Here is a 57671-nt window from a genome sequence, read left to right on the forward strand (position 1 = left end):
GTGCTGCGCCGCCGCGTCGAACTCGCCCGCCAGCCGCATGTGCTCGGCCGCCCGCGCCTCGTCGACCAGCGGGTCCTCGAGCCGCGTCGGCACCACCCGCGACGGCGCGCCCCAGCCGGCCGGGCCCGCGTCTTCCTCGGCCGGCGGAGCCGCGAAGATCGTCTTGCGCCGCGCCGGCGACCAGCCCGCCGGGCGCGCCTCGACCTGCTCGCCTGGACCTGTCCCTTGCGACACCTTGACGTTCGGCCCCAGCGCGCTGGCCCCCAGCGCGAGCGGCACCGGCCCGGACCGCTCGCCCTTGGCCGGCACCCGCCACGCCGGCGCGCCGCTCGCCCCGGAATCACCTGTCCCATCGGCCAGCTTGTCTCCGCCCTGGCCCGCCTCGTCACCTGTCCCTTCGGACACATCAAGACTCTCGCCGGCGATCAGAGCGTCGGCCCGCGGGGACGTCTCGATGCCACCTGTCCCTGCGGACATATCCTGACTCTGCTCGGCGACCGCCGCCATCTCGCTGGCGACCTGCGCCGCCAGCCCGGTGTCGTCGACGAGGTCGACCACCTCGGCCGAGAGGTCGATGATCTCGGCCACGTGGGCGGCGCTGGGGATCTTGCCGCGCGACTTGACGCGCGGCACGGGCGGCCGCGGCGGGCCCGCGACCTCTTCGCCGGCACGCGCGCCCAGCAGCCGTCCGAGCTTGCGGTGCCACGCCTGCGCGAGCGACGGCATCAGCGACTTCGACAACGCCGTCAGCGCCGAGGTCGGCAGCGAGAACCGACCCTCGCCGCGGTCCTCGAGCGGCAACCCGAGGTCGGTCGCCTGCTGCAGCAGCTCGAGCACCACCAGCGGCTCGAGCGACAGTAGGTCGGCCACGATCCGCGTCTCGAAGCCCGGCCCGATCAACGCGCCCGCCCGCAGCACCCGCAGCACCTCCGGCGGCAGCGTACGCCACGCGATCGCCTGCGCCTCGCCGCTCGGCGGCTCCTCCCCGCGCACCACCCCGGCAGCGTCGCGCGTCCGCACCGCCAGCAACAGCTCGGCCGCCGCGTCCTTCGGCTCGCCGTGGAACACCAGCACCAGCGGCAGCTGCAACCAGCCCTGCCGCTTCACGATCTGGGTCAGCGCCGCCAGCGTCGCCTCGTCGGCCTGCTCGACCGCGTCGAACACCACGACCCATTGCGAACCTGTCTGTTGGGCCAGGTGATTCCACAGCTCGACCAGCACCGCCTCGGTGGCCCGCTCGGGCGCCTCGCCGAACAGGGTCCGCCGGCGCAGCGACTTCGCACGATCGGGCGGCTTGGGCCGCGCCTCGCCGAGGATCGCCTCGGTCAGCCGGCGCGCCTCGAGCAGCGGCCGCAGGGCCGCCGGGGCCACCTCGCAGCTGACCCGCAGCAGCTGCAGCGCGGGCGGTGGATCGGGCAACCGCCCGCGCACCGCCGTCGCCAGCCGCTCACGCACTCGCTGCCACAGTCGCCCGGGGTCGCGCTCGTCGATTTGGGTCATGCGAGCCCGAGCTTACCGGAGCCGCGCGCCCGCGTCGCGTGGCCTGGCGACCTCGCGCGGATGCGACCTGTCCCTCGGGACATCTCTCGGGCTTCACCAGCCGTCCGCGACCGCACCGACGCCGGGCCCGAGCCCCGTCACGGTCAGATCGGCGGCCGTCACCGGCCCGCCCGGCGTCGCCGTCGGCGCCACGAACAGCAGCGGCAAGGCCCCCGCGCCGTGCGACGACGCCGCCAGCCCGACGTGCGTCAGCGGCTCGGCGAAGCAATGCTCGGCGATCGCCGTCCAGGTCGCCCCGTCGCTCGAGCCGAGCCCGCGCACGCAGGTCGCGTCGAGGGTCCGCTCGAGCCGCACGAACGCCGGCGACTCGCCCGTCAGCCCGGCCACGCCCGCGAACTCGAGCGCCTGCGTGGACGCGCCGGCCACCTCGCGCAGCTGCACGCGCAGCGGGTGATCGTCGGCGGGCCGGCAGATCGCCAGGTACGCCGCGTCGGCCTCCAGCCCCGCGCGGGCCGCCAGACACGCCTTGGCCCACGGCTCGACGTGGCTGTTGGGCGCGGCGATCGCCGCCGTCCACGCGACATCTCCTTCACCCACTTCGGCCCACGCCAGCAGCCCCTCGTCGCTGCTGTCCCACAGGTCGCCCGAGTCGACCGTCACCGCCACGATCGCCGCCGACTCGCGCTCCGGCGCCTCGCACGCGTCGATGCAGGTGAACGGCCAGCCCTGCGGCCCCGCGGTGTTCGCCCACGGATCTTCGTCGACGTTGATCTGATTGGTGGCGATGTGATGCACCCCCGCCTGCTCGGACTCCTCCCACGCACCCTCGTCGTCGGCCACCCACACGCGGCTGACCAGCCCGGCCGCGCGCACCGCCGCGGCCAGCTCCACGTCGCCGAGCGCCAGGTTGAACACGATCGCCTCCGCGTGCTCGCCCAGGTCTCGCCCGTCGCTCAGCCCGGGCGCGACGAAGGCCGCGCGCGCCCCCGCGTCGGCGCCGACGTAGCTCGCCAGCGGCCCTGACGGATCGTCGAGGTCGCCGCCGGTCAACATCGCGATCACCCGCCCGCGCCAGCTCTCGAGCCGCGGCCAGGCGCAGCCGCGTCGGGTCACCGCGTCCTGCAGCGTGGTCGCGCCGGGGCAGTCCGCGAGCAGCTCGGCCGGCCGCACCAGCGCCGCGCCGAAGGCCGCGTCCAGCAGCGCGTCGAGGTCGCCCGGCTGATGCCCGCCGCCGAACCCGTCCTTCAGATCGATCCACAGCGTCACCACCTCGTGCTCGGGCACCGCGCGAGCGAACGCCGCCACCTGCCCCAGACACTGCGACAGGCTGCGGCAGTGCGTGTCGTCGTCGACGATGTCGGTGTGATACACGAACCAATCGCCGGCCAGCGCCGACTCGAACGCCTTGCCGGTGTGAATATCGAGCTCGAGCGAGCGGATCCGGTGATACACGAATTGGTCGAACAGCGCCTCGTGCCGCTGAAACGCGTTGTGCGCTGATTTCTGCCGCACCTCGTGATAGCGTGGGCCGCTCGCCTCGGCGCCCGTGGTCCCGTCCGTCGATTCACCGCTGCTCGTCGCCGGCTCCGTGGTCGTCACGGTCGAGCTCGTCGAGGTCGTCACGGTCGAGCTCGTCGAGGTCGACGACGAGGTCGAAGTCGTCGTCGTCGTGCCCGGCGCCTCCCCGCTCGTCGGTACCTCGCTGCCGGTCGTCGTGCTCGTCGCGGTCCCGGTCCCGGCCTCGCTCGCGGTCCCACCCGACGCGCCTCCGCAGGCCGCAAACACGACGAAGAGGGTCCGCGAGAGACGGTGCATGGCACGAGCTGACCGCCACCCGGCCGCCGCTGTCAAGCCGACCTGTCTCCGGGGACATCTCGGGTCCCGCGCGGCCCTGGGAGCCCCGCAGGGGGCTTCTGCGAGGTTTGCGCGGTCCGCCTTTTCGCGCCAGCGGGCTCACCGCCCGACCCCTGTTCGCGACCTTTCTCCGCGCTGAGCCTGCTCTCGCCTCTCGCCGCTCGTGGCCCGCGCGTGCCCACGATCGTCGGCGTATCCCCCCGCGGGGGAGCACCCACGCACGGGCCGGGCGGCTTGACAGCGCGGCCTCGCGCGCTACCAGTCCAGGCATGCCGGCCAGAGCAATTTGGGAAGGAACCATCGGTTTTGGTCTCGTTCAGATCCCCGTCGGGCTGTACTCCGCCGAGACCCGGGACGAGCTCGACTTCGACATGCTCGATCGGCGCGACATGTCGCCCGTCGGTTATCAGCGGTACAACCGCGAGACCGGCGAGCCCGTCGAATGGGACGACATCGTCAAGGGTTATGCCATCAAGAAGGGCGAGTACGTGATCGTCGAGCCCGAGGACTTCAAGCGCGCCAGCGTCAAGGCGACCCAGACCGTCGACATCGTCCAGTTCGCCGACGCCGAGGCCATCGATCCGACCTTCTTCGAGAAGCCCTACGTGCTCGTGCCCGGCAAGCGCGGCGCCAAGCCGTACGTGCTGCTGCGCGAGGCCCTGCGCAAGGCCGGCAAGGTCGGCATCGCCCGCGTCGTCATCCGCACCCGCGAGAGCCTCGCCGCGGTGATGGTCAAGGGCGACGCCCTCGTGCTCGAGCTGCTGCGCTACGCCCACGAGCTCAACAAGATCGACGATTTCGACCTGCCCAAGGGCAAGGACGCGCCCAAGATCTCCGCGCCCGAGCTCAAGATGGCCGAGCGGCTCATCGACGAGATGACCGCCGAGTTCAAGCCCGAGGAGTTCAAGGACACCTACCGCGACGACCTGCTGGCCTTCATCAAGAAGAAGGCCAAGGGCGAGGAGATCGAGGAGGTCGACGTCGAGGCCGAGGCGCCGGCGACCAATGTGGTCGACATGATGGCGCTGCTGAAGAAGAGCCTCACGCGCGGCGGCAAGGCCCCTGCGGCCGAGACCGACAAGCAGAAGAACAAGCCCCGGCGTAGCGCGGCGCGCAACGAGAAGCCGGCGGCCAAGGCCAAGAAGGCGACCGCCACCAACCGCAAGAAGAAGCCGGCCAAGCGCGCCAAGACGACCCGGCGAAAGGCGGCCTGATGGCGTCGCTGGACTCCTATCACCGCAAGCGCGACTTCACCCGCACCTCGGAGCCGCGCGGCGAGACCCCGAAGCGCCGCTCGCAGGGTGAGTTCATCATCCACAAGCACGCGGCGACCCGGCTCCACTACGACCTGCGGCTCGAGATCGACGGCGTGCTCAAGAGCTGGGCGGTGCCGAAGGGCCCGAGCCTCGACCCGCACGACAAGCGGCTCGCCGTCCACGTCGAGGACCACCCGCTCGAGTACGGCGGCTTCGAGGGCACCATCCCGCAGGGCGAGTACGGCGGCGGCTCGGTGGTGCTGTGGGACCGCGGGCGCTGGTACCCCGAGGGCGATGCGCGCGCCGACTACCGCGCCGGCAAGCTCAAGTTCCGCTTCGACGGCCACAAGCTCCACGGCGCCTACACGCTGGTGCGCATGCACGGCCGTCGGGGCGACGATCACGACAACTGGCTGCTGATCAAGGAAGCCGACGAGGAGGCCAGCGACGACGGCGAAGCCCTGGTGCGCGACCAACCCGAGAGCGTGATCAGCGGCCGTACCGTCGAAGAGGTCGCCGCCGGCGTGCCCGCGAAGAAGCAGGCCAGGAACAAGAAAAAGGCGACGAAGAAGGCTCCTGCCAAGAAGACCCCCAAGAAATCGACCCCCAAGAAGGCGACCGCCAAGAAGGCGGCCAAAGTCGCGGCAAAGAAAGCCCCCGCCAAGAAATCCGCGGCCAAGAAGTCGACCGCCAAGAAGGCGGCCAAAGTCGCGGCAAAGAAAATCCCCGCCAAGAAGACAGCCAAGAAATCCACGACCAAGAAGACCGCCGCCAAGAAATCCGCCAAGAAGACCCCCGCGATCAAGGCCACCAGCCGGCCGCGCGCCACCCGGAAGAAGACCAGCAAGAAGACCGCCGCCAAGGCCGAATCTGCCCCAGCGCGCGCGCTCCCGGCCCGCATCGCCCCCGAGCTGGCCACCCTGGTAGAAAAAGTCCCGCCCGGCGACGAGTGGGTCCACGAGATCAAGTTCGACGGCTATCGCCTGCTCGTCCGCCTCGACGGTGACGACATTCGCCTCATCACCCGCGGCGAGCAGGACTGGACCGAGCGGCTCGCCCCGCTCGCCAAATCACTACAGCGGCGCTTCGGCGACCGGCGCCTGCTCGTCGACGGCGAGCTCGTGCACGTCGACGACGACGGCCTCACTCGCTTCGGCCCGCTGCAGGCCGCCCTCGCCGAGGAGCGCACCGGGGAGCTCGTGTTTTATGCCTTCGACCTGCTCCACCTCGACGGTCACGACCTGCGCGGCCTCCCGCTGGTCGAGCGCAAAGAGCTGCTCGCCGCCCTGCTCCCGCCCGAGGACGCCCCCGGGCGCGTGCGCCTGTCGGAGCACGTCGTCGGCGGCGGCGAGGAGCTGCTCGCACGCGCCTGCTCGCTCGGCCTCGAGGGCATCCTCGCCAAGCGCGCCGACGCCCCCTATCGCAGCGGCCGCACCCGCGACTGGCTGAAGATCAAGTGCGGCCGCCGCCAGGAGGTCGTCGTCGGCGGCTACGCGACCGCGCGCAGCGGCCCGCGGGCCCTCGGTGCCCTGCTGATCGGCGTATTCGACGACGACGGCAAATTGCAGTACGCCGGCAAGGTCGGCACCGGCTTCGATTTCGCCGAGGCCGCCCGGCTCAAAAAATTGCTCGCCGCCCGCGAGGCCCCGCGCTCCCCCTTCGCCGGCCGCCTCCCGCCCGGCCTCGGCGACGTCCATTTCGTCCGCCCCGACGTCGTCATCGAGGTCCGCTTCGGCGAGTGGACCCGCGACGATCGCATGCGTCACGCCGTCTACGAGGGCGTGCGCGAGGACAAGCGGCCCAAGCAGGTCCAGCGCGAGACCCCGGCCGCCGCCCCGACCAGCGCCACGACCGAGGTCCTCGGCGTCGCCTTGAGCAACCCCGGCCGCGTGCTGTGGCCGGACGATGGCATCACCAAGCGCGACCTCGCCGAGTACTACGAGAAGATCGCCGGGTGGATCCTCCCGCAGGTCGCCGAGCGCCCGCTCAGCCTCGTGCGCTGCCCTGACGGCGTCGGCAAGCCGTGCTTCTTCCAGCGCCACATGAAGCACGACCTGCCCGAAGGCATCCACGCGATCGATCTCGACGGCGACGGCGAGCCGGCCTACGTCTACGTCCGCGACGCCGCGGGCCTGGTCGGCCTGGCCCAGATCGGCGTGCTCGAGCTGCACGCCTGGGGCGCCACCGTCGCCGATCCCGACGGCCCCGACCGCCTGGTCCTCGACCTCGACCCTGCCGAGGATGTCCCCTGGGACATGGTCAAAGGGGCAGCCCGGGCCATGCACGAGCGCCTCGCCCAGCTCGACCTCGACAGCTTTTTGAAGACCACCGGCGGCAAGGGCTTGCACGTCGTCGTCCCGCTGACCGCCGGTCGCCAGAGCTGGGCCGAGGTCAAGGCGTTCGCCCGCGGGATCGCCCGCGAGTTCAGCCTCGCCGACCCCGAGCATTTTGTCGACGTCGCCGCCAAGCTCAAGCGGCGCGGCAAGATCTACATCGACTACCTCCGCAACGACCGCAAGGCCACCAGCGTCGCCGCCTACTCGCCGCGGGCTCGCCCCGGCGCGCCCGTGTCGGTCCCGCTGCGCTGGTCCGAGCTCGCGGGCCTCGAAGCCCCGCAGACCTACGACCTCACAAGCACCGTCGCTCGCCTCGCCAAGCTGCGCAGCGACCCCTGGCGCGAGCTGGCGCGCGTCCGCCAGGTCCTGACGCCCGCCCGTCTGCGCGCCGTCGGCGTCAAGAAATAACATGCCTCTTCGGGCATGTCCAAAAGGTCATTGTCAACACCCGCTCAGCGCAACATGCGATCGAGCTCGTCCTGGACCTTGCCCTCGACCGCGCCCCTGAACCCGCGCAGCAGCAGCGGCAGATCGATCTCCACCCGCACGCTGGTGTCGTCGACGCTGACCGTCCCCGACGTCCCGCGGGCCGCCCCGCGCGGCGTGTCGAAGCGTAATTGGTCGCCCTTCCAGTGCCAGCGGATCCCCAGCTTCGCCTCCATGCTGAGCGCCAGCGACTCGGTCTTCTGCCGCGCCATCGCCTTGCCCAGCGCGTTCGGGCGCCGAATGCTGATGTTGGCCATGATCGGCAGCATGACTCGAGACTTCCCCTCGACCACCGGTGGTCCGGGTCGCACTCCGACGCGTCTCACACCGCGTGCGGGCCCGGCTCGACGGGCGTCCGCGGCCCCTCTACGCGCCCTCCGCGCTCGCAGCACGAACGCCCGCATGCGCCCGTGACCGCCCGCGCGCGCATGCGCCTGCGCCCGCGCCCCGCGGCCTCGCCGGCGTGGTAGAAGGCCCGCCGTCATGCGCCTCGCTGTCCCGAAGTTCCAGTTCCGCTTCGTGCCCTCGCTCGGCCACGTCATCCACCCGGGCAACTTCCACCCGGTCGGCGTCCAGCGCTCGGCCGACGCGCTGGTCGACCGCGCCGCCGCCAGCGACCTCGCGCGGCCCGCTGGCGAGTCCGGCGCCTGGCTGGTGGTCGGCGGCTCCGGCGGCTTCGGCAGCGCCGCGCGCGTGGTCCTCGGGACCTGCCTCGGCGCCCACACCCTGAACGTCTCTTACGATCCCGCGCCGCAGCCCGAGAGCTCCAACAAGCTGCGCAAGATCGGCTCGCCCGGGTTCCACCGCACCCTGGCGATCGAGCGGCGCCTGCGGGCCCGCGGCACCGTCGCCCGCACGGTCCTCGGCGACGCCTTCGACCCGGCGGTGCTGGCGGCCGCGATCGCGGAGATCCGCGAGAACTTCGGCGGCAAGCTGCACGGCCTCGTGTGGGCGCTGGCGGCCCCGCGCGCGACCGACCCGCGCACCGGCAAGCCGGTCCAGAGCGCCCTCAGGCCGCTCGGCAAGCCCGCCACCGTGCGCACCTTCAGCGGCCGCGGCGAGACCCCGGCCGACCTGCCCAAGCTCGTCGAGCTCGAGCTGCCGCCCGGCACACCCGAGGAGGCGGTCGCCACCCAGTTCGTCATGGGCGGGCGGATCGTCGAGCAGTGGATCGACGCGCTCTTGCAGCAAGACCTGCTGGCGCCCGGCTTCACCCTGGCGACCATCTCGTACCGCGGCAACCCGCTCAACGCCGCCGTCTATCGCAACGGCCTGATCGGCCTCGCCAAGGCCGACCTCGAGTTCTACACCCGGGCGATCGACGCGGTCCTGCGCGCGCGCGTCGGCGGCCGTGCCGTCGCCGTCGAGGGCCCCGCCGTCGTCACCGAGGCCTCGGGCGGGATCCCCGGCGTCCCGTACTACATGGCCCTCGTGCGCGACGTCCTCGGCGACCGCTTCGAGGACCCGCTCGCCTCCATGCTCCGCCTGTTCCGCGACAAGCTCCCGCCCGGCGGCGAGCCCGTGGTCGACGCCGAGGGCCTGGTCCGCCTCGACGACGTCGAGCTCGACGACGCCGTGCAGGCCGAGCTCTCGCGCCGCTTCTTCGCCGGCCAGCCCGGCGACGCCTTCGACCCCGAGCTCTACCAGCGCTTCATGGACGAGTACGCCCGCACCCGCGGCTTCAACGTCGAAGGCGTCGACTACGCCGCCGAGTTCGACACCGACGAAGTCTGCCGCGCCGAGATCGCGTAACCTCCGCCTCGCGTGCCCGCCGTCCTCGTCCCCGATCGCCTCACCCGCCACGTCGCCGCCGGCCACCCGTGGCTGTACGCCGACGCCGTCCCCGAGGTCGGTGGCGCCCGCACCGGCGACATCGTCCTCCTGGTCGGCCAGGGTCGGCGGCCGATCGGTCACGCGATCTTCGACGCCGACTCGCCGATCGCCCTGCGCGTGCTCGCCACCCGCAAGGACGAGCGGCCCGGCCCCGCATTGTGGCGCCGGCGGATCGAGACCGCCTGGCGGCTGCGCCAGACCACCCTCGACCTGTCCACCACCGACGCCTTCCGCGTGCTCCACGGCGAGGGCGATCGCCTGCCCGGCGTCGTCGTCGATCTGTACGCCGGCTGCGCCGTGCTCAAGCTCGACACCGCCGCCTGGCTGCCGCACCTCGACGACCTCACCGCAGCGATCGTCGAGGTCGTCAATCCGCGCTCGCTGTGGTTCAAGGGTCTGAGCGGCCAGCGCGGCGGCGACGAAGTGCCGGCCTCGCAGCGCCCGCGCGTGCTCGCCGGCGAGGAGCCGCCGCCGCAGGTCGAGATCCGCGAGCACGGCATGCGCATGCGCGTCGACGTGCGGCGCGGCCAGAAGACCGGCATGTTCCTCGACCAGCGCGAGAACCGGCGCCTCATCCGCCAGGTCGCGCGCGGGCGCGAGACCCTCAACCTGTTCTCGTACACCGGCGGCTTCTCGCTGGCCGCCGCGCTCGGCGGGGCTCCGCGCGTCACCAGCGTCGACCTCGCGCGCAACGCCGTCGACGCCGCGCGTGACAACTTCGCCCTCAACGACCTCGACCCCGCCGCGCACGCCTTCGTCGCCGCCGACGCCTTCGCCTTCCTCGAGCAGACCGCCGGCGCCGCCTACGACCTCGTCATCGTCGACCCGCCCTCGTTCGCGCCCAATCACAAGGCCGTGCGCGCCGCCGAGGCCGCCTACGCCCGCCTCAACGCCAGCGCCCTGCGCCAGGTCCGCCCCGGCGGCCTGCTCGCCGCCGCCAGCTGTTCGAGCCATGTCCCGATGGACATGTTCTTGAGGATCCTCAGCGAGGCCGCGCGGCAAGCGAGGCGCCCGCTGCGACTGCTCGAGGTGCGCCACGAGCCGCCCGACCACCCGTCACCGCTGCACTTCCCCGAGGGTCGTTACCTCAAGTTCGTGCTCGCGGTGGCCGAGTAGTTCGCGCTCACTTCACCGCCAGCAGCTCGACCTCGAACAGCAGCGCCGCGTGCGGCGGGATCGCGTCGGAGAACCCGCGACGCCCGTACCCCAGGTGATGCGGGATCGTCAGCCGCCGCTTGCCGCCGACCTTCATGCCGACCACGCCCTGGTCCCAGCCCTTGATGACGTCGCCGGCCCCGAGCTGAAAGTCGAACGGTCGCCCGCGATCGAGCGAGCTGTCGAACTTGGCCCCGCCTTCGACGAGCCAGCCGGTGTAGTGCACGCGGACCTGCTTGCCCGCCTCGGCGGTCGCCCCGGTGCCCTCGACGATGTCTTCGATCTGCAGCTCTTCGGCCATGACCGAGCCTAGCGCACCTGCGCCGGCCTGTCGCCCGCGAGACCCGCGTTCGCACGCGACTTCGCGCCGCGCTCGGGCCACGCGCGCAGCGACTCGACATGCCGCGAACCATCAGCACGACCTCGGACCGAGTCACCGGTGTTACGAACTCTGTGCCGCCGTCAACGCCCGCCGCCAGTCCTTCGCCGAAGTCACGATCCGCGTCGCCGTGATCCTTCCCTGTCGCCCCTGCGCCGCGTCAGACTTCACGCACGCGTCAGCGCGGCCTGGAGGCACCCGTGAGCCCGCGTCGGATCGTCGCAGCCTTGCGAGCGGTGGTCGCGCTGTCCCGGACGCGCTAGCTTCACGCCCGATGCTCAACACCGAGATTGGTCGGTTCCGCCTCGTCAGCCTCCTCGAAGGCGTCTCGTTCCTCGTGCTGCTCGGCATCGCCATGCCGCTCAAGTACGCCGCCGGCATCCCCGAGGCCGTGCGCTACGTCGGCTGGGCCCACGGTCTGCTGTTCGTGCTCTTCATCCTCGCCCTGCTCTCGGCCTCGACCGCCGCCCGCTGGCCGCTGTCGAAGATCGCCGGCGCCTTCATCGCCAGCATCGTCCCCTTCGGCGCCTTCGTGCTCGAGCGGCGCCTCCGCGAAGAAGAGCGGGCCACCGCGCGCTGAACCCTCACCGCGGCCCGTGGCCCGCGAGCGGTGCATTGATTCGCAGTTCGGCGAACCCTCTACTCGCGCCGCGCGGCCCAGCGCGCCGCCGACGCTCCAGGCCCGCGCGAGCGCCGGGTCGACCGCAGCCCCGTCGTCGGCGGTGAAGCCCGCTCGCGCTCACGAAGGCGCGGCCACGTCGTTCGGCAGCTCGATCATCCGGAAGTGCGGCCCGTCGGGGTTGAGCCGGCGCAGCAGCGGCAGCGCCACGTTGTACACCGGCACCCCGTTGCTCATCTGTCCTTCGGGACATCCCTTGTGCGCGTGGCCGTGGACCACCGCCGACACCGGGTAGCGCATCAACGGCTCTTCGAGCCGGCTCGAGCCGAGGAACGGGAAGATCTCGAGCGGCTCGCCCTCGACCGTCCCCCGGATCGGCGAGTAGTGCAGCAGCGCCAGGCGCTGCGGCGTACGCAGGCGGGCCAGCGCCGACTCGAGCTTGAGCGCCTCGTCGAGCGTCTCGCGCACGAACGCCTTGGTCCCCGACTCGCCCCACGGGCCCAGCGAGTAGCGGCCGAACCCGCCGCAGAAGCCCTTGATCCCGGCGATCCCGACCCCGCGGACCTCGATCGACTCGCCGTCGAGCACCGTCACGCCGGCCGCGGTGAGGATCTCCTTCACCTCGTTCTCGTGGCCTGACTCGTAGTCGTGGTTGCCCAGCACCGCCACGATCGGCGCGCGCAGCCCGTGCAGCTCGCGCGCCAGCACATGCGCCTCCTCGGGCAGGCCGTAGTCCGTCAGGTCGCCGCACATCACCAGGACGTCGGCGTTCTGGGCCGCTTGTTGCAGCAGCGGCGCCAGCGCCCCGTGCGAGTGCTTGGTGCAGTGCAGGTCGCTGACCGCCGCGATGCGGGTGTTCGTGCTCGTCGCGCCATCCATCCGTCACCTCCCGTGCTTGTCGATCGCGGCCGTCCAGTGGGCGATGTCTTCGCGCGACATCCAGTGCTCCTCGAGCCGGGCGTCGGCGAGGTCCCACAGGTCGATGTCGGTCAGGTATTGCTGTCTCGACAGCAACGTCCCTTTGCACACGCTCGTCTGGTCATATCCGTCGCGGCGCAGGCGGTCGAGCATGTCGCGCATCACCCGGTCGGGGATCTTGCTCTGCTCCCCGGGGTAGATGAAGCCGAACAGGATCAGGTGCGACAGCAGCACGCGGAAGTGTTCGCCGAAGCGCTCGACCAGGCGGTCCCAGTCGAGCTGGTCGGCGCAGGAGCGCAGCACGTGGGCGACGTCGGCCCCGTCGAAGCGCTCGCGCTCCATGATGAACGCCTTGCTCCACACCATCTCTTCGGGCGGCACCAGCAGCACGCTCTGGCCGAGCACCATGTCGCGGGGGGCGTGCGCGAACCATTGCTCGTCGACGCGGGCCACCGCGTTGCCGGAGCTGAAGATCACGTCGACGAAGTCCTCGCCGCAGTGGCACTTGCCCAGCCAGTGCGGGTACGCCATGTCGCAGGCGAAGCCCTCGGCGGCCAGCACCTCGAGCGTGCGCTCGGCGTCCTCCGGCAGCACGAAGATGTCGAGGTCCTTGGTGTGGCGCTCGATGCTGGTGTAGCGGGCGAACGCGTAGGCGCCGCCCACCATGAACGGCACCTCTGCGTTCGTCAGCGCGATCATCGTGCGGACGTAGAATGCCCGGGCGTGTGGGTCCACGAGGTCGGTCATGCGTCGTGCCTTCGGCATGGGGTTCTGGAACCTGAGCACCGCGGCGCCAAGCGTCGAAGCGGCGTCCGCCGCGACCGCCGAAAAGTGTGCTTCGCGTCAAATTCCGCCGCTGCCGGCCCGATCGGCGGCGAACACGCGGCACCCCGGGCGCGGCCGGCGTCGGGGCTACGGGCCTCAGAACACCGAGACGGACAGGAGCGCCGCTTCGCGGGGCGAGCGGGCCTGCTGGCGCAGCCGCCAGACCGCCACCGCCGCGCCGAGCGCCAGCACCCACGGCGGGATCCGCCCCCACCCGCCCGGGCCATCACCTGACCCGAGGGACAGGTCGAGCAGGCGCAGGCACAGGAACGACGCCGCGTAGACCATCCCGCCGGCGCTGACCATCGCCGCCAGCGAGCGGGCCCACGCCACCGCGCGCGGGCTGTTGCTCCACACCTCGCGCTGCAGGTAGCGGACGTAGAGATAGCCCGGCGTCGCGGCCACCCCGAACGCCGCCGCCACCGCGAGCCCGCCGGCCAGCGACGACGCCGAGAAGATCAGCGCCAGCACATCGGCCAGCCCGCCGATCAGCAGCGCCGCGGCGATCCCCGAGTAGGCCGCGATCTCCGGCCGGGCGCGGCGCGCCACCGCCGACAGCTCGTCGATGTCGGTGGCCGAGCGGGCCGCCAGCGACTGCGACGCCCGCAGCGCCACCGCGACCTCGGTCGGCGGCGCCTCGAAGCCTGCCAGCGCCGCGTCGAACTCCTCGAGGTCGGCGTAGCGCTGCGACGGCTCGCGCGCCATCGCCCGCTGCAGCACCATCTCGAACGCCTCCGGCAGCTCGCGGAAGATCGCCCGCGGCCGCGGCGGCTCGGAGGTCAGCACCGCGTGCAGCGCCGCCGCCGCGTCGTCGATGTCGAACGGCGGCCGCCCGGTCACGCAGCGGTAGGCGATCGCCCCCAGCGCATACAGGTCCGCGCGTCCGTCGACCTTCGACCCGCGCGCCTGCTCCGGCGCCATGTAGGCCGGCGTGCCCATGATCATGCCGGTCTGCGTCTGGCTGGCCTTTGGGTCATGTAGCTTGGCGATCCCGAAGTCGATCAGCTTGACCGTCGGGTGGGCCGGGTCGCCGACCAGGAACAGGTTGGTCGGCTTGAGGTCGCGATGGATCACCCCGCGCGAGTGCGCCACCGTCAGCACCGCCGCCGCCTGGCGCAGGATGTGGACCGTCTCCCGCACCCCGATCCGGCCGACGCGGTCGAGGTGTTGCCCGAGGTCTTCGCCGACCAGCCGCTCGCACACGATGAACGGCGTGCCGTCGATCGTCTGGTCGACATCGTGGACCTGGACCACGTTCGGGTGCTCGATGGCCCCCGCGATCTCGGCCTCGCGACGGAAGCGGGACACCACCTCCGCATCGCTCGCCAGCACGCGGTGGAGGATCTTCACTGCCACCGTGCGGCCGGGCAGGCGGGCGTGCTTGGCCTCGTAGACCCGCCCCATCCCGCCGTCGCCGATCACCGCCTCGATGCGGTACGTCTCGGCCAGCATCGAGCCGATGTACGGGTCGTCCGTCTGCGAATCGACCCCGATCAGCTCGACCGCGTGGCGCGGGCAGACCTTGTAATCGAGCGGAAAGTGCTCCCCGCACGTCGGGCACCGTCGAGGCAATACGGTGCGGTCCTGCTCGCCCGGGCTCATGGCCGGCAGCATAAGAGAATTCGGGCCCGCGGCGCCATCGCGCGTCCGCTCACGCTGATGCGCCCAGCAGCGCCCCGCGAGCCCTGCGAGCACGCGTCCGCGCGAGCGCGCCGGGCCGCACCCGCGGCCGGCCCCGCGCTGTCCGCTCCCCCTTGACGGCGCGACCCGCACCCGGAGATCGCCGCACCTCCGCCGGCAGACCCCCGCCTGCGGCCGCGCCGGATGGCGCGCTCGGTCCCCGCGCGCCCGCGTGCCCGCGGCGCCGACGTCCGCCGCCGCCTCCGACCGCCGCCCCGTCCGGGCCTGTCCCTTCGGACATCCGGTCTCCGCGCTCCCTGACCGCATTTCACAATGCGCCGATCTTGCGTGACACCGGCGCAGCGGTGAATCAAAGCAGTTTGTTCTCAGCACATTGATCCGCGTCCGCGCGCGCCCCCGCCCGTCGCTCGCAGGCCCCAATCCATCCGCGTCTGCGCATTTCGTCGCCACGAATACGGCGTTCCTCGCGATCGCTCGTTCCCCGCCGCGTCCGTTCGCGCTTGAATGTAGCGAGACGCGAGCCTATCCTCGCCGCGGTCGGATGGACGAATCGATGATGACGCTGCGACGTCTGCTCGCGGTCCACGACGAGGCCATCATCGACGCCGGCCTGGCGTGGGTGCGCCAGGCCGGCGCGCTCGACCTCGCGGAGCGGCCGCTCGCCGAGGCCCGGGCCCTGGTCGCCGACAGCGGCTCCTTCGCGTTCCACCCCGCGGGTTCTTCGCTCCGCATCTCCACCCCGCTGCGCCGCTCCTTCGCATTCCACCCCGCCGGTTCTTCACCCCCGCGCGCGGCACCGGCGGCAGCGGGCTCGCGCTCCACATCGTCCTCCACCCTGTCACCGAGTTGCTGGGCGGCACCATTCACCTCGACCCCGCGCCCGAGCGCGGCGCTCGCTTCAACGTCCGCTTCCCCCCCGAGGCCGGCGCATGACCCCTCCTGAAACGCGAACTTGCTCGATTCGGACCCCCTCTGCCCCGCTCGTGCCCCACCTCGGTCGCCTCGAGCTCGACCCGCGGCTGGTCGTCCGCAGCTTCGACGCCGGCTTCGCCGCGCTCGCGGGCGAGCGCGCCGACGAGGTCCTCGGGCGCCCGCTCGACGCCCTCTTCAGCGTCCGTGACCGCCGGGGGATCCGCCGCTTCGACGAGGCCATCAGCCACAGCGACGCCCGCCACATCGACCTCCACATCGACCTTCACCTCGGCGCCCGCGACGTCCTCGCCCGCCTCCTCCTCTCGCGCACCGATGTCGGCTGGCTCGCCTTCGTCGAGGATCTCGGCGGCGCCGGCAACCTCGTGTCCGAGCTGGCCCACAGCCGCGAGCTGTGGCGCGAGGTCGTGCATCAATCGGCCGAGGGCGTCGCCGTGCTCGGCAGCGACGGCCGCCTGCTCGAGTACAACCCCGCCTTCTTCCGCCTGCTCGACCTCCGCTCGACCCGCAACATCGCCCTCAGCGAGGAGGCCGTGCGCGGCGCCCCGCTCGTCGACCTGCTGCTCGACGACTCGCTCGCCCCTCTGCGCGAGCACCTCGCCGGCAGCGGCGGGCTCGCCCGCGAATTGCAGCACCGCAGTCGCTGCCTCGAGTTCGCCGTTCGCCCGCTCGCCTTGCCGCGCCAGCGGTTCGCCGGCGTCTGGCTGGCCTTGCGCGACATCACCGAGCGGCGCCGCGCCGAGCGTCTGCGGGCCGCCCTCGACGCCGCCCGCGAGGAGCTCTTGCTCAAGGAGAAGCTCGCCGCGCTCGGCGGCCTCGTCGACGGCATCGCCCACGAGCTCGGCGACCCGCTCGGCGTCGCCGTCACCGCCGCCGGCCTCGCCCGCGATCAGCTGCACGAGCTGCGCGCCTCGTTCGAGGCCGGCATCCTGCGCCAGCGCGACATGCGGCACCACCTGCAGCAGGCCCTGGCCGCCGCCGACCTCGCCCTCGCCAACCTGCGCCGCGCCGCCGCCCTCGTCGCTGGCGTCAAGCGGGTCGCCGTCGACAGCTCCGAGACAATTCGGAGGGACATGTCCGTCGGGACATATGTCAATACCATCGTCGCCGGCCTGAGCCCGTGGACCGCCGGCACCCCGCACCGCGTCCACGTCGAACTGCGCGCCGACCCGCTCGTCTCCGTGTTCCCGGCCGCCCTGGCGCAGATCGTCACCAACCTGGTCCACAACGCCCTGACTCATGCCTTCCCTGCCGGTCGCCCCGGTCGCATCGTCGTGTGGGTCGACGTCGCCGGCGACAAGGTCGAGATAGGCTGCCGCGACGACGGCGTCGGCATGACCCCCACCACCTTGCCGCGGATCTACGAGCCCTTCTTCACCACCACCCGCGAGCACGGCACCGGCCTCGGCCTCTACATCGTCCACAACCTCGTCACCGACCTCCTGCGCGGCACCGTCGTCGCCCGCTCCACCCCCGAGCGCGGCACCACCGTGGTCATCCGCTTCCCCGCCCGCCCCGCAGACCCGTGAATCACGACACCCGCCGAGCAGCCCTCTCCGACGCTCCACCCGCAGGTCCACGATTCCTCGCCGCTCGTTACCTCCGACCCTCCTCGTCGCAACCAACCCGCGCCCTTGATGCGACCTGCTCGAGTATATTAGCCATGCCTTCGCGGCCTCGTGGACCGCTCTTCGCTCGCCCGTCCGCCATGCTCTTCGACGCCCACCTCCACATCATCGAACCGCGCTTCCCGCTCGTCCCCAATCAAGGCTGGCTGCCCGCTGCTTTTGATGTCCCCGAGTACATGTCCCATGCGACAGCCATGGGCATCACTGGCGGCGCCGTCGTGTCCGGCTCGTTCCAGGCGTTCGACCAGTCGTACCTCGAGGACGCCCTCGCCCGGCTCGGCCCCACCTACGTCGGCGTCACCCAGCTCCCGGCCGACGTCCCGGACGCCGAGGTCGTGCGACTGAACCATCTCGGCGTCCGGGCCGTGCGCTTCAACCTGCGTCGCGGTGGTTCGGCCGACCTCGCCGACCTCGAGACCCTCGCCCGCCGCGTCCACGACCTCGCGGGATGGCACACCGAGCTCTACGTCGATTCGTCCGACCTGTCGGAGCTCGCGCCGCGACTGCGTGCGCTGCCCCGGGTCAGCATCGATCACCTCGGCCTGTCGGCGGCCGGTCTGCCGACCTTGCTCGCGCTGGTCGAGCATGGCGTGCGCGTCAAGGCCACCGGCTTCGGCCGCGTCGACTTCGAAGTGGCTGACGTCCTGCGCCAGATCTCCGCCATCGACCCTCACGCCCTCATGTTCGGCACCGACCTGCCCTCGACCCGCGCCCCGCGGCCCTTCACACCCGCGGACCTCCCTCTTTTAAAAGAGGCCCTGAGCCCCGAGCTGTCACGCCGCGCCCTCTACGACAACGCGATCGCCTGGTACCGCCCCGCCGCCCTCGCATAATCACTGCTCGCCCGTTCGTACTGAATCACGCTGCGCCACTGTGCCTCCTCCGTTCCGTGCTGCTCACCCCGCAGCGTTGCGCCTCGCCCGTTCATGCCAGTCACCCCGCGGCGTTGCGCCTCCTCCGTCCGCGCTGGTCACCCCGCGGCATTGCCCCTCCGTTCTTGCTGGTCCCCTGCGGTCATGCACCTCGCCCGTTCGTGCTGCTCACCCCCGCGGCGTTGCGCCTCGCCCGTTCGTGCCAGTCACCCCGCGGCGTTGCGCCTCGCCCGTTCGTGCCAGTCACCCCGCGGCGTTGCGCCTCCTCCGTCCGTGCTGGTCCCCCCGCGCCGTTACGCTTCCTCCGTTCGTGCTGGTCCCGCTGCGGTCATGCACCTCGCCCGCTCGCGCCGCTCACGTCGGCTCCTCGCGCAGCCTCCCGTTCGCCAACCGCACCGTTCGGCCTGCGCACAGCCCCACGAAGCGCGCGTCGTTCGTGGCCACCAGCGCCGCCCCGCCCGCGGCCGCGTGCTCGCGCAGCATCGTCGCCATCAGCGCGCCGCCGGCCGGATCGAGGCCATTGCTCGGCTCGTCGAGCACCCATAGCGGCGGCGCCCCGATCGTCGCCGCCGCCAGGTACGTCCGCTTCACCTGGCCGAAGGACAACGTGCGCATCCGCTGCTCCATCACTGGCGTCAATCCCAGGCGCTCGCACAGCGCCGGGCTCGGCGGCGGCGCGCGCTTGATCACAGCGACCAGCGCCAGCAGCTCGCGCACTCCCAGGTCCGGGAACGCATCCGCCGTGTCGGGCGCATAGGCCAACGCTCGCCGCCCTTCGGCGCCTCCGTCCAGCGCTGCCCCGGCCACCGTCACCTGCCCGCGATCGGGTTCGACCAGCCCGGCCGCGATCCGCAGCAGCGTCGACTTGCCGGCCCCGTTCTCGCCCAGCAGCAGCACCACCTCGCCGGCGGCGCAGCGCAGATCGATCTCCTCCAGCACGATCCGGGTCCCCAGCCGCTTGCGCACACCGATCATCGCCAGCACCACCGCCGCACCTCCAGCTGCTCGCCCATCGCGGCTGACCGATCGGGCATGTCCGAACAACCATATCACCGCCACCGCCAGCGCCCACGCCAGCATTGCCAGCGTCGGTTGCCACGCCAGGGTGGCCAGCGCCAGCGTCGCCGCCAGCAATAGCACCAGCACCAGTCGCCCCGGCCCCCGGCTGCCGAATCGCTCCGTCCAGCGCCCCGCCAGCCCGGCGAAGGTCAGCAGACTCGCGCCCGCCAGCCCCCCCGCCAGCAGCAGCCGCGGCGCCGACGACCACTCCGTCGCCAGTGCCAGCGCGGCCGCGCTGGCGACCCCGAGTCCGGCTCCCAGCCCCGCCAACGCCAGCGCCATCGCCCCGCGCCGGATCGGCCCCGACGCCCCCGCCGTCCGCAGCAACCACAGCGCCCCGGCCTCGAGCCGCAGCAGCGGCCCGCTCGCCGCCGACCCTGCGACCAGCCCCGCCGGCACCATGAAGCCGCACAGATAGTGCTGCAGCCCCGACGGATCGCGCACCGCATTGGTGCGCGCCGCCAGCCACGCCGCCGCCGTCGCCAGCGCCATCATCAGCGCTCCGCGGGCCAGCACCGTCGCGTGCCCGCGGGCCACACTCGTCAGCAGCGCCTGCGCCAGCATCCACGGCCCTGGCAGCCGCCGCGACAGACCGCGCCCGCCTGACGAGCGCGTCGGCGCCGCCAGCCACGCCGCGCGCAACGCCAGCAGCGCGATCGGCCAGCTCACCACCGCCAGCACCAGCGGCGGAGCCAGGACCAGACCTGCCACCACCGCCATCACCGCGGCCCATCCGCGCGCCCCCGCCGGTCGTGCCAGCAGCACCCCGTGCCCCGCCAGCGCCCCGCCGAGCGCGCCTGCGGCCGCCACCGGCCCGCCCCCCAGCGCCCAGAGCAGCCCCCACAGCGACTCGGCCACCAGCGAGAAGCCCAGCAGGATCGCCAGGTGCCACCCGCGCCGCGCCGGCAGTGAGCGCAACCACAAGCTCGACCTCGACTGCCACAGCGCCGCCATCGTCGGCGCCAGCGCGATCAGCCACGCGCACCACAGCAGCGCCCGCGCCAGCGGCGACGCCCCTGCGCCCTCGACCACCGTCGCCGTCGTCAACCCGTTGCCGCCGAACAACAGCCCCGCCACCGCCACGAGCCCGACGTACACCGGCAGCCCACGACGCGACGCCTCCTGACCCGCCGTCAGCGCGAGCGCCCGGGCCAGCGCCCACGCTGCGGGCAGTTCGGCGAGGACGCGCGCGACCGCCACGCGCCTTGCCATCGCAGGACCCGCGGCGCCTGTCAATGCCGGCCCGTCCCCGCGTCGCCCTGCTCGCTCCACCTCGGGAGCCTTCTCCGGCGCGCGTCGCCTGACCATCATCCTCCGCGCGGAGACTCTGGCCGACCCGATCTTCTTCCTCGATCGACCTCGCCCCGTCGGGGTCGACCTCGCAGCCGCGTCCATGGGCGCTCGCCGACGTCCCCGTCGCTCCCTCCACGCTGCCCTGACCGCGCAAGCGACCACCGAGGAAGCAGGCAAAAAGCCGTTGCAGGCGCGAACGGACGGTCACGAAAACATCCACGACGAGCGCTCCATCGATTCCTCGTTGGGTCTACACGCATACCATTGCCCTCGCAACGCCCGCTGGTCGTGAGTCCCAGCCACAACTCGATTTGGCCCCTCACCATCGCAGCAGGGCCAGCCCAACCGAGATTGGTGAGCCAATGCAATCTCTCGCCCTGGACCTTCGACGACGGCGACCGCATCCTGCTGAGCCGGCTCGCCCGCGATCTTCCACTCCCGACAATCGAATGCCACGGATCACCGCCTATGTACATTGTGCAGCCACGACCGCGACGACCTCGTCACCCCGCGAGCGCCGGCCGACGAGCACCTACATTGTCGACATCGACCCACCGCCAGACCCCAATTTCGCCCCACGCGGCCCCCGCCTCGCTTTCAGGGTCTGGCGCTGGCGCCGAGCTGACTACCTGCGCGGCCCTCCGCGGCCCACTCCGCGTGCGCACAATCGCTCGACTCAGCCCCTCCCGGACACCGCGAATTGCGCACTCTGAAGACGGCGCCAATCCCGCAGCTACCGCAGCCGGCGCAAACCTGGCTACGACCCGTTTACGGGGCCCCTCGTAGAATTGTGCGCGGCGCACGCAGCGCGATTGCTCTTCTCCCTGGGCAGTCCATGCAGGGGGTCCAGGGTGGCGTACGCGTCCCCGTGCCCACCGAGGATTCCATGCGTGATCACAACCATACCCCTCAAGCCCCCTACCACCGGGAACACCCGAACATCCCGCTGTCGATGACGGCCGCGGACAGCGCCCCGTATACGGCCGCGTCCAGCTTCTCGCCGTGGGGCGGCGACGATTTGGAAGAGTGCGAAGAGGAGCCGTGCGCCTGGTCGTGACTGGCCTCTGGGCCAGGTCCTCGAGGACAGGCCCCTCTCGCGAGCCCGGCGCGTGAATTCCAAGGCGCGTCCGGCGATCGGGCGAAATTGCGCCAATTGACGAGAAGCTGGTCGTAAAGGGCGTCCAGACGATTGACAAGCGGTGGCCCGTCGGACGAATTGGGGCCGTGCAGTCCGTCACGCCCCTCACTGTGCGCATCCGCCGCGCGTTCTCTCGGCTGTTCGATTCGCGGCGGATCGGCCGCAGCATCGCCCTCGGCGCTGCGCTGTCCGTGCCGCTGATCGCTTGCACCTCGCTGACCCTCACTCGCCTGAATTCGGCGCAGAAGAAGCCCAACAACGTGTGGGTATTCTTCACCGTCGAGCAGAACGAGGAGCCGGTCGCAGGCCTCCAGGCCGAGGACTTCCAGATCTACGAAGACGGCGATCTGGTCTCGACCTACGAGAGCAAGCAGGTCATTCAGAACCCCGAGGTCGCGGCGGTCATGTACACCATGCTGCTGCTCGACGTGTCGGGCTCCGTGTCCGAGTCCGGCTCGGCGGACCAGTTGGTCGACGCCGCGCAGCTGTTCACCGACCGCGTCGGCAAGACCCAGAAGGTCGGCGTCTACGCGTTCGACGGTGAGAAGGAGCTGCACTCGGTGACGCCCTTCACCGAGTCGGAGGGCGCCGTCTCGGGCGGCCTCGACGGCCTGCGGACCTACAAGCCCAAGGACCCCTCGACCAACCTTCACGGTGCGGTCATGGAGGGGCTCAAGGAGCTCAAGAAGTCGCTCGACAAGGAGAAGAAGCCGCTCAAGTTCGGCACCCTCGTCGTGTTCACCGACGGCACCGACCGCGCCGCCCGCTTCTCGCGCGAGGACATGAAGGGCGAGCTGCTGAAGGAGCAGTACAAGGACTACGAGATCTACGCGATCGGCGTCGGCGCGGAGATCAAGAAGGCCGGCCTCGGCGACATCGGCCGCGACGGCACCGAGCTGGCGACCGAGCAGACCGGCGTCAAGACGGCCTTCGAGAAGGTCGCCGACCGCATCGAGCGCCACACCAAGCGCTTCTACCTGCTGTCCTACTGCACCCCGGCGCGCAAGGGCACCCACACCGTCCGCATCGTCGCCAACAGCAAGAGCCCCAAGGGCTCCGGCCAGCTCGAGTGGGACTTCAACGCCGACGGCTTCGGCCCCCCGCCTGAGTGCGACCCCAACACCCCGCCCGTGTTCCCGCTCAAGACCGGCGAGATCGTCGACACCGGCAAGATCCAGGGCGACAGCGGCAGCGGCGGCAAGGTCAAGGTCAAGGCCAGCGCCTCCGCCTCGGCCGGTTAACTGAGCCGCGCGCGCTCGCGTCAGCGCCGAGAAGGGCATGTCCTCGCGGACATGCCCTTTTTGACATGGTCAAAAGAGCATGTCTCAGAGGGCATGACCATTCAGACATGTCACGACATTGCGCGCCATGCATCACCCCGACGCGCCCGAGCCGCCTCGACGCGCGCGTGATTCCAGCGCCCGCTTTTTGATAAAGCGAGAGAGAGTCTTTGGGACAGGCTCAGCCGCCGAGCCGGCGCGCCAGTTGGTCTTCGTACAGCGACGGCGGGTCGAGCGGCTCGACCTGACCGGGGCCCTCGACCCAGTCCTCCGGCGCGGTCCCGGCGGCGTCGGGCGACTCCAGGCTGGTCTCGACCGCCAGCTGCGGGCCGACCCCGATCACGTAGCCGTGGCCGAACTGGCGCGAGCGCACCACCCCCTTGCCGCTCGCGTTCCACACCGCCGACTGCGTCGCGCTGTGGCCGGCCCCGCTCGACCACGCCAGGCGATTGACCGCGCCCCAGCCGTCGTCGACCACGCTCTGGTCGAGCAGGTTCGCCGTCGCCAGCGAGTGGTGGAACTCCGACAGCCCCACCGTCCCGAACTCGCTGCCCATCAGCGCCACCGCCTTGCCCTCCGAGCTGTGCACCCGCAGCCACACGATCCCCGTCGCGCCGAAGCCCCAGTTCTGCACGAAGTTGTGCCGCCCCGCCCGCGCCACGCAGTCGCGCACCAGCACCTCCCCGCTCTGCATCACCTCGAACAGATAGCCGTTGCCGCCGTCGCCGCGGTGCTGCGCCAGCTCGAGCGTGCTCTCGGCCACCGTCACCCGCGCGCTGCGCTGAATCGTCAGACCGCCGGATTGCAGGTGGCGCCCGGACCCCTTGCCCTCCGCCGGCGCTCCTGGCGACACGAACGACCTCACCCCCGAGACCCACGCGTCGCGCACCCCGATCATCGCCACCGCGTACACCTGGTCCTGCGACCACGCGTCCTCCCAGCCGACCGCGTTGGCGACCCCGACGTCCATCAACGCCACCTCGCGCAGCAGCCCCGTCACCGGCCGCACGCTGGCCTGGTCGCGCACGAGCGCCGGGTAGCGCAGCGGCACGTCGAGCTCGAGCGTGCCGCTGACGCCGTCGACCGCCGTCACGGTGCGCCAGAAGAACGGCTGCCAGGTGTCGTTGAACTGCTGCCAGGTGCCCGTCATCGCGTGCTCGCCGACGAACGCCGGGGAGATCTGCCAACCGATGGCGATCTCGTCGCCGACCTTCAGGCTGCTCGGATCGGCCACCGTGATCGTGCGCGACCGCTCCTCTCCGCTCTCGGTCAGCGCCACGTCGACCCCCAGCTGCGGCGCGCCGGCGAACGTCAGATGTGCCTCATAGGACATGTCCGAAAAGGCAGTGAACCATAGTCGGCTCTGCTCGGCCCCGTCGCCCTGGATCACCGTGTTCGAGCTGCTGACCGTCAGCCGCCCGTCGACCCGGTAGAGCCCCGCCGGCAGGCGCACGACCGCCCCGCCGGCCGCGGCCGCGGCGTCGAGCGCGGCCTGCAGCGCCGCCGTCGCGTCGCTCGCCCCGGTCTGATCGGCCCCGTGGTCGCGCACCGCGTCGATCGTCTCGGCCGGCAACACGCTGCCCGGCGTCACCTCGGCCAGGCGATAGCCGGCGTACGAAAAATCGTGGAGATAGCGCCCCTCCGGCCCCGTGAACGCCGGCGTCCAGTCCTCCGGATAGAGCTCGCTGCGCCACCCCGCCGGCTCGCCGGTCGTGCTCGTCCCGTCGCCCGTGCTGCTGCTCGTCCCGGTCGGCCCCGTCGTGCTCGTCGGCTCGCCCGTGGTGCCTGACGGATCGCTCGTGGTCCCCGTCGTCGTGCCCGTCACCTCCGCGCCCGTGCTCGGGCCCTCGCCCGTCGAGGTCGACGCGCTCGTGCTGCCGTCGCCCCCGCCACAGGCCATCACCCACACCACCGACGTCACCGCGAGCCGACGCATGATCTCCAGCATGCCCGAGCACCGACCTCAGCCGTAAGGGGCCGCCGATCGCCGCTGCCTCACGACCTCCGCCACAGCGCCTGACTGTTCGGACATGCCCTTACGGACATCTTCGAAAGTGCGCGCGGCCGCGGTCCGCCGACCCCGGCGAACAGCGGCCGGTTTCACTCGCAAAGACGTGTCGTGAATCTCACCCGAGCGGGAACTTTACCGCCCTCCGAGCGTGCCACCCTTTGCGTGAGCGCCCCCAGCGTGACCCCTGTCGCACCCGTCGTCGCCGAGGTCGTCGCCCGTCATCGCGGCCGCATCGTCGACGTCCAGCACGTCCGCTGGCGCGAGCCGCCCGCTGTCACTCCGGCGGCCTTGCTCGTCGGCGGCGCGGCGCTCTCGCTGCTCGGCCTCGCCCTCGCCCTGCGCGGCCTGGCCCAGGTCGGAGCCGCCGCCGCCTGCGAGCTGCCCCCCTGTCCCACCGTCGGCGCCGGCACTGGCCTCGGCGCCTGCCTCGTCGCCGCCGGCCTGCTCCCGCTGGTCCTCGGACTGGTCCGCTGGCGCGACCGCGCGCGCGCTCGCTACACCCTCGGCGAGGCCCCCGGGGCCGACTTCATCGTCGCCGTGCCCGGGGCCCCCGCCGAGGGCGTCCCGCTGATCATCGCCCTCGAGCAGGGCTTCGTGCTCGGCCTCCCGCCCGGCGCGCGCGGCCACGTCAGCGGCGACAGCCCGATCGACCTCGCCGAGGCCGTCGCCCAGGGCCGCCGCTCGCTCGCCCTCCCGGCCGGCGCCGCGGCCCGCATCGAGCTCGGCGACCTGACCTTCGAGATCTCCCAGGTCGCGCCCGCCGACGCCCCACACGACCCGATCGAGCTCGACCGCCTCGCCTGGCTCAGCCACGCGGCCGCCCTCTTGCTGGTCGGCGGCTGGGCGCTGTGGCTCGGCACCTCCGAGCCGGTCGCCGTCGTGCTCGACCACGAGGCGCAGATCGAGCTGGCCGCCCGCTACATCACCCCCGCGCCGCCGCAGCCCGAGTCGGCCCCGCCCCCGCCGCCGGTCACCACCCCACGCGTGGCGCTGCCGCGTCAGGTCGAGAAGCCCGCGCGCGCCCCCGAGCCTGCGCCCGAGCCCGAGGCCCCGCCGCTCGGCTTCGTCGTCGACGAGAGCGCCGGCCTGGTCGCCCCGTCCTCACCGGCAGCCTTCGCCCGTCGCCCGACCAAAGTCGGCTCTCGCTTCGACCGCCGCTTCGACTACGACCGCGTCGCCGGCCACCTCGGCGATCCCGGCTTCGTCGGCGCCGTCGAGGACTTCACCGTCAACATGAAGCACGGCCAGCGCGCCTACAAGGGCGGTCCCGAGGACGACGCCTGGTGGGCCCAGGCCACCGGCGGTCCCCCGCGCACCAGCAAGCATTTCGGCGGCCTCGAGCTCGCCGAGACCGAGCGCGGCGGCGGCCTCCACCCCGCCAAGCCCGCGGCCAAGCAGGCACCTGTCTCTCAGGTCACGTTGACCGCCTCGCGCGGCCTGCCGCCGCCGACCAAACAGGAGCTGGCCGAGGACCGCATCATCGCCCAGCTCCACATCGACGGCCCGGTGATCACCGGCGACGCCGGCCTCGACAAGATCGCCCTCAAGCAATACGCGCGCAAGCGGGCCGGCCCGTGGCGCGCCTGCTACGAAAAGGCGCTGCTCAAGGACCCCGAGCTCGCCGGCATCATGCAGTTCCAGGTCCACTTCGACGAGGCCGGCGAGGCCACCCTCGCCCGCGTCAACTGGTCGACTCTCTCGATCGGCAAGATCGAGGACTGCCTCGCCAAGGCCTCGCTCGGCTGGCGGCTCGCGCCGATCATGCCCAAGCCGACCAAGGCCGTGTTCGAGCTGCAGTTCGAGTCGCACACCCGCTGAGTTTCAGCGGGCGATCATCCCCTCGTCGACGAAGAACCGGTGCCACGCGCGCACCGCCGCCGGCAGGTCGCCCGGCACGAACCCGAGCTCCTGCTGCGCCTTGGTGGTGTCGGCGCGGCGCTGCATCGTCAGCACGAACACCGCGCCGGGCGTCAGGTGCTGCGGCACGTTGGGGAACAGCCTGGCCATCGGCTTGGAGATCGTGCGCGCCACCGCCGACATCAGCCGCGGCGACAGGGCGATCGGCCGCCGGTCGGTCCCGATCTGCTCGGCGAACAGCGCCACCATCTCGTCCATCGTCACGTAGCGGGTGCTGAAGATGTAGCGCTGACCGGTGCGCCCGCGCTCCATCGCCAGCACGTGCCCGCGCGCCAGGTCCTCGGTCGTCACCGCCTCGTAGCCGCCGGGGATGATCGCCCGCAGCTTGCCGCGCGAGAAGTCGATCATCGCCTTGCCCGTGCGCGACGGCAGATAGTCGTACGGCCCGACCACCCCGGTCGACACCGCGATCACCACGTCGAGCCCGTCGGCGCACGCCTGCAGCACCTCGTGCTCGGCCAGCACCTTGGTCCGCGAGTACGGCATCCACTCGACGAACGGATAGAACGGCATGTCCTCGTGGCACGCCTTGCGCGGGTCGTCCGGGTCGAAGCCGATCGTCGAGAACGAGCTCGTGTGGACCACCCGGGCCACCCCGGCCCGCTGGGCCGCGCGCAGCACGTTGCGGGTGCCGAGCACGTTGATCTGCCACAGCTCCCGCATCTGCGGCTCGGTCGGGCTCAGCACCGAGACCTTGGCCGCGGTGTGGTACACGCGCACGCAGCCCTTGGCCGCGCGGGCCACCGAATCGGCGTCGAGCAGGTCGCCTTCCACACGCTCGACCGGCAGGCCCTCGACCCCGCGGTTGTTGTGCCGAGGATGCACCAGCACTCGCACATCCTCTCCTGCGGCCAGCAGATGTCGCACAAGGCTCGCACCGACGTGTCCGCTCGCGCCGGTCACCAGCGTCTTGCCGTTGGGAGGCGACGGAACACTGCTCTGAGGGGTCGTCATGGCGCGCAACGAGACCACGGCGAACGCGCCCTGTAAAGCGCACCCCGCTCGCGACGTGGCCCACGTCGCACCGCGATGGCCGCTGCGTTATGCTCGCGGGCCCCGGATGGCACAGCGCCCGCTGACATGGTCGCGTCGGCTGATCGCCGTGCTCGAGCGCGGCCTGCCGCCCGCGCTGCTGGAGGACCACGAGATGCGCCGCCGCGCCCTCCTCATCGAGGGCACCGCCTGGCTGGTCATCCTCGCCTGCGCGCTCACCGTGCCGGTCATCCTCGCCACCACCACCGGCATCGGTCGCATCACCTCGCTGGCCGCCGACCTCGGCACCATGCTGCTCACCTTCGTGGGCCCGGGGCTGCTGCGCCTGCGCGGCACCCCGGCCGCCGCCGGCCACTGGATCACCGGCTGCGTGTTCGCAGGTACCCTCTACGCCGTCTCGACCACCGGCGCCTTCGCCTCGCCCTACTGGATCTTGCTGGCGATCGTGCCCTTCCTGGCCGCGCAGATGGCGGGCCGCAGCGCCGGCCACCTGTGGGGCGCGATCTGCCTGGTCGGCGTCGTCGCGCTGTTCGCCGTCGACCGCTTCACTGGCGTCCTGCCCCAGTTCCACGACCCTGACCTCACCGGCTCGACCACCGCGATCTACGGCGCCATGACGATCCTCGCCGTGCACGGCCTCAGCCACCTGGCCGACCTCGCCAAGGACGAGGCCATCGCGCGCGCCGAGGCGGCGGCGGTCCAGCTCGAGCACGCCGACCTCGAGGTCGAGCGCGCGCGGATCCTCGCCCAGCAGGCGGTCGCGGCCAGCACCGCCAAGTCGGCCTTCATGGCCACCATGAGCCACGAGCTGCGCACCCCGCTCAACGCCGTCATCGGCTACGCCGAGATGTTGGTCGAGGACGCCGACGCCCAGGGCCTGCCCGACATGCGCGACGACCTCGTCAAGATCGTCGGCGCCAGCCAGCACCTGCTCGGCCTCATCGACGACGTGCTCGACCTCTCGCGCGTCGAGGCGACCAAGCTCGACCTCCAGCGCGAGCAGTTCGCCGCCGAGGACGTCGCCCGCGAGGTCGCCGAGGCGCTGCAGCCGCTCGCGCGCACCCGCGGGACCGCGCTCGAGGTCCGCCCGCCCGCGGTCCCGCTCATCACCCAGCTCGACCGCGGCCGCGTGCGCCAGGTCCTCGTCAACCTGGTCGGCAACGCCCTCAAGTTCACCGCTCGCGGCCGCGTCACCGTGTACGTGCGCGGCGAGGCCGACGGCGACGCGCAGTTCGTCGTGTTCGCGGTCGAGGACACCGGGATCGGCATCCGCGAGGGCGACCACAAGCGCATCTTCGAGCCCTTCACCCAGGTCGACTCGTCGCCGCGCCGCCGCTACGAGGGCACCGGCCTCGGCCTCTCGCTGTGCAAGCACCTCGTCGAGATGATGGGCGGCACGATCGGCGTGCGCTCGCAGGTCGGTCAGGGCAGCGTCTTCACCGTGCGCTTGCCTGTCGCGGCTCCAGGGCGATCCGCACCGGCCGCGCCGGACGCAGCGTGCTGACCCCGACGCTCGGCACCTCCGCCTCCGTCAGCCGCCAGCTGTAGCGCCGGGCCACCGCCGCCAGCGCGATCACCAGCTCGAGCAGCGCGAAGTGGATGCCGATGCAAATGCGATGACCTGCCCCAAAGGGCATGTACGCCGATTTCTGGCGGGCCTGCGCCGCGCCGGGGGCGAACCGATCGGGGTCGAAGCGGTTGGGGTCGGCCCACACGTCGGGCTGGCGGTGCAGCTCGTGGACCATCACCGTGATGATCGTGCCCTTGGCGATCGGGTAGCCGCCGAGCACGTCGTCGCGCGCGGCGGTGCGGGGGATCGCCCACACCGCCGGGTACAGCCGCAGCGTCTCGTCGATCACCTGCCGCGTGTACGGCAGCTTCGGGATGTCCTCGAGGCCAGGGATGTCGTGGTCCAGCGCGTCGACCTCGGCCTGCACGCGCGCCAACACCTCCGGGTGGCGGGCCAGCAGCGCCAGCGCCCACGTCAGCGACACCGCCGTCGTCTCGTGGCCGGCGATGAACACCGTCATCACCTCGTCGCGCAGCTGCTCGTCGCTCATGCGGCGGCCCGACTCCTCGTCGCTGGTGGCGATCAGCACGTCGAGCAGGTCGCGCTGCTCCGAGCCTGACGCGCCCGCGCGGCGCTTGCCGATGAGGTCGTAGATGAACGCGTCGACCTCTTGCTTGGCCGCCACGAACCGGCGGTTCTGCGGCGTCGGGATCCACAGCGGCGGCGTGAACAGCTCGAACAGGCGCCGGCTGGCCAGGTCGAGCGCCGTCCCGATCGAGCGCCCGATCGGACCGGCCTCGCCGATCTCCGGCACCCCGAACATGGTCCGGCCGATCACGTCCATCGCCATCCGCATCGACTCGAACAGCGCCTCGATCTCGGTCTGGCCCGACCAGCGCTGCAGCATCTGCTCGACCGCCGCGCGCATGTCGTCGGCGTAGCGCTGCACCGCCTTCGGCGTGAAGTGCGGCTGCATCAATCGCCGCTGGCTGGTCCACGTCTCGCCCTCGGACGAGAACAGCCCCTGCCCGACCAGCAGCCGCAGCCCGTCGATCTCGCCGAGCTTTTGATACGCCCCGCGGCTCTCGACCAGGATGTGCTGCGCGTGCTCCGGGCGGACCGTCGGCACCACCACGATCTTGCCGAAGTGGACCGCCAGCGGCGCGCCGTAGCGGCGCACCAGGTCGGTCATGCCGACGAAGTTGGTCTTCCTGGCGATGTCGACCATGCTCCCGAGCCACGGCAGACCGGGCGCCCGCGGCATCGACCTGAACGGCGTTTTACGGACATCGACGGGCGCGTTCATCGCAACGGTCAGCGTCGCACAATCGCTGCCCGTCTGGTACTGTCGCGGCGTGACGGCCCTCGGCGTCGGCATCCTCGGCCTCGGCAACGTCGGCGCGGGCACGGTGCGGCTCCTCGGCGAACGCCGCGAGCGCATCGAAGCCCGCCTCGGGGTGGCCCCGACCATTCGTCGTATCCTCGTGCGCGACCGCGAGCGCGAGCGGGCCGTCGAGGTCGCGCCGGAGCTGCTCACCACCGACATCGACGAGGTCCTCGGCGACCCCGAGATCGCCATCGTCGTCGAGCTCATGGGCGGCGTCGAACCGGCGCGCAGCTACATCCTGGCCGCGCTGCGGGCCGGCAAGCACGTCGTCACCGCCAACAAGGCGGTGCTCGCCGAGCGCGGCGCCGAGATCTTCGCCGAGGCCGCGCGGGTCGGTCGGGCCGTCGTCTTCGAGGGCAGCGTCGCCGGCGGGATCCCCCTGCTCCGCAGCCTGCGCGAAGGCCTCGCAAGCGACCGGATCACCGGCCTTTGCGGGATCGTCAACGGCACCTCCAACTACATCCTCGACGCCATGACCCGCACCGGCGCCGGCTTCGCCGACGCGCTCGCCGGGGCCCAGGCCGCCGGTTACGCCGAGGCCGACCCCAGCCTCGACGTCGGGGGCGGCGACGCGGCCCACAAGCTGGCGCTGCTGGCCCTCGTGGCCTTCGGCGTGCAGGTCGACCCGGGCACGATCGCCACCGAGGGGATCTCCCACGTCACCGCGTTCGACATCCGGGCCGCGGCGGAGCTCGGGTTCGTCATCAAGAGCCTGGCGATCGGCCAGCGCGACGAGCACGGCGTCGGCCTCCGCGTCCACCCCACGCTGGTCCCCCGGGACCACGTGCTCGCCGGCGTCCAGGGGGCCTTCAACGCCGTGCTGGTCCAGTCCGACGCCCTCGGCCCCAGCCTCTACTACGGCCGCGGCGCCGGCATGATGCCGACCGCCGTCGCCGTGGTCTCCGACATCCTCGAGGTCGCCCGCGACATCCTCGCTGGCCTGTACTCGCGGCCAGGTCCTTCCGGACATGTCCCTTCGACCACCTCAAAGCCCGTCAGCCTGCGCCCGCTGGCCGAGGTCGTCTGCGCGCACTACCTGCGCTTCCGCGCCCCGCACGTCCCCGGCGTGCTCGGCCGCGTCGCCGCCTGCCTCGGCCGCCACGGCGTCAGCATCCGCCGCATGGCGCAGGAGACCCCGTCGGCCGACGGCTCGGCGGCGATGGTCATGCTGACCGAGCCCGTCGCCGACGGCTCACTCGCGGCCGCCCTGGTCGAGGCCGCCCTGCCCGTCACCCGCCTGCGCCTGCTCGCGGAGTGACGGCGGCTCGACCTGTTCGAAGAGACAGATCGCGGCGTTCGGCGCGGTCGACGGCGGACCGACCTGCCCGAAGAGACAGTGATCGGCATGCGGCGCAGCCGGCCGAAGCTCCTCGGCCCGGCGAGCGACGATCGTGAATCACCTGTCCTCAGGGACAGCTCACACGATCTCCGGGAACACCGCGTCGTAGCGCAGCAGGCAGAAGATCGCCCGCGGCTGATCGCGGATCCCGGCGATGTGCAGCGCGCCTCCGCGCTGCTTGAGGTGCATGTACAGCCCCATGATCTTGGCCACCCCCGCGTTGTCGATGTGCTCCAGCCCGGACAGCTCGAGCGTCACCTGCTTGCGGCCCTCGGCGAGCACCGCGTCGAACGGCGTGTCGGTGTTCGCCGCCGTCGCGGCATCGAGGCTGCCGGCGAGCGCGAGGGTGGTCGTATCGTCCTGGTCGGTGCGCGAGATCTGCATGGGCTTCGCCGCATCGTAGCCCGGCGCCCGGCCCATGCACGAGCGCGATCCGCCGCGAGCCTCCGCGCTATGAGACGTCGGCCTCGATGCGCGCCACCAGCCGCTCGCAGAGCGTCTCCACGTACTCGCGCGACGCCAGCGCGCGCAGCCACGCCTCCGGGATCGCCGCGCGCCCGTGCATCGCCCCGGCCAGCGCCCCCGTGACCGCCGCCGTCGTGTCCGTGTCCTCGCCGAGGTTGATCGCTGCCAGCACGGCCGCCTCGTAGCTCGGGTGATTCGCCGCGCACCACAGGCTCGCCTCGAGGCAGTGCACCACATAGCCGCTGCCGCGGATCGCCGACGCCGGCGCCTCGACGATCGACCCGTCGAGGATCGCCGCGAGCACCTCGCGCTCCGCATCCGGCACGAACGGCGCCAGCTGTTGCGACGCCGTCGTCATCGCCTGCGCCAGCGGCCGCCCCTGCACCACCTGCGCCAGCAGCAGCGAGAAGTACGCGCAGCACAGCTGCGAGCGCGGGTGCGCGTGCGTCAGCCCGCTGACCTCCATGCTGCAGCGAACGATCTCCGCCGGCGCCAGCGCGCGGGTGAACAGCGACAGCGGCGCGATCCGCATCAGCGACCCGTTGCCGTTGTCGCGCTCGCTGCGGCAGCCCCACTCGCTCGCCGGGGCGCCGTGGGCGTGGCGGGCGATCGCGCTGCGCGTGGCGATGCCGACGTCGAACACCGCCCCGTGCGGCGTGTATGCCTGTCCCTTGAGCCAGGTCAAGAACCGCGCCATCATGTCGGGTGGGTCGTAGCCGTTGTGGATCAGGCTGTCGGCGGTGGCCAGCAGCAGCGAGCTGTCGTCGGACCACGTCCCCGGCGGCTGATCATACGTCCCGTGGCCGCGCACCCCCGTGACCGGGTCCGCGGACAGTTGCTCGCGGCTGCGGAATTCGACGGGGACACCGAGCGCATCACCGACCACGGCCCCGAGCAGGCACCCGAGCATGCGCGCATGCGCGTCGACGCTTGCCGAGGGCCCAGGGTCGGCCAGAATCGCCGCATACGCCTCATGCACGGCCCCGTCGAAGCACACCAGCACGACCCGCTCGATCGCGGCGTCCTCGGCCAGGAACGCCGAGATCGTGCGCACCGCGACGGCGCAGGCCTCCGCGATCGGGTAGCCGTAGATGCCGCACGAGATCGCCGGGAAGGCGATCGTGCGCAGCCCGTGGGCCCGCGCCAGCTCGAGGCTGCTGCGATAGCACGACGCCAGCAGCGCCTCCTCGCCGCGATGGCCCCCGTTCCACACCGGGCCCACCGTGTGGATCACGTGCTTCGCCGGCAGGCGATGGCCGCCGGTGATCTTCGCCTGTCCCGTGGGGCAGCCGTGGAGCATGCGGCACTCCTCGACCAGCTCGCGCCCGGCCGCGCGGTGGATCGCCCCGTCGACCCCGCCACCGCCGAGCAGCGACGTGTTGGCCGCGTTGACGATCGCGTCCACCGCGAGCCGCGTGATGTCCCCGCGAACCAGCTCGATCCGTCGCTCCGCCATCCCGGGAGTGTAAGCCCCGATCGCCCCTCCGGCCACCGGCACCGCCGCGCTTGCACATTTTTCAACCCTCGGTCAGATTCTCGACACTCATGAAGGAGGCCCGCGTGCTGCAGCCGATCGACACCAACTTGTGGACCGCCACCCAGCCGCTGCGCATGCTCGGCCTGCAGATCGGCGCTCGCATGACCATCGTCCGGCTCGGCTCCGGCGGCCTCCTGGTCCACGCGCCGATCGGTCTGACCCCCGAGCTGCGGGCCGAGATCGACACGCTCGGGCCGGTGCAGGTCGTCATCGCTCCCAACTCGATGCACCACCTGTTCCTCGGGCCCTTCCTCGCCGCCTACCCGCAGGCGCGCGGCTACGCGGTCGCCGGCGCGATCGCCAAGCACCCCGAGCTGCAGCTCGAGAGCATCCCCAACAACCCCGACCTGCTCTGGGCCGGCGACCTCGACCAGATCGAGCTCGAGGGCGCCCCCAAGCTCGGCGAGGTCGCCTTCTTCCACCGCGCCTCGCGCACGCTGATCCTCACCGACTGGGTGTTCTACTTCGAGCAGGCGCCCAACTGGATCACCGGGCTCTACCTCCGCCTCACGCGCGCCCTCGGCAAGCCGACCCAGACCGCGGTGATGAAGGGCCTGATCAAGGACCGGGCCGCCGCCCGCGCCTCGATCGAGCGCCTGTTGCAGTGGGACTTCGACCGCGTCGTCATGAGCCACCGCGACATCCTGCCGGCCGGCGGCAAGCAGGCCGTGCGCGCCGCCACCGCCTGGCTGTAGCGCCAGGTCCTTCGCGGCATGTTCTCTGCGACAGGTCCCATGGGACAGCCACGCACCGCCGCCGAACCCGAGCCGAGCCCCGAGGCGCGGCGCCTGGCTCGCAAGTCGCGGCGCCAGGACAACCGCCGCCAGCAGATCCTCCGCGCCGCCCGCGAGGTGCTGCTGGCGAGCGGCCCCGAGGCGTTCACGATGGAGCAGGTGGCCCGGGCCGCCGACGCCAGCAAGGCCGCGCTCTACTATTATTTCGAGGCCAAGGAGGAGGTCGTCGCGGCCCTGGCGATCGAGGCCCTGCGGCGCGAGGTCGAGGCCGTCAGCGCCGCCGTGATCGCCGCCGAGCGCGGCATCGACGGCCTCGCGGCGCTGCTGCGCGGCCGCGTCGAGCACTACCTCGCCGACCCCGACTCGTTCCGGATCCTCTACACCTGGGCGCCGACGCTGGGCGCGACCCAGCGCCTGGTCCTGGCCGAGATCTTGCCCCTCACCGCGGTCGTCAGCCAGACGCTCGAGGCCAAGCTGCAGCGCGACCGCAAGGCCGGTCTGCTCCACCCCGACGCCAACCCGGCCCGCCTGTCCCAGGTCGCCTGGATCACCAGCCACGGCCTGCTCAGCTACGCGATGAACCAACCCCACCCGGAGCGCGGCGCCTGGCGCCCCCTGTGCGACGAAGCCTGCGCCGCCCTGGTCCGCGGCGCCACGCGCTGACGCAGCTCATGGCCGCGAGCCGCGGCGTCGTGATGCACTGCGATGAATGCTGCGCCAGCCCGGTCCGCGGCGCCACGCGTGACTCAGTACATCGCCGCGAACCGCAGCGTCGCTATGCGCTGCGACGAAGCCTGCGCCGCCCCGGTCCGCGGCGCCACGCGTGACTCAGGACATCGCCGCGATCCGCGGCGTCTCAATGCGCTGTGACGAAGCCTGCGCCACCCCGGTCCGCGGCGCCTCGAACGTCGCGTGCTCCGTCCCCCTGCCAGCAATCGCGCCTCTGAGGCCGCGGTCGCTTCGCCACGATCTCTTTCGATCTTCGAGCCCGCGAGGCGACGCTCGTCTCACGGCGCCAGCCACACGTCGCCGGACTCGACCCTGCGCGGCGGCCCGCCGTCTGCCAGCGCGACCATCAGCGCCCCGTCGTCGGCCAGCCCCAGCGCCTTTGCCTGCACCTTCGGGCCTGCCCCATTCGACATGTCCACAAAGACATCCCGATCTCGCAGCGCGCAGTGGGGCTCGTAGCGGCCGCGGATCGCCGCGAACCCGCCGGAGAAGAACTGCTCCAGCGCGGCCTCCAGCGCCGGCAAGATCCGCCCCAGCACCGCCTCGCGGCTCGGCGTTGCTTCGCCCAGCTCGCGGCGCAGGCTCGTCGCCGTCGCTGCCAGCGGCTCGGGGAACAGCGACCGACCCACGTTGACGCCGAAGCCGACCACCACCTCGGGCGACGACCCGACCCACCGCGCCTCGCAGAGGATCCCCGCCAGCTTGCGGCCTTCGACCAGCACGTCGTTGGGCCACTTCAGCTGCGCCGCTGGCAGCCAACGCGACAGGCCCTCGCGCAGCCCTGCGCCCACCGCCAGCCCGAGCGCCCCGATCGGCTTGCCCGCGTCCGGCCGCAAGATCGCGCTGACATACAGGTCCTCGCCCGACTCCGACGCCCACGCCCGCCCCAGCCGCCCGCGCCCCGCCGTCTGTGCGTCCGCGGTCACCAGCGCCCCGTGCGGCGCCCCGGCCCGCGCCCACGCCAGCGCGCGATCGTTGGTCGACCCGAGCTCGGCCCAGTGCTCGCGCGGGCGCCCGAGCCAGCGCGTCGCAAAGGCCATATTTTCGAAGGAGTCGCTCACGCCCGCCCCCCGCAGGGCATCCGCCGTTGCGAGCCCCTGGACAGGCGCATCGTCAGCACGAACACCCTCGATCGCTCGAAGAATCTGTCCCTTCGGACATCCCCAGCGCTCCGCGCGAGCATCCGCGCACGCGGTCGCTCTTCACTGCACATGTCCCTTCAGACATGCCCCATTCACCGGCTCACGCCCACGTCCCGTCGGCGCGCTCGAACAGCAGCGAGATGTCCGCCGCCGGCACGCTGTGCGTCAGGCGGCCCACGCTGATCACGTCGATCCCCAGCTGCGCCACCGCGGCGATGCGCTCGAGCCCGACCCCGCCCGACACCTCGAGGATCGCCTTGCCGGCCGTGATCGCCACCGCCTCGCGGACCGCGGCGTCGTCCATGTTGTCGAGCATGATGATGTCGGCCCCCGCGGCCAGCGCCTCGCGCAGCTCCGCGTGGCTCGTCACCTCGCACTCGATCTTCATCGTGTGCGGCGCCACCTGGCGCGCGCGCGTGATCGCCGGCGTGATCCCGCCGGCCGCGCGCACGTGGTTCTCCTTGATCAGCACCGCCGCCCCGAGGTCGTTGCGGTGGTTGTGGCCGCCGCCGCAGCGGACCGCGTAGCGGTCGAGCGCGCGCAGGCCGGGCATCGTCTTGCGGGTGTCGGTGATCCTGCATCGACCGCCGGCCGCGTCGGCGTAGGCGCGGGTCAGCGTCGCCACCCCGGACATGCGCTGCAGCAGGTTGAGCGCCGTGCGTTCGGCCGCCAGCAGCGCCTGGGCCGGCCCCTCGATGCGCGCGATCTCGGTCCCGACCGTCACGCGCGCGCCCTCGCGCACGTAGGCGGTGAACCCCACTCCTGGCTCGACCCGGCGGAACACCGCCTCGGCGACCTGCAGACCGGCCACCACCAGGTTCGCCTTCGCCACCATGTGCGCGACCGCGCCCACCTCGGGGCTCACCGTCGCGCGGCCGGTGACGTCGCCGCTGGCCAGGTCCTCGGCCAGCGCCGTGTCGATGATCGCCGCCACGGATCCGAGCTCGCTCCAGGGGTCACGCATGGCCCGGAGGGTGCCACACGGCCCTGCCGCTCGCCACCGCCGCTGCGTCCGCGCGGCCGCGTCGTCCCCGGCCCATGCCGGCGCGCGCTCGGCATGTCCCGCTCGCCACTCACGCCGCGTGCCAGCGCTCGATCGGCCAGCCGAGGGCGCGGGCGCGCCGGAGCAGGCGTGGGTCCGGGCTCACCACTTGCGGTCGGCCCACGCGCTCGAGCATCGGCAGGTCCGAATAGCTGTCCGTATAAAAGTAACTTCGGGACAGGTCGATGTCGTGCTCCGCCGCGAACTTCTCCGCCAGCACCACCTTGCCCGGCCCCGCGCACGCCGGCGCCACGTGCTTGCCGGTGAGGCGCCCGCCCTGCTCCTCGAGCCGGGTGCACAGCACGTGCTCGACGCCCAGGCGCTCCGCCAGCGGCTCGACCGAGAAGCGCGTGCCTGACGACAGCAGCGCCACCACGTGCCCGTCGCGGCGGTGGCGGGCCACGCGGGCCTGTCCTTCGGGGCAGATCCAGCGCACGATCTCCGCCTCGAACCACGCCCGCGTCTCCGCCTCCACCTCGGCCACGGGCACCCCTGCGTAGTCGCGGACCGCCTTGGCCGTCATCGCCTCGAGGTCGAGCAGCGAGAGGCGGTAGCGGACCACCCACGCCAGCGAGCGCAGCGCCCTGGCCGCCGACATCTTGCCGGAGCGTCGCTGGTGCCGCACCCACAGCACCGCCGAGTTCACGGCGAGCAGGGTGTGATCGACGTCGAAGAACGCGGCCACGGTGCTCGGCTCGGGCCTGGTCGTCACGCGCGGAAGGTACTCGCCAGCAGCAGCTCCATCAACAAGTTGGCGCTCATGTGGAACAGGGCGGGGGCCCAGAGGTTGCCGCTGCGGCGCCACAGCCAGGCGAACACCAGCGCCGGGAAGAAGGTCGCAAGCCGCGCCGCCTGGGCCATGCCGACCAGGTGTCCGACCGCGAACAGGAGGCTCGAGAGGACCGCGGCCACGCCGATCTGGGCCCCGAGGATCTTGCGGCGCGGCGGGAACCGCTCCTCGAGCGCGCTCATGAGGTAGCCGCGGTGGAACACCTCTTCGGCCAGGGCCACCGCGAACAGCCCCTCGACCACTTGCAGCACGAAGCCGAGGCCGCCGTAGCTGGTCCAGGTCGCCGGCAGGCGCAGCGACTCCGGCCAAAAGCTGCCACTGTGGCTGCGGCACAGCCGCTCCAGATAGTGCTCGAGCCCCCCGGCCCACGGCGTCGCTTGCTCGACCCACAGCGCCGGTGAAAGCACCCGCAGGTCGCCGGCGCAGACCTCGTCGTAGAACCACCAGAACCCGAGCATGAACGGCGGGAACACCAGCAGGCACGCGCCGACGGCCCAGCGGACCGCGCGCCAGCTCCACGGCGGGATCGGACCGTCCGGACCGACCTGGTAGCGGGCCTGGACCTCGGGTGCGTCGCGCAGCAGCCAGCCGGGCAGGAAGTAGAACGCGGCCACCAGCGCGGCCCCGCGGACCATCGCCAGCCCAGGGACGAGGCCCATCACGCCATATGCGGCGTACAGGCCGCAGGTCGCGAGCACCGCGGTGCGGGCGCGCCGGCTGGCCTCGGGGGACGTCACGGCGCGGGAGCTTACCTCACCGGTCTCAGCGCAGGCTGGTCGCCAGCTTCGTCAGGCGGCGGCGCAGCGTCTCGAGGTTCTCGACCAGCATGTCCACGTGGTCGAGCACGCGGGTGTCGCTGGCGAGCGCGTGGACATCCTCACGCTTGATGCGGGGGCCCTCGAGCATCCGCAAGATCTCGACCAGATAGGCCTCCACGTGTCCGAGCGCCATCCCTGTCTCGCGGAGGTCGTCGTCGATGAACAGCACCAGGTTCTCGACGCCCCGCACGCCGGCGAGGGCGTCGCTCTCCGGGTAGTCGCGGGAGGCGCGGTCCATGATGCGGTCGCGGGCGCGGGAGCGGTTGCCGCTGCGGCGGCGCTCCCGGCCGTCGAGCTCGCGAGCCTCAGCAATTTCTGGACCAGCCGGGGTCAGGGGGGGAGCGAGTGACTCGGGCATGACGGTGGCATGGCAGCCTTCGCGGCGGCCGGCAAGTTTTCGGCTAAATCCTCGTGCGTGGTCCTTCAAGGCCGATCCGTCGCGCGGCGGGCCCCTGCATGGGAGCAGATGTTCACGTCTTCGCCGGCCCGCCCGGCCCTGCGTGAAGATCCTTACGAGCGCGCGCAGGGCCTGGCCGGAGGAGTTGTCCTAATCTGTGCCGCTCGAAGCGGCCGGAAGGGCGCAGCGTGCGGTCCGCCGCGGCTGCGCCCGAAGTGCACGGGCCCGGGCGGCCTTCACAGCAGAATCAGCGGAAGCGGAAACCACGGCGCGCGCCGGCCAGAACCTCTGTGATGATCCCCGATGAGAAACTGCAGGAGCTGCGGGATCGGATCGACATTGTCGATTTGATCGGGCGCTACGTCGGGCTCAAGCGGGCGGGCAAGAACTTCACCGCGTGCTGTCCCTTCCACCAGGAGCGCACGCCGAGCTTCTTCGTCAACCCCGAGCGGCGCAGCTTCAAGTGCTTCGGCTGCGGCGTGTGGGGCGACGGCCTCGAGTTCGTGATGAAGATGGACGGGCTCGGCTTCCTCGAGGCCGCGCGCCACCTCGCCGGGCTGTTCGGCGTCACCTTGCCCGAGGGCCTGGTCGACCGGAAATCGAGCGAGCAGCAGCTCGAGCTCGAGAAGGCCCGCGAGATCACCCAGGTCAGCGCCGAGCTCTACCGCGAGATCCTCGAGAGCCGGCCCGAGGGCAAGCTCGGGCGCTTGTACCAGCAACAGCGGGCCATCAGCCCCGAGCTGGCCGAGACCTTCATGCTGGGCTACGCGCCCGCGCCGGCCGAGTCGGGCAGCTGGGACCGCCTGGTGCGCCACTTGCAATCCAAGGGCTGCGACCTCGGGCTGGCCGAGAAGCTCGGCCTGGTGGTGCGCAGCGACAAGGGCTCGCTGTACGACCGGTTCCGCGGGCGCTTGATGTTCCCGGTGCTGCAGTCGAACCGCAAGCCGATCGCCTTCTCCGGCCGGATCTTGCCCGAGTACGCCAAGGACGCCGACGGCCGCGAGGCGCCCAAGTACATGAACAGCCCCGAGTCGATGCTCTACACCAAGAGCAAGACCCTGTTCGGGCTCCACGTCGCCGGCCAGGCGATGAGCCGGGCCCGGCGGGCGATCCTCGTCGAGGGCAACGTCGACGTCGTCAGCATGCATCAGCGCGGTTACGTCGAGACCGTCGCCCCGCTGGGCACCGCGCTGACGCCCCAGCAGTGCGGGCTCCTCAAGCGCTTCACCGAGACCGTGGTGCTGTGCCTCGACGGCGACAACGCCGGCCGCAAGGCGATCCGCGCCGCCATCCCGATCTTGTTGGACGAGGGCCTCGACGTCCGCGTGGTCGCGCTCGACGCCGGCACCGACCCTGACAGCACCGACCCCAAGCGGCTGACGGCCCTGCTCGAAGAGCCAGGTTCGGCGATCGAGTGGCTCGTCAAGCAAATGGTGGCCCATGGCGCGCTCGACTCGATCGACGCCCAGGAGCGCGCCATCGCCGCGCTGCAGCCGCTGCTCGGCAAGGTCAAGAGCGACGCCGCCCGCGAGCGCTATGCCGAGCGCGCCGCAAAGTTGCTCAGGCTGCCGGTGGGGCGCATATCGTCGCGCCAGGGTCCTCATGGGCCACAAGGTCCGCAAGGAAACCGTGCCGCGCCCAGCCCGCCGTCTCGCACTGCTGCCACGTCGTCCGCGCCAGCACGGCCCTTGCCCGAGCTTCCGCGCCATCAAGTTGCGCTGCTCGCCCTGCTGGTGGACAACCCACACCTGGCTGACAAAGCCGAGCAGGCGGGTGTGCAGCACTACGTGACAGATCGCAGACTCGCGCCCATCGCCGAGGTGGTGGTGCGGCAGGCCCTCGTCGGCGAGAACCCGACCGAGGGCGAGCTGCTCGAGCTCATCCCGCCGGAGACGCGGCGGCAGGTCCACGACGCGGTGTTCGTCGGCACCTTCCGCGACACGCAGGACGACCCGGTGTCGCTGTTGAAGGAGTGCCTCCTCGATTGCCGACGCGAGCAGCTCAAGGCCGAGTCGCGGCGGCTCGACGTCCAGCTGCGCGAGGCGAAGGAGCGGGGCGAGCTCGACCGCGCCCGCGAGCTGTCGTTGAAGAAGATCGAGCACAGCCGCCTGCTCGCCAACCTCGACGAGCACGCTTTGATTCCCCCGCCGCAACCTTCATCGGGCCTGCGGGCCTGATCGTCCGCGGTCCTGCGGGACCCGGAGCTTCATCTCGCCTTTGTCGCATACGCAGTCACTCCGAGGCCAGAGCAACCCTATGACCCCCAGCAAGACGCGCACCGTGGACCGTGAGAAGCTCAAGAAGCAGCTCATCGCCTTCGGCAAGAAGAAGGGCCACGTCACTTACGACGAGCTCCACGAACTCCTCCCGCCCGACCTGATCGACCCCGAGGAGCTGAGCGAGTGGGAGCGGACGCTGCAGGACGAGGGCGTCCAGGTGATCGCCGGTGAGGCCGCCGCCAAGGAGGCCGCCAAGCCCAAGCTGGCGACGCGCAAGGTCATGCCGAAGCGCGACGAGGACCCGGACGACGAGCCCTCGCGCACCAACGACCCGGTCCGCATGTACCTGCGCAAGATGGGCAGCGTCTCGCTGCTCACGCGCGAGGGCGAGGTCGAGATCGCCAAGCGCATCGAGCAGGGCGAGATGCGGGTCCTCGAGATCGCGCTCGCGTCGCCGGTCTCGGTCCCCTACATCCTCGAGATGTTCGACCGCATCAAGCGCGGCCAGATCCGGGCCAAGGACGTGCTCAACATCTCCAACCCGGCCGAAGCCGGCCCGGGCGCGCTGCCGATGAGCAACGACCCGACCGCCCTCAATCAAGAGGCGGCCATGGAGAACCTCGGCAAGCAGGTCGACCGCATCCGCCGGCACCAAAAAGAGCTCGACCGCATCAAGCTCATCCTCGCCGTCGACACCAAGAAGGCCGTCGTCGCCGCCGTCAACGAGCCGCCGACCCCGCCGCTCGACGACAAGTCGCGCGAGGCCCACACCAAGACCGGCGAGGAGCACAAGCGCCAGATCCTCGAGGCCATCCAGGACATGAAGCTCGGCCGCCGTCCCATCGACGGCATCGTCAACGAGCTCACCCTCCTGGTCGAGCGCGTCGCCCGGGCCGAGAAGGACCTCATCCAGTGTGAGCGCCGGGCCGGCATGGACCTCAAGGAGCTGCGCAAGCTCTTCAAAGACGTCCGCCTGTCCGAAGAAGAAGAGTTCAAGCTGTGCCGCCGGCTCGGCCTCCACCCCTCGGAGCTGCACGAGATCGAGGCCCGCATGAAGCTGGCGATCAAGCGCATCCGCGCGGTCGAGCAAGAGACCAACATGCGCGCGCCCCAGCTGCGCGAGCTCCACGAGCAGCTGATGGCCGCCCGTCGCCAGGCCGAGAAGGCCAAGGCCGAGCTGGTCGAGGCCAACCTCCGCCTCGTGGTCTCGATCGCCAAGAAGTACACCAACCGCGGCCTGCAGTTCCTGGACCTGATCCAGGAGGGCAACATCGGCCTGATGAAGGCCGTCGACAAGTTCGAGTACAAGCGCGGCTACAAGTTCAGCACCTACGCGACGTGGTGGATCCGTCAGGCCATCACCCGCGCGATCGCGGACCAGGCGCGGACGATCCGCATCCCGGTCCACATGATCGAGACGATCAACAAGCTGATCCGCACCAGCCGCTCGCTCGTGCAGGAGCTGGGCCGCGAGCCCACCCCCGAGGAGATCGCCGAGAAGATGGAGCTGCCGCTCGACAAGGTCCGCAAGGTCCTCAAGATCGCCAAGGAGCCCATCTCCCTCGAGACCCCCATCGGCGAGGAAGAGGACTCGCACCTGGGCGACTTCATCGAGGACAAGAACATGATCTCGCCGACCGACGCGGTCATCAACATGAACCTGGCCGATCAGACACGTCGGGTCCTGGCCACGCTCACCCCGCGCGAAGAGAAGGTCCTCCGCATGCGCTTCGGCATCGGCGAGTCCTCCGACCACACCCTCGAGGAGGTCGGTCAGGACTTCTCCGTCACCCGCGAACGCATCCGCCAGATCGAGGCCAAGGCCCTCCGCAAGCTGCGCCACCCGTCCCGCAGCAAGCGCCTCAAGGCCTTCGTCGAGAACTGACAGCCGACGCCCGCGGACCCGCTGGCACGATGCGCCCCCGCGCGTCGTCCAGCGGGTCTCGCAATTCAGGCTCGCAGCCAACGCAGCGCCGATCTCCTGGCCCCCCGGCGCACAGTGACCTCCACGCCGCCGGGCGGCTCCGCGCGGCGGTGTGGCGTGGTTCGAAGCGCGGTGAGCGCATGCATGCGCTGCCCGTCGAACCTGCGCTATGGTGAGGCCCTCCGTGTCGCTCGTCCTCCTCGCCTTCATGTTCCTCTACGGCGCCGTGCGGTCGGCCCTGTGGGCGCGAGGGCAGCTGCGATTCCGTCGTCTGCGCGCCCACCTGCCGCGGGCCGCAGCGCCCTGCGAGGCCCCGGCCCACCTCGGCGACTCGCTCACGCGACTGCTCGCGCGCAGCCACGCCGGCCGCGTGCGCCTCGTGGGCAGCGCGCGGCAGGTCGCCACGGTGCTCATCGTCGACCCGGACGTGGCCTTCGGGTGCGTCCGTGACTTTCGCTTCCGGCTCGCGCTGGCCGACGCCTGGACGGCCGCGAACGGGTGGCTGCACGCCTACGACGACCTCTCGGAGCACGAGCAGCGCCAGCTCGAGGCCTACGGCTACACCGCCCGAAGGTTCGGCGAACGGCGCGCGGAGCTGGGCGGCGCGGTGCGACGATGCGTCCGCGCGCCCGCGCTCGAGCCGTTCGCGGTCGCCGACGTCGAGGCGGTGCAGCAGCTCCTCCTGGCCCTGATCGGCGACCTCGAGGGCTGCGAGCGCGCGCTGCTGGCGAGCGCTCCGGACCACCCGTACCGCGCCACCGGCTGAGCTCGTCCCGCGAATTCTTGAATCGGGTTAAGCTTCGGCCGTGTTCGACCCCGCCGTGCTCGGGACTCCCGAGGTCTGGATCAGCCTGCTCACGCTCTCGGCCCTCGAGATCGTGCTCGGGCTCGACAACATCATCTTCATCTCGATCCTCGTCGGCAAGCTGCCCGAGGCCAACCGCGACCGCGCGCGACGGATCGGCCTCATGGGCGCGTTCGTCACCCGCCTGGGCCTGTTGGCGACGCTCAGCTGGATCATGCAGCTCGACCACCCGCTGTTCGAGCTGCTGGGCCACGCGTTCACCGGCAAGGAGGTCGTGCTCCTGCTCGGCGGCCTGTTCCTGATCTACAAGTCGACCAAGGAGCTCCACGACAAGATCGAGGGCGACGCCGAGGGTCACGTCGCGGCCACGGGCGCCGCCTCCGTCGGCGGCGTGATCTTCCAGATCCTCCTGCTCGACCTGGTGTTCTCGATCGACTCCGTCATCACCGCGGTCGGCATGGCCCAGGAGCTGTGGATCATGGTCGCGGCCAACGTGCTCGCCCTCGGCGTCATGCTGCTGGCCAGCAAGTCGATCGCGGTGTTCGTCGATCGCCACCCGACCATCAAGGTGCTCGCCCTCAGCTTCCTGCTGACGATCGGCCTGCTGCTGACCGCCGAGGCGTTCGAGATCCACGTGCCCAAGGGCTACATCTACTTCGCCATGGCCTACTCGGTGGCGGTCGAGATGATCAACATCAAGGTCGGCCGCAAGGGCAAGGTCAAGCACGCGCCCGAGACCGACCCGCAGGCCACCAACCCGTTCTGACGACGAGAGCCCCGGGGCAAAGCGGCGCGCGCGGCCCCGGGCCGCGCGCGCTGGTTCGTTCAGCGCCCCTGCGGGTGGCGATCGATCTGCGTGCGGGCCGACGGGGCGTATCGCCCGAGCCGCGGCGCCGCGGCGAATGGCGTGAGGGCGTGCGCCAGGTCTTGCGTGGAGGTGAAGCGCTTGTCGCGGTCCTTCTTGAGGCATCGAGCGACGACCTGCTCGAGCTCCGAGGGCACCTGCGGATTGACCACACTCAGGCGCTTGGGTCGCGACAGGATCACGTTCTCGCAGATCGACTCGACGCTCTCGCCCTCGAACGGGCGCAGCCCGGCCAACATCTCGTAGAGCACGACGCCGAGCGCCCAGATGTCGCTGCGGACATCGGGCTCCGTGGTGCGCAGGATCTGCTCGGGGGACATGTACTGCGGCGAGCCCGTCAGGCCCTCGGAGGCGATCTGCGCGCTGTCGGCAGGCTCGCTCCCGGGCAGCGCCCGCGCGACCCCGAAATCCAGCACCTTGACCACCCCGACGTCGTCGTCGTTGCGCGTCAGGAACAGGTTCGAGGGCTTGAGGTCCTGATGGAGGAGGCCCGCGGCGTGGATCTGCTGCACCCCGGCGCAGGCCTGCAGGGCGTAGTCGATCGCCTCGTGGACCGGCAGGACCCGGCGCGAGTCGAGGTACGCGTCGAGGTCCTCGCCGACCAGCCGCTCCATGACGATGTACGGGGCCCCATTGCCGAGGTTGCCGACGTCGAGGATCTCCGACACGTGCCTGCTGCGCACCCGCATCAGCGCCCGCGCCTCCTGGGCGAACCGCTCGATCATCCCCTGATCGAAGCGGGCGTTCGGCAGCAGGAACTTGATCGCCACGCTGCGCTCGGTCTGCATGTCGGTCGCCGAGACGACCACGCCCATGCCGCCGACGCCGAGGATGTTGCCCATGCGATAGCGCCCGGCCACGGTGTCGACCGGCAGCGGCACGTCGGTGAAGACGTCGGAGAACACCGTCGAGCGGGCCGCCAGCAGCGCCGGGTCGATCGCCGGCGGGACAGTCGTCGTGCTCTGGATCTGGCGGATCTGCCGCCGCAGCTTGAGCTCGTTGGTGACCTGCCTGGCGAGCAGCCGCAGCGAACCGAGCTGCGCCGGCGTGATCTCCCGCGGCACGTGGTCGACGATGCAGAGCGTGCCGAACACCAGACCGTCGTCCATCGTCAGCGGCACGCCGACATAGAAGCGGACCGGCGGCTCGGCCAACGTCCACGGGTTGTCGAAGAACCGCGGGTCGTTGAGGGCGTCCGGGACCACCGTCGGCTGGTCGGGCTCGAGGATCGTGTGGGCGCAGAACGACAGCTCGCGCGGGCCCTCGGTGATCGCCATCCCGACCTTGGCCTTGAACCATTGACGATAGGTGTCGGTCAGAGCCACGATGGCAATGGGGACATTGCACAAATGGGCTGCCAGCTGCGCGATATCGTCGAACGCTGGCTCCGGTTCGGTGTCCAATATGCCGCAGCTCTGCAACGCTTGCAGACGCTGCCGTTCATTCGTCGGTTGAGACGGGTAGAGCATGGCCCACTTCAGGAGATTTATTGTCCAAAAATTCGACGATCGCAATAGCCTTGCCAGGGCGGCCCCGACTGTACGACATGGACGGCGCGGGTCGGGGAGCGTGGGTCCACGAGCCAGCAGACTGAAGCGCTGTAGGACGTGACTCGACCTCGCGCAGCGCTCATTCACTGGTACAAGCCCAGGCGCCGCGCGAGCGCCTCCGCCCGCCCGCGTGACTCGTACGACGCCAGGGCCGGCGGCGGCCGAGAATGACCGCACCCTCGCGACGGCCAGCTAACATTGTTCTTGGGTCATTCGGCCGAACTCACGCCATGGCCGGCCTGCAATTCGCCAGCAGACTCCAGCGTGCGCGCCGGGTGGCGCGGGCCGTCTCGTTCGCGTCTGGCCATTCCGCGTCCGCACCGGTCATGAACATTGTACCGAGCCGTCTGCGTCGGGCCCGCCGCCTGGCAATCGTACGCCTGCGCGATCGGTGGGGCTGCTGCGAGTGCGAGCCTTTTGCCGCTGTCTCGTTCGTCCTTTCTCCGCGCCCGTCCTCCTGGCGTCTTCGCCGCTGAGGCGATCGGTTCGCACCGTCTTCGCGCCTGCCGTCTCGACGGCTCGTCGATCGCCTTTTTCCTCACTGCTGTCTTTGCGCGGGACGAGTTCGCCGAAGTCTCGTTCGTCATCTTGCGCCTGTCGTCTTTACGTCTTCTTGATCACCGTCCTCGCGGCCCGTCTTCACCGCTGACTGCGCGCCTTCATCGTTGGTTCGCCGCTGCTCCGCGCCGTGCTCGCAATCCTCGTCACCGGGCGCTGCTGCTGAGCCTGCGTCACGATCTTCACACCCGCTCGGGCCGTCCTCCGACGTCTCGCCAATTGTCGTACCTCTGCCACGATTTCGAGTGCCGTCGTCGCGCACTGCAGGACGATCTCCGTCCTCGTCCGCCGCAGCCCGTTGCGCCTCCTCGTCGTCGCGCTTTCATCGCCGCCGGGTCGCTCATCCCAGTCGCGCCCGCGGCCTTCACCCTGCCGGCCTCCCTCGCCGGGCCTTCGGCGCTAACCTTCTCGCTCGTCCTTCGTCGCGCCGCGGCCTTCACAGCGCCCTGCTGGCCTCCCTCGCCCCGGCCTTCGGCGCTCACCGTCTCCCTCATTCTTCGTCGCGCCGCGGCCTTCACAGCGCCCTGCTGACCCACCTCGCCGGGCCTTCGTCCTCGCCAGCTCGCTCATCCTTCGTCACGCCGCGGCCTTCACAGCGCTCTGCTGCCCTTCTTCGCGCCCGCCTTCCTCGCTCCCGTCTTGCTCGCCTTCTTCAGCGGGGCCTTCTTCACACCTGCCTTGCGCACCTTCTTCGCCCCGGCCTTCTTCGCTCCCGTCTCACTCGCCTTCTTCGTCGCGGCCTTCTTCCCCCCCGTCTGACTCGCCCTCTTCTTCGCGGCCTTCTTCGCCCCCGTCTTGCTCACCTTCTTCGCCCCGGTCTCACTCGCTCTCTTCGTCACAGCTTTCTTCGCGGCCTTCTTCGCTCCCGTCTGACTCGCCCTCTTCTTCGCGGCCTTCTTCGCTACCGTCTTGCTCACCTTCTTCGCTCGCGTCCCACTCGCGTTCTTCGCGGCCTGCTTCGCTCGCGTCCCACTCGCCTTCTTCGCCCCCGCCTTGCTCTTCGCCGCCTTCGCGCCCGTCTTCTTCCCCGCCTGCCGGATCGGGCGCTTCGCCTCACCTGTCTCTTCGGCCATCTCTAATTCGACCCCCTCGTGCTCGCCGAGCCCGAAGACCAGCCGCACCGACGCCCCGAACTCTGCCGCGTGTTCGTTCATTCGCATCGCGCACAGCATCAGGTTCCACTCGCCGCAGCCTTGCCACGGATAACAATCGGCGGCTCCGCCGCGCACCACGTGCATCCCCGAGCGCAGCCACGGCGCCCCGTCGTCGGGCGCCCCGCGGTAATGGTCTTGCCAGTGATCCGCGCACAGCTCCGGGAAGAGCCCGTAGCCGTGCACGCCGAACGCGTTGTGCGTCGCGCCGTCCTCGTCGGCCAGCATCGCCTCGATCGCCGAATCGTCGGGCAGCGCATCGCCCCACGGCAGCAGCCGGCGGTGCAGCCCCCCGCGGGCCGCGTACTCGAGCTCCGCCTCCGCGGGCAGCCGCAGCCCCGTCCCGACCAGCACCGCCGTGATCTGCTCCGGGTTCAGGTGCGCCGCCGCCCTCGACACGTGCCCGTACAGCGGATCGCGCAGGTTGGGCAGCCAGCGCAGCGCCTGGCCGATGCTGAGCACTCGCTGCGCGATCAAGAATGGTGGCACCACCACGCGGTGCAGCGGCCGCATCTGCCCGATCTCGCTGAGCAGCAGATCGAACTCCTGATCGAAGTCATGATCCGCCGCAGCGGCTGCCTCGCGAGCCGCGCGGATCGTCGCCTCCTCCTCCGGCGACAGCCCCATGTCGAAGCCTCCGCCCGGCACGAGGCTCAGCTCGCCGACGCTCGCGTGCGCGAATACTGCCACCGGCGCGCTCGCCTGGCCGTAGCGGCGCAGCCCCACATACGTGAATTCCGGCCCGAGCTCCGCCGCCACCTGTCGCGCCAGCTCCTCGCGGCATTCGTCGGTCGCGCTGACCCAGAGGGTGTGGTCGAACAGCTCGGGGGCCGCGGCGACGTGCATCTGCCCGTTTTACCTCGACCCTGGCGCCGCTTGCATCCAGCATCGCGGGCGCTCTGCTGCGCCTGCGCGAGCGTGCAAAGGCGCGCGAGGAGAGTCGATGGTTCGCGGTCGCGCGAGCTCGCGACGAGGAGCGCGAGCGAAGGTCGCCACGCTCGCAGCTTCGTGCTCCGCCTCGCCGCTTCCGTTTGCGCTTCGCGCTCGCTCTGCGCGCGCTTCGAGCTCCGCCGTGTCTCTCGCTCCACGCCCGCTCGCGCTTCGCGCCCTCCTCGTCGTCCGCTCGCGCTTCGCGCCGTTCCAACCGCCCCCGTCCTGTCTCACATCGCACGTGCACGCGCGTCGATCCGCTCGGCTGCCATCGCCTGCTCGCGCCTCGAGCGCTGCTCATCCGTCATGGCGACCTGGCCTCGCGGCATTGCGTGCTCACGCCTCGAGCTCTGCTCCCTGTCATTGCGACCTCGCCCGAGCATTGTCCGTTCGCACCTCGAGCTCCGCACCTCGGTCATGGCGACCTCGCCCGAGCATTGCCCACTCGTATTTCGGGCATCCGCGGCTGCTTCCCTACGCGCAGCGCTCCACAAGCGCTCGTGCCTGCTCGACCGCAAAGCCGCGTCGTTCTCGCCTCGCCGGCACACCGCCGCCGCCTCGCTCGCGCGACTGAAGCGGACGCTCATGCGCCGATAAACATCGTTCCACGTCCGGCGCGCGAATTCGCAAGCATCCCCACGCCCGCCGAGGTACACCCGCCGAGTGAGCCGCCTTCACCCGACCGCCCCCGTCCTATCGCATCGCATGTCCCGCGCCTCTGATTCCTATTAGAAAAAACTGTCCTTTGGGAGCATGTCATGACAATGAACTCTTGGACATGGATGTCCAGCCCGCTCGGCGAGTTGCGGCTCGTCGCTGGTGGCGGCGTCTTGCGGCGCGTGCACATGACCGACACCCGTGACCTGCCGGCGCCCGCCGAGTATGGCGACGCCTGCGACGACGAGCCCGTCTTGCAGCAGGCGCGGCGCGAGCTCGACGAGTATTTTGCCGGGCGACGGCGACGCTTCGAAGTCGCGCTCGGGCCTGAGGGCACCGAGTTTCAGCGGGCCGTGTGGACCGCCCTCGTCGCCGTCGATTTCGGCGTCCTCTGCAGCTACGGAGACATCGCCCGGGCCATGGGGCGCCCGACCGCCACCCGGGCCGTCGGCCAGGCCAACAATCGCAACCCGATCCCCGTGATCATCCCCTGTCATCGTATCGTCGGCAGCGATCGCAGCCTCACGGGCTACGGGGGCGGCCTCGAGCGCAAGCGGTGGTTGCTCGCCCACGAGGCGCGGCTGGTCGGCGCCGTCTTCACCGGCTACGATCCGCCCGCATGTTGAAGCCGTGCACGCTCGCGCTCGCCCTCCTCGCTGGCGCTTGCGCCACGCAGCCCGATCGCGGTCGCTGGCGGGAGATCCCCAAGGGCCTCGTCCACGTCGTCTTCACCGGCATCGACGCCGCTCCGAGCGAGAGCATCGGCTGGCGCGAGGCCGTCGACCTGCAGAACAAGGCCCGCGAGGAGCTGCAGCGGACCGTCCGCGAAGAGGGCCACGTCGCGTGGTTCTTCCACGCCTTTGACGACGACGACCTCGTCTTCATCCTCGCGCGCTGGCACGCCGGCGGGCTCGGCGGCACCTACGAAGTGTTCACGCGCTACCTCGTCCCGCGCGGTCGCCGAGGCGAGCGCATGCTCGGCGTCGCCGACGAGATCGCCGAGTACGAGCGGGGCGTCGGCAAAGTCCGCGCCGGTATGTCGCTGGCCGATGTCGAGACCGTGCGCGGCAAGCCCGACAAGCTCGTCGAGCTCGGGCCCTTCGGCGCCTTCGACGTCGTCTACCCCGACCTGTGCGTGCGCTTCCTCGAGGGTCGCGCCGCGCACTTGTGGTCGCCCGAGCGCTGCCAGCCGTAGCCGCGCTCGCGGCCACGCCCGCTCAGCAGTTGGGGCAGATGCAGATCAGGTCGGCCTCGCCGTTGCCTTCGCCGCACAGCCCGAACGGCTGCTCGCACGCCTCGCTGGCGCAGTCGCAGCTGGCCTTGTCGCCGCACTCGGTCGGCAGCGGCAGGCACGTATGCTCGTTCATGAACGCCTGGAACTGCACACACATCAGCGAATCGGGGCACGACTTGCAGTCCGGCACCTTGTCGCACGACACCGCCGGCACGCAGGCGCCGCTCCAGCACGCCCCGTCGATCCCCGGCAGCGTCCCGGGCGGGCACTCGGGCGGCAGCGAGTCGCACGCGACCTCGCTGCTGCAGTCGACCTTCTCGGTCGTGCACTGGCCGAGCACGCACTTCGCCTCGTCGATGCCGATCTGCTGGCACTGCGTCTCGTCGCACAGCGCCTTGCAGATCGGGTCGGTCTGGTCGTTGGGGATGCCGTAGCACGAGCAGCAGTCGTCGTGCAGCTTGCAGTCCGCGTCGACCTCGCACGGCCCACCGCCCGGGCCGCCGGTCGTGCCGTCGGTCGTGCCGTCGGTCGTGCCTTCGGTCGTGCCGTCGGTCGTCCCCGCGGTATCCGTCCCCGCGGTATCCGTCCCCGCCGTCGTCTCGCTGCTCGTCCCGTCCGTGCTCGGGCCGGTGGCCGCCGTCGTCTGGCTCTCGCCGGTCGTGCCCGAGGCCGCGGTCGTGCCCCCGGGGTCGCCCGTCGGCTCGAACTCCGTGGTCGGCGAGTCGGTGCTCGCGGTCGTCACCTGCGTCGCCGCCGACGACTGCGCCCCGGTCGATTCGCCGCTGTCGCTCGCGCTCGCGGTGCCGAGGGTCTCGCTGCTCTGGGGAGCGGCCGTCGAACAGGCGCCGAGGCCGATGCTGGAGATCAAGAAGAGAGATCTAAGTCGCATGGGCCGAAGGATGGCAAACAGGCCGCGGGCGCGCCAGGGGGCGCAAGGCCGCCCTCGACGCCGCGTGTGCGTCCGCGCCCCGCCCGCGAGGGCCCCGCGCCGCTCGGGGTGCGCTATCGTGCCCCCGACATGCTCAACGACAGCTTCCTCCGCGCCTGCCGCGGCGAACGCCCCGCGCGGACCCCGATCTGGCTCATGAGACAGGCAGGTCGCTACCTCCCGGAGTACCGCGCGATCCGGGCCAAGGTCAGCTTCGAGGAGCTGTGCCGGACCCCCGAGCTGTGCGCCGAGGTCACGCTGCAGCCGATCGATCGCCTCGACGTCGACGCCGCGATCCTGTTCTCCGACATCCTCGTCGTGTTCGACGCGCTCGGCGTCGACGTGCGCTTCGAGCCCTCGCCGGTGATCGCCGAGCCCGTGCGCACGCGGGCCGACGTCGAGCGCCTGCGGTGGATCGACCCGCGCGAGGCCTGCCACTACGTCTACGCCGCCGTGCGCGCCTGCAAGGCCGCGCTCGCCGGCCGCGTGCCGCTGATCGGCTTCTGCGGCGCGCCCTTCACCACCCTCAGCTACCTCGTCGAGGGCAAGACCAGCCGCGAGTTCGAACATGTCAAATCGCTCATGTTCTGCGAGCCAGGTCTCTTCGGACAGCTGATGGGGCGCATCACCGACCTGCTGATCGACTACCTGCGTGGTCAGGTCGAGGCCGGCGTCGACGCGCTGCAGGTGTTCGACAGCTGGGCCGGCGCGCTCGCGCCTGACGACTACCGCGAGCACGTCCAGCCGCACACCGCCCGCCTGTGCGCCGCCGTGCGCGAGTTCGGCGTGCCGCTCATCATGTTCACCCGCGGCAACGCCAACCTGCTCGCCTACTCGGCCGAGATGCCGGCCGACGTCGTCGGCGTCGACTGGTCGATCGACCTCGCCCGGGCGATCGACGTCGTCGGCCCCGAGCGGGTCGTGCAGGGCAACCTCGACCCGTTCGCGCTGCTCGGCCCGCCGGCCCTCGTCGAGCACAAGGCGCGGGCGATCGTCGCCGCCGGCAAGCGCGCGCGCGCCCACATCTTCAACCTCGGCCACGGCATCTCTCGCCACACCGACCCGGCCATCGCGCGCCTCCTGGTCGACACGGTCCACGACGCATGAGCCTCTCGTCGCGCGTGCTCCTGCTCGCGGCGGTCGCGGCCGCTGCGTGCACGCGCCCGCAGACCGGCCCGCCGCCCGAGCCTCCGCCACCCGACGCGCCCGTCCAGCCCACGCAGGCGATCCGCCACGCCGCCGGCGAGGTCCTCGACGTCACCGTCCCGCTGCTCGCCGGCCCTGCGCTGCCGCTGCCGAGCCTGCGCGGCCGCGTCGTCGTCCTCGAGCTCACCTCCGCCGCGCTGCCCTCGTGGCCGGCCAGCTTCGCCGCCTACAACGACCTCCTGCGCGAGTACGGCCCCGCCCGCCTCGCCGTCGTCGTCGTCGCCCTCGACTTCGACCGCAGCGCCCTCAGCCCCGAGCCCGACCTCCGCCTCCACGGCTTCGAGCTCGGCTGGGACCCGCAGGGCGCCCTCGCGGCCCGCCTGCAGCTCGGCGCGCTGCCCACCGCGCTGGTGCTCGGCCGCGACGGACGGATCGTCCACGTCGCCAGCGGCCCGGAGCCCTCGCGCACCCTCGCCGACGCCGTGCGCGCCGCCTTGGGCCCGTGAGGCTCGCAGAGCGGCATGTCCCAAAGGACAGCCGTGAGCGCGCCGAGATCTTGCAGCCGCAGCGATCGCGTCGGTCGACGATCGTCTGGGGTGACACAGGAGCGGGCAGCAGCCGCGCGGGCCGTCGATCTCGAAGTCCACGCCGCCCTGTCGACCCGGCATCGGCCATCGCGGGCCCTCGGCGCCGCTCGCCCGGGCCGATGACCCCCGCGGTTCACGCTCGCGCTGCGTGCTGACGCGCGCCGGGCGCTCGTGTATCCTCGCGCGCACCAGCGCGCATGACACACACGACCTCGGACACCTGGCAGGGCGGCCTCACCGCGGACCTCTCGAAGATCCTCCTGAGCGAGCAGCAGATCCAGGAGCGGGTCGCCCAGCTCGGGCGCACGCTTGCGAGCGAGTACGCCGGCAAGGACCCGCTGATGGTCGGCATCCTCAGCGGCAGCCTGCTGTTCATGGCCGACCTCGTGCGGCACATGAACATCCCGCTGTCGATCGACTTCATGGCCGTCTCGTCCTACGGCGATCGCACCACCTCCTCGGGCGAGGTGCGGATCTTGAAGGACCTCGGCAGCGCGGCCACCGGGCGCCACATCGTCCTCGTCGAGGACATCGTCGACAGCGGCCTGACCCTCGATTATCTGTGCGACATCCTGCGCACGCGCCACCCGGCCTCGCTCGAGATCTGCACCCTGCTCGACAAGCACGAGGCCCGCAAGCGGCCGCTCCAGGTCCGCCACGTCGGCTTCCCGTGCCCCAACGAGTTCGTGGTCGGCTACGGCCTCGACTACGCCGGCCACTACCGCAACCTCCCGTACATCGGCGTGCTCAAGCCCGCGATCTACACCACCTGACCCAAAGGCCAGCATGCCCGCCACTCTGACGCTGGAGCAGATCCAGCGCCTGCCGAAGACCGACCTGCACGTCCACCTCGACGGCTCGATGCGGCTCGGCACGATCCTCGAGCTCGCGCGCGAGCGCGGCGTCAAGCTGCCGGCCGACACCCCCGAGGGGCTCGGCGCCGCCATGAACCTCGGGCAGAACGCCGGCAGCCTGGTCGCTTACCTCAAGGCGTTCGACGTCACCCTGCAGGTGCTGCAGGACGAGGAGGCCCTCTACCGCGCCGCCTTCGAGCTCGCGGCCGACGCCGCCGCCGAGAACGTGCGCTACATGGAGGTCCGCTACTCGCCGATGCTGCACACCCGGCGCAAGCTCGGCCTCACCCGCGTGGTCGAGACCGTGCTGCGCGGCCTGCACGACGCCCAGCAGGCCCACAACATCGAGAGCAACTTGATCTTGTGCGGGATCCGCAACATCTCGCCCGAATCGTCGCTGCGGATGGCCGAGCTCGTGGTCGCCTACAAGAACCGCGGCGTCGTCGGTTTCGACCTCGCCGGCGCCGAGTACGACTACCCGCCCAAGGATCACCAGGAGGCCTTCAGCCTCGTCCGCCAGAACAATATCAACGTCACGATCCACGCCGGCGAGGCCTACGGTCCGGCCTCGATCGCGCAGGCGCTGCACGTGTGCGGCGCCCACCGGATCGGCCACGGCTGTCGCTTGCGCGAGGACGGCGACCTGCTCCGCTACGTAGTCGACCACCGGATCCCGCTCGAGTGTTGCCCGTCGTCGAACGTGCAGACCGGCGCCGTCAGCAGCATCGCCGAGCACCCGCTGCGCCTCTACTTCGACCTCGGCGCGCGCATCACCGTCAACACCGACAACCGCCTTATCACCGACACCACCGTCTCGCGCGAGCTCCACCTGCTCCACACCGAGCTCGACTTCGACTTCGCCGCCCTCCGCCAGGTCATCCTCAACGGCTTCAAGAGCGCCTTCTTGCCGTATCACGAGAAGCGCAGGTTCATGCGCGCCACCGTGGCCGAGCTCGACGCGTTCGCGCGCGAGCACGACCTCGGCGAGACCGAGCCCGCCGACCCGGGCTGACCGCGAGGCAGTCGACCGCTGGCTCGGCTTCGCCGGATCGGCGGGCGCGCCCGGGACCTGCGCCCGCGCTCCACGCGGCCGATCGACGGCGGTCGGCGGGCCGGGGCCTGTTCCCCTCGCGCGGCGGTGGTTCTGGCCAGCCGACGCCGATGCAGGCATCCTCGGAGGATGGCGAGGCAGCGCGACTGGATTGGCTCGGTCATCCTCCTGTTCGGCTGCCAGGACCCGATCGGCATGGACGACACGGGGACTGGCGCGACCGATGCGACCACCACGACGAGCATGCCCGGCCCCGGCTCGGAGTCGGCCTCGCAGACCAGCGTCACCGCATCGGAGACCGATCCACCGACGGGCACCGGACCTACGACCTCGGAGCTGCCCGGCACCACGATCGGCCCCTCGACCAGCACCGGCGAGGACACGAGCACGAGCACCGGTGGGCCGATCGCTTGCGACGAGCTCCTCGTCTTCGAGGGCCCGCTCGAGATCTTCGACGACACCGATCCGGCCAGCCTGGAATGCATCGTCGAGATCACCGGCGACCTGCTGATTCGGAACACCACGTCGCTGGTCTCCTTCGAGTCGCTGGGGAACCTGCAGCGGGTCGGCGGCAAGGTCCGGATCGAGAACAACGCCACGCTCGCGTCCCTCGACGGCCTCGCTAGCCTGCAGGTCGTCGAGGGCAAGAACACGACCCCGTTCATGTACATCTTCGACAACCCTTCGCTCACCGACATCAGCGACCTGCAGGCGCTGCGGCACGTCGGGCTGGTGAGCATCGCCGGGTGCGACGCGCTCACCGACCTCACGGGCCTCGCCGGGATCGTCGAGCCCGGCTGGAGCCTCCACCTCGGCGGCAACGCCGAGCTGAGCTCGCTCGCCAGCCTCGCAGGGATCACCGGCTTCAGCGGCAGCCTGGAGATCGGCTTCAACCCGAAGCTCGCCGACCTCGGCCCGCTCGCCGACATCCTCGCGCCGAACATGGCGCGGCTCAGCATCAGCGGCCTCCCGCTGCTCCCGGATCTCCAGGGGCTCGAGTCGGTCGAGACGCTCGGCTCGCTCGAGATCCGGGACAACCCCGGCCTCGTCGACCTCTCGGGCCTGGACGGTCTCTCGTCCGTGAGCGCCGACGCGTGGCTGGTCGGCAACGCCAAGCTCGCCAGCCTCGACGGGCTCCAGGCGCTCACGGAGGTCGGCGGCCTGCAGATCGAGGGCCACCCGCAGCTGGCGTCCCTCGACGGGCTCCAGGCGCTCGCACAGGCCGCCCGCCTGCGGCTCGAGGACAACCCGAAGCTGACCAGCCTCACGGCGCTGGAGAGCCTGAACAGCATCAGCGAGCACCTCGAGATCGGCTACTGCGACGCGATGGGCAACGACGCCCTGATCGACCTGCACGGCCTCGAGAACCTCACCACCCTCGGCGGCCTGAGCCTCTACC

At 71.3% G+C, this 57671-nt stretch carries 47 protein-coding genes and 1 pseudogene (2 of these 48 only partly in view); 26 read left to right on the top strand and 22 right to left on the bottom strand.

What is annotated here, in order from left to right:
- Both POL25_RS35970 and POL25_RS35975 read right to left on the bottom strand, forming a co-directional pair.
- Window positions 1-1500, bottom strand: the 5' portion of a protein-coding gene (locus POL25_RS35970) for an ATP-binding protein (RefSeq protein WP_272090875.1). It extends 1041 nt beyond the left edge of the window; only the first 1500 of its 2541 coding nucleotides appear in the window; it begins with the start codon at window positions 1498-1500; the stop codon falls past the left edge of the window.
- A gap of 93 nt (window positions 1501-1593) precedes the next feature.
- Window positions 1594-3315 carry a PI-PLC domain-containing protein gene (locus tag POL25_RS35975; RefSeq protein ID WP_272090876.1) on the bottom strand — a complete coding sequence of 574 codons (1722 nt, stop codon included), beginning with the start codon at window positions 3313-3315 and terminating at the stop codon, window positions 1594-1596.
- Window positions 3316-3623: 308 nt separating this feature from the next.
- Between POL25_RS35975 and ku the strand changes: the two genes are divergently transcribed.
- Together ku and ligD are read left to right on the top strand one after the other, a co-directional pair.
- Entirely contained in the window at window positions 3624-4568 is a 945-nt protein-coding gene (ku, locus tag POL25_RS35980) for a non-homologous end joining protein Ku (protein WP_272090877.1), read from the top strand.
- Window positions 4568-7354 carry a DNA ligase D gene (ligD, locus tag POL25_RS35985; protein WP_272090878.1) on the top strand — a complete coding sequence of 929 codons (2787 nt, stop codon included), beginning with the start codon at window positions 4568-4570 and terminating at the stop codon, window positions 7352-7354. Before ku ends, ligD begins: the two co-directional genes overlap by 1 nt.
- A gap of 44 nt (window positions 7355-7398) precedes the next feature.
- On the opposite strand, the gene POL25_RS35990 is transcribed toward ligD, so the two are convergent.
- Window positions 7399-7701, bottom strand: coding sequence for a polyhydroxyalkanoic acid system family protein (locus POL25_RS35990; protein WP_272090879.1), 303 nt, complete (start codon window positions 7699-7701; stop codon window positions 7399-7401).
- 214 nt (window positions 7702-7915) lie between these two features.
- On the opposite strand from POL25_RS35990, the gene POL25_RS35995 reads away from it, so the two are divergent.
- Window positions 7916-9184 carry a hypothetical protein gene (locus POL25_RS35995; protein ID WP_272090880.1) on the top strand — a complete coding sequence of 423 codons (1269 nt, stop codon included), beginning with the start codon at window positions 7916-7918 and terminating at the stop codon, window positions 9182-9184.
- A 12-nt stretch (window positions 9185-9196) separates the two neighbouring features.
- On the top strand, window positions 9197-10381 hold the full coding sequence (locus POL25_RS36000; RefSeq protein WP_272090881.1) for a class I SAM-dependent rRNA methyltransferase: 1185 nt from the start codon (window positions 9197-9199) through the stop codon (window positions 10379-10381).
- Window positions 10382-10388: 7 nt separating this feature from the next.
- Here POL25_RS36000 and POL25_RS36005 read toward each other — a convergent pair whose 3' ends face one another.
- A complete protein-coding gene (locus tag POL25_RS36005) occupies window positions 10389-10721 on the bottom strand; it encodes an FKBP-type peptidyl-prolyl cis-trans isomerase (protein ID WP_272090882.1) in 333 nt (110 codons plus the stop codon).
- A gap of 352 nt (window positions 10722-11073) precedes the next feature.
- Here POL25_RS36005 and POL25_RS36010 point away from each other — a divergent pair, with 352 nt between their 5' ends.
- Window positions 11074-11379, top strand: a complete 306-nt coding sequence (locus POL25_RS36010) for a DUF3817 domain-containing protein (RefSeq protein WP_272090883.1) — start codon at window positions 11074-11076, stop codon at window positions 11377-11379.
- A gap of 159 nt (window positions 11380-11538) precedes the next feature.
- Here POL25_RS36010 and POL25_RS36015 read toward each other — a convergent pair whose 3' ends face one another.
- From POL25_RS36015 to POL25_RS36025, 3 genes are all read right to left on the bottom strand, one after another.
- Window positions 11539-12297 (bottom strand): metallophosphoesterase family protein, encoded by a 759-nt coding sequence (locus POL25_RS36015; protein ID WP_272090884.1) that lies wholly within the window; start codon window positions 12295-12297, stop codon window positions 11539-11541.
- A gap of 3 nt (window positions 12298-12300) precedes the next feature.
- Window positions 12301-13083, bottom strand: a complete 783-nt coding sequence (locus tag POL25_RS36020) for a nucleotidyltransferase family protein (protein WP_272090885.1) — start codon at window positions 13081-13083, stop codon at window positions 12301-12303.
- A 174-nt stretch (window positions 13084-13257) separates the two neighbouring features.
- Entirely contained in the window at window positions 13258-14763 is a 1506-nt protein-coding gene (locus POL25_RS36025; RefSeq protein WP_272090886.1) for a serine/threonine-protein kinase, read from the bottom strand.
- A gap of 654 nt (window positions 14764-15417) precedes the next feature.
- Between POL25_RS36025 and POL25_RS36030 the strand changes: the two genes are divergently transcribed.
- From POL25_RS36030 to POL25_RS36040, 3 genes are all read left to right on the top strand, one after another.
- Window positions 15418-15735, top strand: coding sequence for an ATP-binding protein (locus tag POL25_RS36030; RefSeq protein WP_373372127.1), 318 nt, complete (start codon window positions 15418-15420; stop codon window positions 15733-15735).
- A 50-nt stretch (window positions 15736-15785) separates the two neighbouring features.
- The gene (locus POL25_RS36035; protein WP_272090888.1) at window positions 15786-17261 is read left to right on the top strand and encodes a PAS domain-containing sensor histidine kinase; all 1476 of its coding nucleotides are present in this window, start codon (window positions 15786-15788) and stop codon (window positions 17259-17261) included.
- Window positions 17262-17440: 179 nt separating this feature from the next.
- Window positions 17441-18193 (top strand): amidohydrolase family protein, encoded by a 753-nt coding sequence (locus POL25_RS36040; protein WP_272090889.1) that lies wholly within the window; start codon window positions 17441-17443, stop codon window positions 18191-18193.
- Between the two features lie 393 nt (window positions 18194-18586).
- On the opposite strand, the gene POL25_RS44690 is transcribed toward POL25_RS36040, so the two are convergent.
- The gene (locus POL25_RS44690) at window positions 18587-20491 is read right to left on the bottom strand and encodes an ABC transporter ATP-binding protein (RefSeq protein ID WP_272090890.1); all 1905 of its coding nucleotides are present in this window, start codon (window positions 20489-20491) and stop codon (window positions 18587-18589) included.
- Between the two features lie 979 nt (window positions 20492-21470).
- On the opposite strand from POL25_RS44690, the gene POL25_RS36050 reads away from it, so the two are divergent.
- Window positions 21471-21641 (top strand): hypothetical protein, encoded by a 171-nt coding sequence (locus tag POL25_RS36050; protein ID WP_272090891.1) that lies wholly within the window; start codon window positions 21471-21473, stop codon window positions 21639-21641.
- A 167-nt stretch (window positions 21642-21808) separates the two neighbouring features.
- Window positions 21809-22963, top strand: a complete 1155-nt coding sequence (locus tag POL25_RS36055) for a VWA domain-containing protein (RefSeq protein ID WP_272090892.1) — start codon at window positions 21809-21811, stop codon at window positions 22961-22963.
- A gap of 220 nt (window positions 22964-23183) precedes the next feature.
- On the opposite strand, the gene POL25_RS36060 is transcribed toward POL25_RS36055, so the two are convergent.
- The gene (locus POL25_RS36060) at window positions 23184-24938 is read right to left on the bottom strand and encodes a glycosyl hydrolase family 28-related protein (RefSeq protein WP_272090893.1); all 1755 of its coding nucleotides are present in this window, start codon (window positions 24936-24938) and stop codon (window positions 23184-23186) included.
- 252 nt (window positions 24939-25190) lie between these two features.
- Between POL25_RS36060 and POL25_RS36065 the strand changes: the two genes are divergently transcribed.
- A complete protein-coding gene (locus tag POL25_RS36065) occupies window positions 25191-26831 on the top strand; it encodes a hypothetical protein (protein WP_272090894.1) in 1641 nt (546 codons plus the stop codon).
- Window positions 26832-26834: 3 nt separating this feature from the next.
- On the opposite strand, the gene POL25_RS36070 is transcribed toward POL25_RS36065, so the two are convergent.
- A complete protein-coding gene (locus POL25_RS36070; protein ID WP_272090895.1) occupies window positions 26835-27884 on the bottom strand; it encodes an NAD-dependent epimerase/dehydratase family protein in 1050 nt (349 codons plus the stop codon).
- Between the two features lie 106 nt (window positions 27885-27990).
- Here POL25_RS36070 and POL25_RS36075 point away from each other — a divergent pair, with 106 nt between their 5' ends.
- Window positions 27991-29427: a sensor histidine kinase gene (locus POL25_RS36075; RefSeq protein WP_272090896.1), complete on the top strand. Its 1437-nt coding sequence runs from the start codon at window positions 27991-27993 to the stop codon at window positions 29425-29427.
- Here POL25_RS36075 and POL25_RS36080 read toward each other — a convergent pair.
- Complete coding sequence (locus POL25_RS36080) at window positions 29360-30739, bottom strand: cytochrome P450 (protein WP_272090897.1); 1380 nt, start codon at window positions 30737-30739, stop codon at window positions 29360-29362. The genes POL25_RS36075 and POL25_RS36080 overlap by 68 nt on opposite strands.
- A 49-nt stretch (window positions 30740-30788) precedes the next feature.
- On the opposite strand from POL25_RS36080, the gene POL25_RS36085 reads away from it, so the two are divergent.
- Entirely contained in the window at window positions 30789-32078 is a 1290-nt protein-coding gene (locus tag POL25_RS36085) for a homoserine dehydrogenase (RefSeq protein WP_272090898.1), read from the top strand.
- Window positions 32079-32237: 159 nt separating this feature from the next.
- Here POL25_RS36085 and POL25_RS36090 read toward each other — a convergent pair whose 3' ends face one another.
- From POL25_RS36090 to POL25_RS45090, 3 genes and pseudogenes are all read right to left on the bottom strand, one after another.
- Entirely contained in the window at window positions 32238-32543 is a 306-nt protein-coding gene (locus POL25_RS36090; RefSeq protein WP_272090899.1) for an STAS domain-containing protein, read from the bottom strand.
- Between the two features lie 67 nt (window positions 32544-32610).
- A complete protein-coding gene (locus POL25_RS45085; RefSeq protein WP_506417457.1) occupies window positions 32611-33582 on the bottom strand; it encodes an ADP-ribosylglycohydrolase family protein in 972 nt (323 codons plus the stop codon).
- Window positions 33574-34080, bottom strand: a pseudogene (locus POL25_RS45090) (O-acetyl-ADP-ribose deacetylase); the annotation flags it as partial. The pseudogene POL25_RS45090 and the gene POL25_RS45085, both read right to left, overlap by 9 nt.
- 89 nt (window positions 34081-34169) lie before the next feature.
- On the opposite strand from POL25_RS45090, the gene POL25_RS36105 reads away from it, so the two are divergent.
- Window positions 34170-34856, top strand: coding sequence for a DUF4336 domain-containing protein (locus tag POL25_RS36105; RefSeq protein WP_272090900.1), 687 nt, complete (start codon window positions 34170-34172; stop codon window positions 34854-34856).
- Window positions 34857-34895: 39 nt separating this feature from the next.
- Entirely contained in the window at window positions 34896-35558 is a 663-nt protein-coding gene (locus POL25_RS36110; protein ID WP_272090901.1) for a TetR/AcrR family transcriptional regulator, read from the top strand.
- 344 nt (window positions 35559-35902) lie between these two features.
- Here POL25_RS36110 and POL25_RS36115 read toward each other — a convergent pair whose 3' ends face one another.
- The 5 genes from POL25_RS36115 to POL25_RS36135 all read right to left on the bottom strand — a co-directional run bounded on the left by POL25_RS36115 (window position 35903) and on the right by POL25_RS36135 (window position 39654).
- Window positions 35903-36664, bottom strand: coding sequence for a biotin--[acetyl-CoA-carboxylase] ligase (locus POL25_RS36115; protein WP_272090902.1), 762 nt, complete (start codon window positions 36662-36664; stop codon window positions 35903-35905).
- A gap of 202 nt (window positions 36665-36866) precedes the next feature.
- A complete protein-coding gene (nadC, locus tag POL25_RS36120) occupies window positions 36867-37730 on the bottom strand; it encodes a carboxylating nicotinate-nucleotide diphosphorylase (protein WP_272090903.1) in 864 nt (287 codons plus the stop codon).
- Window positions 37731-37839: 109 nt separating this feature from the next.
- A complete protein-coding gene (locus POL25_RS36125) occupies window positions 37840-38520 on the bottom strand; it encodes an HAD family hydrolase (RefSeq protein ID WP_272090904.1) in 681 nt (226 codons plus the stop codon).
- A complete protein-coding gene (gene mrtZ, locus POL25_RS36130; RefSeq protein ID WP_272090905.1) occupies window positions 38517-39335 on the bottom strand; it encodes a myxosortase MrtZ in 819 nt (272 codons plus the stop codon). The genes POL25_RS36125 and mrtZ overlap by 4 nt, the downstream gene beginning before the upstream one ends.
- A gap of 25 nt (window positions 39336-39360) precedes the next feature.
- Window positions 39361-39654, bottom strand: a complete 294-nt coding sequence (locus POL25_RS36135) for a hypothetical protein (protein WP_272090906.1) — start codon at window positions 39652-39654, stop codon at window positions 39361-39363.
- 452 nt (window positions 39655-40106) lie between these two features.
- Here POL25_RS36135 and dnaG point away from each other — a divergent pair, with 452 nt between their 5' ends.
- From dnaG to POL25_RS36155, 4 genes are all read left to right on the top strand, one after another.
- Complete coding sequence (gene dnaG / locus POL25_RS36140) at window positions 40107-41990, top strand: DNA primase (protein WP_272090907.1); 1884 nt, start codon at window positions 40107-40109, stop codon at window positions 41988-41990.
- Between the two features lie 79 nt (window positions 41991-42069).
- A complete protein-coding gene (rpoD, locus tag POL25_RS36145) occupies window positions 42070-43917 on the top strand; it encodes an RNA polymerase sigma factor RpoD (RefSeq protein ID WP_272090908.1) in 1848 nt (615 codons plus the stop codon).
- Window positions 43918-44140: 223 nt separating this feature from the next.
- Window positions 44141-44722 (top strand): hypothetical protein, encoded by a 582-nt coding sequence (locus POL25_RS36150; protein WP_272090909.1) that lies wholly within the window; start codon window positions 44141-44143, stop codon window positions 44720-44722.
- Between the two features lie 40 nt (window positions 44723-44762).
- Window positions 44763-45527 (top strand): TerC family protein, encoded by a 765-nt coding sequence (locus POL25_RS36155; RefSeq protein WP_272090910.1) that lies wholly within the window; start codon window positions 44763-44765, stop codon window positions 45525-45527.
- A 59-nt stretch (window positions 45528-45586) separates the two neighbouring features.
- Here the strand turns inward: POL25_RS36155 and POL25_RS36160 are convergent, their stop codons facing one another.
- Both POL25_RS36160 and POL25_RS36165 read right to left on the bottom strand, forming a co-directional pair.
- Window positions 45587-47095, bottom strand: a complete 1509-nt coding sequence (locus tag POL25_RS36160; protein WP_272090911.1) for a protein kinase domain-containing protein — start codon at window positions 47093-47095, stop codon at window positions 45587-45589.
- 1229 nt (window positions 47096-48324) lie between these two features.
- The gene (locus POL25_RS36165) at window positions 48325-49731 is read right to left on the bottom strand and encodes a formylglycine-generating enzyme family protein (protein ID WP_272090912.1); all 1407 of its coding nucleotides are present in this window, start codon (window positions 49729-49731) and stop codon (window positions 48325-48327) included.
- 848 nt (window positions 49732-50579) lie between these two features.
- On the opposite strand from POL25_RS36165, the gene POL25_RS36170 reads away from it, so the two are divergent.
- A complete protein-coding gene (locus tag POL25_RS36170) occupies window positions 50580-51098 on the top strand; it encodes a methylated-DNA--[protein]-cysteine S-methyltransferase (RefSeq protein WP_272090913.1) in 519 nt (172 codons plus the stop codon).
- Complete coding sequence (locus POL25_RS36175) at window positions 51092-51667, top strand: hypothetical protein (protein ID WP_272090914.1); 576 nt, start codon at window positions 51092-51094, stop codon at window positions 51665-51667. Before POL25_RS36170 ends, POL25_RS36175 begins: the two co-directional genes overlap by 7 nt.
- Window positions 51668-51689: 22 nt before the next feature.
- On the opposite strand, the gene POL25_RS36180 is transcribed toward POL25_RS36175, so the two are convergent.
- On the bottom strand, window positions 51690-52595 hold the full coding sequence (locus POL25_RS36180) for a hypothetical protein (RefSeq protein ID WP_272090915.1): 906 nt from the start codon (window positions 52593-52595) through the stop codon (window positions 51690-51692).
- 129 nt (window positions 52596-52724) lie between these two features.
- Between POL25_RS36180 and hemE the strand changes: the two genes are divergently transcribed.
- The 5 genes from hemE to POL25_RS36205 form a co-directional block, all read left to right on the top strand.
- The gene (hemE, locus tag POL25_RS36185) at window positions 52725-53741 is read left to right on the top strand and encodes a uroporphyrinogen decarboxylase (RefSeq protein WP_272090916.1); all 1017 of its coding nucleotides are present in this window, start codon (window positions 52725-52727) and stop codon (window positions 53739-53741) included.
- A complete protein-coding gene (locus POL25_RS36190) occupies window positions 53738-54286 on the top strand; it encodes a TlpA family protein disulfide reductase (RefSeq protein ID WP_272090917.1) in 549 nt (182 codons plus the stop codon). Before hemE ends, POL25_RS36190 begins: the two co-directional genes overlap by 4 nt.
- A 278-nt stretch (window positions 54287-54564) precedes the next feature.
- On the top strand, window positions 54565-55140 hold the full coding sequence (gene hpt, locus POL25_RS36195) for a hypoxanthine phosphoribosyltransferase (protein ID WP_272090918.1): 576 nt from the start codon (window positions 54565-54567) through the stop codon (window positions 55138-55140).
- A gap of 13 nt (window positions 55141-55153) precedes the next feature.
- Window positions 55154-56233, top strand: a complete 1080-nt coding sequence (gene add, locus POL25_RS36200; RefSeq protein ID WP_272090919.1) for an adenosine deaminase — start codon at window positions 55154-55156, stop codon at window positions 56231-56233.
- A gap of 168 nt (window positions 56234-56401) precedes the next feature.
- Window positions 56402-57671 carry the 5' portion of a receptor L domain-containing protein gene (locus POL25_RS36205; RefSeq protein ID WP_272090920.1) on the top strand. 194 nt of this gene lie beyond the right edge of the window, so 1270 of the gene's 1464 nt are visible here — the first part of the coding sequence; it begins with the start codon at window positions 56402-56404; the stop codon falls past the right edge of the window.

Source organism: Nannocystis bainbridge (assembly GCF_028368995.1).
GTDB lineage: Bacteria > Myxococcota_A > Polyangia > Nannocystales > Nannocystaceae > Nannocystis > Nannocystis bainbridge.

Coding starts and splice junctions, on each gene's coding strand:
- POL25_RS35975 (WP_272090876.1), bottom strand. CDS start 3,315: ATGCACCGTCTCTCGCGGACCCTCTTCGTCGTGTTTGCGGCCTGCGGA.
- ku (WP_272090877.1), top strand. CDS start 3,624: ATGCCGGCCAGAGCAATTTGGGAAGGAACCATCGGTTTTGGTCTCGTT.
- ligD (WP_272090878.1), top strand. CDS start 4,568: ATGGCGTCGCTGGACTCCTATCACCGCAAGCGCGACTTCACCCGCACC.
- POL25_RS35990 (WP_272090879.1), bottom strand. CDS start 7,701: ATGCTGCCGATCATGGCCAACATCAGCATTCGGCGCCCGAACGCGCTG.
- POL25_RS35995 (WP_272090880.1), top strand. CDS start 7,916: ATGCGCCTCGCTGTCCCGAAGTTCCAGTTCCGCTTCGTGCCCTCGCTC.
- POL25_RS36005 (WP_272090882.1), bottom strand. CDS start 10,721: ATGGCCGAAGAGCTGCAGATCGAAGACATCGTCGAGGGCACCGGGGCG.
- POL25_RS36010 (WP_272090883.1), top strand. CDS start 11,074: ATGCTCAACACCGAGATTGGTCGGTTCCGCCTCGTCAGCCTCCTCGAA.
- POL25_RS36015 (WP_272090884.1), bottom strand. CDS start 12,297: ATGGATGGCGCGACGAGCACGAACACCCGCATCGCGGCGGTCAGCGAC.
- POL25_RS36020 (WP_272090885.1), bottom strand. CDS start 13,083: ATGACCGACCTCGTGGACCCACACGCCCGGGCATTCTACGTCCGCACG.
- POL25_RS36025 (WP_272090886.1), bottom strand. CDS start 14,763: ATGAGCCCGGGCGAGCAGGACCGCACCGTATTGCCTCGACGGTGCCCG.
- POL25_RS36040 (WP_272090889.1), top strand. CDS start 17,441: ATGCTCTTCGACGCCCACCTCCACATCATCGAACCGCGCTTCCCGCTC.
- POL25_RS36050 (WP_272090891.1), top strand. CDS start 21,471: ATGCGTGATCACAACCATACCCCTCAAGCCCCCTACCACCGGGAACAC.
- POL25_RS36060 (WP_272090893.1), bottom strand. CDS start 24,938: ATGCGTCGGCTCGCGGTGACGTCGGTGGTGTGGGTGATGGCCTGTGGC.
- POL25_RS36070 (WP_272090895.1), bottom strand. CDS start 27,884: ATGACGACCCCTCAGAGCAGTGTTCCGTCGCCTCCCAACGGCAAGACG.
- POL25_RS36075 (WP_272090896.1), top strand. CDS start 27,991: ATGGCACAGCGCCCGCTGACATGGTCGCGTCGGCTGATCGCCGTGCTC.
- POL25_RS36080 (WP_272090897.1), bottom strand. CDS start 30,739: ATGAACGCGCCCGTCGATGTCCGTAAAACGCCGTTCAGGTCGATGCCG.
- POL25_RS36090 (WP_272090899.1), bottom strand. CDS start 32,543: ATGCAGATCTCGCGCACCGACCAGGACGATACGACCACCCTCGCGCTC.
- POL25_RS36105 (WP_272090900.1), top strand. CDS start 34,170: ATGAAGGAGGCCCGCGTGCTGCAGCCGATCGACACCAACTTGTGGACC.
- POL25_RS36110 (WP_272090901.1), top strand. CDS start 34,896: ATGGGACAGCCACGCACCGCCGCCGAACCCGAGCCGAGCCCCGAGGCG.
- POL25_RS36115 (WP_272090902.1), bottom strand. CDS start 36,664: ATGGCCTTTGCGACGCGCTGGCTCGGGCGCCCGCGCGAGCACTGGGCC.
- nadC (WP_272090903.1), bottom strand. CDS start 37,730: ATGCGTGACCCCTGGAGCGAGCTCGGATCCGTGGCGGCGATCATCGAC.
- POL25_RS36135 (WP_272090906.1), bottom strand. CDS start 39,654: ATGGACCGCGCCTCCCGCGACTACCCGGAGAGCGACGCCCTCGCCGGC.
- dnaG (WP_272090907.1), top strand. CDS start 40,107: ATGATCCCCGATGAGAAACTGCAGGAGCTGCGGGATCGGATCGACATT.
- rpoD (WP_272090908.1), top strand. CDS start 42,070: ATGACCCCCAGCAAGACGCGCACCGTGGACCGTGAGAAGCTCAAGAAG.
- POL25_RS36160 (WP_272090911.1), bottom strand. CDS start 47,095: ATGCTCTACCCGTCTCAACCGACGAATGAACGGCAGCGTCTGCAAGCG.
- POL25_RS36165 (WP_272090912.1), bottom strand. CDS start 49,731: ATGCACGTCGCCGCGGCCCCCGAGCTGTTCGACCACACCCTCTGGGTC.
- POL25_RS36170 (WP_272090913.1), top strand. CDS start 50,580: ATGAACTCTTGGACATGGATGTCCAGCCCGCTCGGCGAGTTGCGGCTC.
- POL25_RS36175 (WP_272090914.1), top strand. CDS start 51,092: ATGTTGAAGCCGTGCACGCTCGCGCTCGCCCTCCTCGCTGGCGCTTGC.
- POL25_RS36180 (WP_272090915.1), bottom strand. CDS start 52,595: ATGCGACTTAGATCTCTCTTCTTGATCTCCAGCATCGGCCTCGGCGCC.
- hemE (WP_272090916.1), top strand. CDS start 52,725: ATGCTCAACGACAGCTTCCTCCGCGCCTGCCGCGGCGAACGCCCCGCG.
- POL25_RS36190 (WP_272090917.1), top strand. CDS start 53,738: ATGAGCCTCTCGTCGCGCGTGCTCCTGCTCGCGGCGGTCGCGGCCGCT.
- hpt (WP_272090918.1), top strand. CDS start 54,565: ATGACACACACGACCTCGGACACCTGGCAGGGCGGCCTCACCGCGGAC.
- add (WP_272090919.1), top strand. CDS start 55,154: ATGCCCGCCACTCTGACGCTGGAGCAGATCCAGCGCCTGCCGAAGACC.